This window comes from Vibrio sp. TRT 17S01, assembly GCF_050113695.1.
Lineage (GTDB): Bacteria > Pseudomonadota > Gammaproteobacteria > Enterobacterales > Vibrionaceae > Vibrio.
Genome location: NZ_JBNJOG010000010.1, coordinates 115,343 through 173,013 on the forward strand (window position 1 = coordinate 115,343; position 57,671 = coordinate 173,013).

The 57,671-nt window shown below is 45.4% G+C and carries 47 protein-coding genes and 2 riboswitches (1 of these 49 cut by a window edge); of the genes, 10 read left to right on the forward strand and 37 right to left on the reverse strand.

From position 1 onward, the window contains the following. Window positions 1-441: 441 nt before the first annotated feature. Window positions 442-1,662, forward strand: a complete 1,221-nt coding sequence (arcA, locus tag ACQEXS_RS15760; RefSeq protein WP_427014462.1) for an arginine deiminase — start codon at window positions 442-444, stop codon at window positions 1,660-1,662. 53 nt (window positions 1,663-1,715) lie between these two features. On the opposite strand, the gene tldD is transcribed toward arcA, so the two are convergent. From tldD to ACQEXS_RS15895, 27 genes are all read right to left on the reverse strand, one after another. Then, complete coding sequence (gene tldD / locus ACQEXS_RS15765) at window positions 1,716-3,161, reverse strand: metalloprotease TldD (protein ID WP_427014463.1); 1,446 nt, start codon at window positions 3,159-3,161, stop codon at window positions 1,716-1,718. After that, window positions 3,151-3,987 (reverse strand): carbon-nitrogen hydrolase family protein, encoded by an 837-nt coding sequence (locus tag ACQEXS_RS15770; RefSeq protein ID WP_427014464.1) that lies wholly within the window; start codon window positions 3,985-3,987, stop codon window positions 3,151-3,153. Before ACQEXS_RS15770 ends, tldD begins: the two co-directional genes overlap by 11 nt. A 15-nt stretch (window positions 3,988-4,002) precedes the next feature. Beyond that, window positions 4,003-7,872: a YhdP family protein gene (locus ACQEXS_RS15775; protein WP_427014465.1), complete on the reverse strand. Its 3,870-nt coding sequence runs from the start codon at window positions 7,870-7,872 to the stop codon at window positions 4,003-4,005. A 9-nt stretch (window positions 7,873-7,881) separates the two neighbouring features. Next, window positions 7,882-9,351 (reverse strand): ribonuclease G, encoded by a 1,470-nt coding sequence (gene rng / locus ACQEXS_RS15780; RefSeq protein WP_367988080.1) that lies wholly within the window; start codon window positions 9,349-9,351, stop codon window positions 7,882-7,884. Window positions 9,352-9,372: 21 nt separating this feature from the next. Continuing rightward, window positions 9,373-9,936: a Maf family protein gene (locus tag ACQEXS_RS15785; RefSeq protein WP_427014466.1), complete on the reverse strand. Its 564-nt coding sequence runs from the start codon at window positions 9,934-9,936 to the stop codon at window positions 9,373-9,375. A 1-nt stretch (window position 9,937) separates the two neighbouring features. Then, window positions 9,938-10,411, reverse strand: a complete 474-nt coding sequence (gene mreD, locus ACQEXS_RS15790) for a rod shape-determining protein MreD (RefSeq protein WP_374144811.1) — start codon at window positions 10,409-10,411, stop codon at window positions 9,938-9,940. A 4-nt stretch (window positions 10,412-10,415) separates the two neighbouring features. Next, window positions 10,416-11,303, reverse strand: coding sequence for a rod shape-determining protein MreC (mreC, locus tag ACQEXS_RS15795; RefSeq protein ID WP_367988077.1), 888 nt, complete (start codon window positions 11,301-11,303; stop codon window positions 10,416-10,418). Window positions 11,304-11,361: 58 nt separating this feature from the next. Continuing rightward, window positions 11,362-12,405: a rod shape-determining protein gene (locus tag ACQEXS_RS15800; RefSeq protein WP_367988076.1), complete on the reverse strand. Its 1,044-nt coding sequence runs from the start codon at window positions 12,403-12,405 to the stop codon at window positions 11,362-11,364. A gap of 161 nt (window positions 12,406-12,566) precedes the next feature. Continuing rightward, window positions 12,567-15,962 carry a DUF6701 domain-containing protein gene (locus tag ACQEXS_RS15805; protein WP_427014467.1) on the reverse strand — a complete coding sequence of 1,132 codons (3,396 nt, stop codon included), beginning with the start codon at window positions 15,960-15,962 and terminating at the stop codon, window positions 12,567-12,569. Next, entirely contained in the window at window positions 15,959-16,378 is a 420-nt protein-coding gene (locus ACQEXS_RS15810) for an MSHA biogenesis protein MshP (protein ID WP_427014468.1), read from the reverse strand. Before ACQEXS_RS15810 ends, ACQEXS_RS15805 begins: the two co-directional genes overlap by 4 nt. Continuing rightward, complete coding sequence (locus ACQEXS_RS15815; protein ID WP_427014469.1) at window positions 16,368-17,075, reverse strand: PilW family protein; 708 nt, start codon at window positions 17,073-17,075, stop codon at window positions 16,368-16,370. Before ACQEXS_RS15815 ends, ACQEXS_RS15810 begins: the two co-directional genes overlap by 11 nt. Further along, window positions 17,075-17,626: a type IV pilus modification PilV family protein gene (locus ACQEXS_RS15820; protein WP_427014470.1), complete on the reverse strand. Its 552-nt coding sequence runs from the start codon at window positions 17,624-17,626 to the stop codon at window positions 17,075-17,077. Before ACQEXS_RS15820 ends, ACQEXS_RS15815 begins: the two co-directional genes overlap by 1 nt. After that, window positions 17,623-18,099, reverse strand: coding sequence for a type II secretion system protein (locus ACQEXS_RS15825; RefSeq protein WP_427014504.1), 477 nt, complete (start codon window positions 18,097-18,099; stop codon window positions 17,623-17,625). The genes ACQEXS_RS15820 and ACQEXS_RS15825 overlap by 4 nt, the downstream gene beginning before the upstream one ends. Window positions 18,100-18,223: 124 nt before the next feature. Further along, on the reverse strand, window positions 18,224-18,679 hold the full coding sequence (locus tag ACQEXS_RS15830) for a type II secretion system protein (protein WP_427011524.1): 456 nt from the start codon (window positions 18,677-18,679) through the stop codon (window positions 18,224-18,226). Between the two features lie 39 nt (window positions 18,680-18,718). Then, window positions 18,719-19,291 carry a prepilin-type N-terminal cleavage/methylation domain-containing protein gene (locus ACQEXS_RS15835; protein WP_427011523.1) on the reverse strand — a complete coding sequence of 191 codons (573 nt, stop codon included), beginning with the start codon at window positions 19,289-19,291 and terminating at the stop codon, window positions 18,719-18,721. Window positions 19,292-19,364: 73 nt separating this feature from the next. Then, entirely contained in the window at window positions 19,365-19,826 is a 462-nt protein-coding gene (locus ACQEXS_RS15840) for an MSHA biogenesis protein MshF (protein WP_427014471.1), read from the reverse strand. Window position 19,827: 1 nt separating this feature from the next. After that, window positions 19,828-21,048, reverse strand: a complete 1,221-nt coding sequence (locus tag ACQEXS_RS15845; protein WP_427014472.1) for a type II secretion system F family protein — start codon at window positions 21,046-21,048, stop codon at window positions 19,828-19,830. 9 nt (window positions 21,049-21,057) lie between these two features. Then, window positions 21,058-22,782 carry a GspE/PulE family protein gene (locus ACQEXS_RS15850; protein ID WP_367988067.1) on the reverse strand — a complete coding sequence of 575 codons (1,725 nt, stop codon included), beginning with the start codon at window positions 22,780-22,782 and terminating at the stop codon, window positions 21,058-21,060. Continuing rightward, the gene (locus ACQEXS_RS15855; RefSeq protein WP_367988066.1) at window positions 22,772-23,821 is read right to left on the reverse strand and encodes a tetratricopeptide repeat protein; all 1,050 of its coding nucleotides are present in this window, start codon (window positions 23,819-23,821) and stop codon (window positions 22,772-22,774) included. Before ACQEXS_RS15855 ends, ACQEXS_RS15850 begins: the two co-directional genes overlap by 11 nt. Next, window positions 23,818-24,660 carry an ExeA family protein gene (locus ACQEXS_RS15860; protein WP_427014473.1) on the reverse strand — a complete coding sequence of 281 codons (843 nt, stop codon included), beginning with the start codon at window positions 24,658-24,660 and terminating at the stop codon, window positions 23,818-23,820. Before ACQEXS_RS15860 ends, ACQEXS_RS15855 begins: the two co-directional genes overlap by 4 nt. Before the next feature lie 3 nt (window positions 24,661-24,663). After that, window positions 24,664-26,310: a pilus (MSHA type) biogenesis protein MshL gene (mshL, locus tag ACQEXS_RS15865; RefSeq protein WP_367988064.1), complete on the reverse strand. Its 1,647-nt coding sequence runs from the start codon at window positions 26,308-26,310 to the stop codon at window positions 24,664-24,666. A gap of 15 nt (window positions 26,311-26,325) precedes the next feature. Further along, window positions 26,326-26,649, reverse strand: a complete 324-nt coding sequence (locus tag ACQEXS_RS15870) for an MSHA biogenesis protein MshK (RefSeq protein WP_427011517.1) — start codon at window positions 26,647-26,649, stop codon at window positions 26,326-26,328. Then, entirely contained in the window at window positions 26,642-27,292 is a 651-nt protein-coding gene (pilO, locus tag ACQEXS_RS15875; RefSeq protein ID WP_427014474.1) for a type 4a pilus biogenesis protein PilO, read from the reverse strand. The genes ACQEXS_RS15870 and pilO overlap by 8 nt, the downstream gene beginning before the upstream one ends. Further along, a complete protein-coding gene (locus tag ACQEXS_RS15880) occupies window positions 27,289-28,728 on the reverse strand; it encodes an MSHA biogenesis protein MshI (protein ID WP_427014475.1) in 1,440 nt (479 codons plus the stop codon). The genes pilO and ACQEXS_RS15880 overlap by 4 nt, the downstream gene beginning before the upstream one ends. Before the next feature lie 6 nt (window positions 28,729-28,734). Then, a complete protein-coding gene (gene csrD, locus ACQEXS_RS15885; protein WP_427014476.1) occupies window positions 28,735-30,744 on the reverse strand; it encodes an RNase E specificity factor CsrD in 2,010 nt (669 codons plus the stop codon). A 133-nt stretch (window positions 30,745-30,877) separates the two neighbouring features. Continuing rightward, window positions 30,878-31,405, reverse strand: coding sequence for a single-stranded DNA-binding protein (locus ACQEXS_RS15890; RefSeq protein ID WP_367988059.1), 528 nt, complete (start codon window positions 31,403-31,405; stop codon window positions 30,878-30,880). Between the two features lie 134 nt (window positions 31,406-31,539). After that, window positions 31,540-31,911: a VanZ family protein gene (locus ACQEXS_RS15895; RefSeq protein ID WP_427014477.1), complete on the reverse strand. Its 372-nt coding sequence runs from the start codon at window positions 31,909-31,911 to the stop codon at window positions 31,540-31,542. A 244-nt stretch (window positions 31,912-32,155) separates the two neighbouring features. On the opposite strand from ACQEXS_RS15895, the gene ACQEXS_RS15900 reads away from it, so the two are divergent. The 4 genes from ACQEXS_RS15900 to ACQEXS_RS15915 all read left to right on the forward strand — a co-directional run bounded on the left by ACQEXS_RS15900 (window position 32,156) and on the right by ACQEXS_RS15915 (window position 38,594). Next, on the forward strand, window positions 32,156-32,800 hold the full coding sequence (locus ACQEXS_RS15900) for a LuxR C-terminal-related transcriptional regulator (protein WP_427014478.1): 645 nt from the start codon (window positions 32,156-32,158) through the stop codon (window positions 32,798-32,800). A 118-nt stretch (window positions 32,801-32,918) separates the two neighbouring features. Further along, complete coding sequence (gene galU / locus ACQEXS_RS15905; RefSeq protein ID WP_367988056.1) at window positions 32,919-33,791, forward strand: UTP--glucose-1-phosphate uridylyltransferase GalU; 873 nt, start codon at window positions 32,919-32,921, stop codon at window positions 33,789-33,791. Between the two features lie 137 nt (window positions 33,792-33,928). Beyond that, window positions 33,929-36,751 carry an excinuclease ABC subunit UvrA gene (gene uvrA, locus ACQEXS_RS15910; RefSeq protein ID WP_427014479.1) on the forward strand — a complete coding sequence of 941 codons (2,823 nt, stop codon included), beginning with the start codon at window positions 33,929-33,931 and terminating at the stop codon, window positions 36,749-36,751. Window positions 36,752-36,824: 73 nt separating this feature from the next. Further along, complete coding sequence (locus ACQEXS_RS15915; RefSeq protein ID WP_427014480.1) at window positions 36,825-38,594, forward strand: PglL family O-oligosaccharyltransferase; 1,770 nt, start codon at window positions 36,825-36,827, stop codon at window positions 38,592-38,594. A gap of 46 nt (window positions 38,595-38,640) precedes the next feature. On the opposite strand, the gene ACQEXS_RS15920 is transcribed toward ACQEXS_RS15915, so the two are convergent. Then, window positions 38,641-39,762 (reverse strand): pyridoxal-phosphate-dependent aminotransferase family protein, encoded by a 1,122-nt coding sequence (locus ACQEXS_RS15920; RefSeq protein ID WP_427014481.1) that lies wholly within the window; start codon window positions 39,760-39,762, stop codon window positions 38,641-38,643. Between the two features lie 177 nt (window positions 39,763-39,939). Next, a riboswitch (Lysine riboswitch) is annotated at window positions 39,940-40,118 on the forward strand. Between the two features lie 108 nt (window positions 40,119-40,226). On the opposite strand from ACQEXS_RS15920, the gene lysC reads away from it, so the two are divergent. Further along, window positions 40,227-41,579, forward strand: coding sequence for a lysine-sensitive aspartokinase 3 (gene lysC / locus ACQEXS_RS15925; RefSeq protein WP_427014482.1), 1,353 nt, complete (start codon window positions 40,227-40,229; stop codon window positions 41,577-41,579). 63 nt (window positions 41,580-41,642) lie between these two features. On the opposite strand, the gene pmbA is transcribed toward lysC, so the two are convergent. Next, window positions 41,643-42,986: a metalloprotease PmbA gene (gene pmbA / locus ACQEXS_RS15930; protein WP_427014483.1), complete on the reverse strand. Its 1,344-nt coding sequence runs from the start codon at window positions 42,984-42,986 to the stop codon at window positions 41,643-41,645. Window positions 42,987-43,104: 118 nt separating this feature from the next. Between pmbA and yjgA the strand changes: the two genes are divergently transcribed. Next, window positions 43,105-43,632 carry a ribosome biogenesis factor YjgA gene (gene yjgA, locus ACQEXS_RS15935; RefSeq protein ID WP_367988050.1) on the forward strand — a complete coding sequence of 176 codons (528 nt, stop codon included), beginning with the start codon at window positions 43,105-43,107 and terminating at the stop codon, window positions 43,630-43,632. A gap of 72 nt (window positions 43,633-43,704) precedes the next feature. Here the strand turns inward: yjgA and thiQ are convergent, their stop codons facing one another. The 5 genes from thiQ to mpl form a co-directional block, all read right to left on the reverse strand. Further along, window positions 43,705-44,409 carry a thiamine ABC transporter ATP-binding protein gene (gene thiQ / locus ACQEXS_RS15940; protein ID WP_427014484.1) on the reverse strand — a complete coding sequence of 235 codons (705 nt, stop codon included), beginning with the start codon at window positions 44,407-44,409 and terminating at the stop codon, window positions 43,705-43,707. After that, entirely contained in the window at window positions 44,396-45,991 is a 1,596-nt protein-coding gene (thiP, locus tag ACQEXS_RS15945; protein WP_427014485.1) for a thiamine/thiamine pyrophosphate ABC transporter permease ThiP, read from the reverse strand. The genes thiQ and thiP overlap by 14 nt, the downstream gene beginning before the upstream one ends. A 9-nt stretch (window positions 45,992-46,000) precedes the next feature. Beyond that, entirely contained in the window at window positions 46,001-46,993 is a 993-nt protein-coding gene (thiB, locus tag ACQEXS_RS15950; protein WP_367988047.1) for a thiamine ABC transporter substrate binding subunit, read from the reverse strand. 63 nt (window positions 46,994-47,056) lie between these two features. Next, window positions 47,057-47,171, reverse strand: a riboswitch (TPP riboswitch). Between the two features lie 45 nt (window positions 47,172-47,216). Next, window positions 47,217-47,840: a flavin prenyltransferase UbiX gene (locus ACQEXS_RS15955; protein ID WP_427014486.1), complete on the reverse strand. Its 624-nt coding sequence runs from the start codon at window positions 47,838-47,840 to the stop codon at window positions 47,217-47,219. Between the two features lie 14 nt (window positions 47,841-47,854). Further along, complete coding sequence (gene mpl / locus ACQEXS_RS15960) at window positions 47,855-49,207, reverse strand: UDP-N-acetylmuramate:L-alanyl-gamma-D-glutamyl-meso-diaminopimelate ligase (protein WP_427014487.1); 1,353 nt, start codon at window positions 49,205-49,207, stop codon at window positions 47,855-47,857. A 305-nt stretch (window positions 49,208-49,512) separates the two neighbouring features. Here mpl and fbp point away from each other — a divergent pair, with 305 nt between their 5' ends. Together fbp and ppa are read left to right on the forward strand one after the other, a co-directional pair. After that, complete coding sequence (gene fbp / locus ACQEXS_RS15965; RefSeq protein WP_367988044.1) at window positions 49,513-50,529, forward strand: class 1 fructose-bisphosphatase; 1,017 nt, start codon at window positions 49,513-49,515, stop codon at window positions 50,527-50,529. Between the two features lie 194 nt (window positions 50,530-50,723). Beyond that, window positions 50,724-51,251, forward strand: coding sequence for an inorganic diphosphatase (gene ppa, locus ACQEXS_RS15970; RefSeq protein ID WP_427014488.1), 528 nt, complete (start codon window positions 50,724-50,726; stop codon window positions 51,249-51,251). Window positions 51,252-51,283: 32 nt separating this feature from the next. On the opposite strand, the gene ACQEXS_RS15975 is transcribed toward ppa, so the two are convergent. The 3 genes from ACQEXS_RS15975 to tamA are packed head-to-tail and all read right to left on the reverse strand — an operon-like array spanning window position 51,284 to window position 57,143. After that, window positions 51,284-51,631 carry a gamma-glutamylcyclotransferase family protein gene (locus tag ACQEXS_RS15975; RefSeq protein WP_427011500.1) on the reverse strand — a complete coding sequence of 116 codons (348 nt, stop codon included), beginning with the start codon at window positions 51,629-51,631 and terminating at the stop codon, window positions 51,284-51,286. Window positions 51,632-51,642: 11 nt separating this feature from the next. Then, a complete protein-coding gene (gene tamB / locus ACQEXS_RS15980; RefSeq protein WP_427014489.1) occupies window positions 51,643-55,431 on the reverse strand; it encodes an autotransporter assembly complex protein TamB in 3,789 nt (1,262 codons plus the stop codon). Next, on the reverse strand, window positions 55,428-57,143 hold the full coding sequence (gene tamA / locus ACQEXS_RS15985; protein WP_427014490.1) for an autotransporter assembly complex protein TamA: 1,716 nt from the start codon (window positions 57,141-57,143) through the stop codon (window positions 55,428-55,430). The genes tamB and tamA overlap by 4 nt, the downstream gene beginning before the upstream one ends. 120 nt (window positions 57,144-57,263) lie before the next feature. On the opposite strand from tamA, the gene msrA reads away from it, so the two are divergent. Next, window positions 57,264-57,671 carry the 5' portion of a peptide-methionine (S)-S-oxide reductase MsrA gene (gene msrA, locus ACQEXS_RS15990; protein WP_367988038.1) on the forward strand. It continues 222 nt past the right edge of the window, so the window shows 408 of its 630 coding nt (coding positions 1-408); it begins with the start codon at window positions 57,264-57,266; its stop codon lies off the right edge, out of view.

The following is a 57,671-nucleotide window of genomic DNA, read 5'->3' on the forward strand; positions in this document are numbered from 1 at the left end:
TAGCCATCATTACTAATGTCACAAATACAAAAAATTAACAATTTAGTTTCAACTCAGTAATTCAGCATGATCTGTTATAAGTACTCAATATTCGCTAATAAGTAAGAGTGCGTTTTTATGATGATCCACTGCATATCATGTAAATGAGCAGGATGAATAGAAATTAAAAATAGGACACATTTCCTCGCAAATAAATGAATAGTCATTCACTATTAAAGCGCAATTCCACAAGCAGATTGATTATTCCCAATAGAATACTGACGCATTTCCAATTCCTTCTTCAAATATCATTAAAATAGAAAAATAACCTGCAGATATAAATATTACAGACTTTAAAACCAACCAACCCCAAAATAGAAGTAGTTTAATCCATAACCATAGCTTGCAACTTTGCTTCAAGCTTGTCATAAATACGCATTGAACAAATTGTAAGGATGCAATATGAGTAAGTTGTACGTTGGATCAGAAGTCGGCCAATTACGCCGAGTTTTATTAAACCGCCCGGAGCGCGCCCTCACCCATCTCACTCCATCAAACTGTCATGAACTCTTATTTGATGATGTACTGGCTGTCGAAGCTGCTGGTGAAGAGCATGATAAGTTTGCCAATACACTGCGCGAACAAGGTGTTGAGGTACTCTTATTGCATGATCTGTTGGTTGAAACTCTTGAGGTTTCTGAAGCTAGAACATGGCTGCTAAATACCCAGATTTCCGATTTCCGTTACGGTCCAACTTTTGCCAAAGACTTACGTCAATACCTTGCAGATATGGACAACGAGCATTTAGCAACCGTTTTACTCGGTGGCTTGGCTTATTCAGAACTGCCAATTAAATCGGCTTCCATGCTCCCCCATATGCATCGCCCACTTGATTTCGTCATAGAGCCACTACCAAACCACCTATTCACTCGCGATACTTCTTGCTGGGTTTATGGCGGAGTTTCACTAAACCCAATGATGAAGCCTGCTCGTCAACGTGAAACAAACCATCTGCGAGCCATTTATCACTGGCACCCTGTCTTTGCAGGGCAAGATTTTATTAAGTATTTCGGGGATGAAGATCTCCACTATGACAATGCCAATATTGAAGGTGGCGACGTATTAGTCATAGGAAAAGGCTCCGTCCTCATCGGTATGTCAGAACGAACTACGCCACAAGGTGTTGAGAACTTGGCGGCTAATTTGTTTAAACACGGCCAAGCAAAAGAAGTGATTGCCGTCAGTCTGCCAAAGCATCGTTCTTGCATGCATTTAGACACCGTCATGACTCATATGGACATTGATACCTTCTCGGTCTACCCAGAGATCATGAGAAAGGATCTTGAAACATGGCGCCTGACACCAAAATCAGATGGCGAGATGAAAGTGAAGCAAGTCTCCAGCTACGTTCATGCTATTGAAGAGGCATTAGGCTTGGATTATCTCAAGATCATCACGACAGGTGGTGACAACTATGAAGCTGAGCGTGAACAGTGGAATGATGCCAACAACGTGTTAACGGTTAAACCCGGCGTTGTAATTGGTTATGAGCGTAACGTTTATACCAATGAGAAATACGACAAAGCAGGGATCAAAGTGCTCACCATTCCGGGGAATGAACTCGGCCGTGGCCGTGGCGGCGCTCGTTGCATGAGTTGCCCTATCGAGCGAGATGGTATTTAACTGAAAAAAGCTGCGAATTCGCAGCTTTTTTTATTCACCTCTGGTTAGGCGAATTACTCGGTTCCACCAACCGTAATTGAATCGAGTTTCAATGTTGGCTGACCCACACCGACAGGGACACTTTGTCCAGCTTTACCACACACACCGACACCGCGGTCAAGACTTAAGTCATTTCCTACCATGGAAACTTGCTGCATCGCTTCAATACCAGAGCCTATCAGCGTTGCCCCTTTTACTGGGCGCGTGATCTTACCATCTTCAATCAAGTAAGCTTCAGACGTAGAGAACACAAACTTGCCGGACGTAATATCCACTTGTCCACCACCAAAGTTTGGTGCATACAAGCCTTTCTTCACTGTAGCGATGATCTCTTCAGGCGTATGCTGACCTGGCAGCATATAGGTATTCGTCATACGTGGCATAGGCAGATGCGCATAAGATTCACGTCGCCCGTTGCCAGTCGGTTCAACCCCCATTAAGCGGGCATTGAGCTTATCTTGCATGTAACCTTTCAAAACACCATTTTCGATTAAGGTGTTGTATTTGCCTTGTACCCCTTCGTCATCAAGGTTTAACGAGCCACGCAGATCTTTGAGTGTGCCGTCATCAACAATCGTGCACAGATCAGACGTCACTTTCTGGCCGATTTTACCGCTGAATACGGATGACTCTTTACGGTTAAAGTCACCTTCTAAACCATGACCAACGGCTTCATGCAGTAAAACACCCGGCCAACCAGAACCCAATACGACAGGCATCGCTCCTGCGGGTGCCGCATCCGCTTCTAGATTCACCAGAGCCATCCGAATCGCTTCATCAGCATATTGATAGGCAACGTTCATCCCATCCATTTCTGTCAGGAAGAAATCATAACCAAAGCGGCCACCACCACCAGCGCTGCCTCTTTCTCGACGTTCACCACGTTGCGCTAATACACTGATTGATAGGCGAACAAGCGGGCGAATATCCCCAGCATAAGTCCCATCGGTTGCAGCAACCAGCATTTGCTCATGCACACCACTTAAGCTGATTGACACTTCTTTGATCAAAGGCTCTTTGGTTCGAATATACGCATCCAGCTCTTTCAATAGTGTGGTTTTCTGTTCTTTCTGCCAGCATTCAAGTGGGTTCACCGCACCATAAATGCTCTGATTATCTGTACGTCTGAATGCTTGAAGCTGGCCATTTTGCCCCTGCTGCGCAATACCGCGAGCAGCAATTGCACTCTGTTTTAAGCCTTCAAGCTGGATCTGATCAGAATATGCAAAACCGGTTTTTTCTCCCGTCACAGCACGGACACCAACACCACAATCGATGTTAAAAGAGCCATCTTTAATAATGCTATCTTCCAATACCAATGACTCATGCCAACTGGATTGGAAGTAAATATCAGCGTAGTCGATCTGACGGGTGGCGATACTCGCTAACGTATCCGCTACATCCTGCTCCGTCAAACCTGCCGGGCTCAGTAATGCCTCTTCAACCTGATTAATTGTCATACTCTGCTCTTATCTGGAATTGATTCTGAAATCTTGAATGTTGGTCTACCGGCATTGCGGCTCTGACCTCATCTACTTGTTTTAAGTCTATATCGACTACTTGGCTTTCGACACTACCACCTAACTGCAAAACAATACGGCCCCATGGGTCAATCACCATAGAATGGCCCCATGTTTCTCGCCCACAAGGATGTGTTCCGGTTTGGTTGACCGCCACAACCCAACATTGCGCCTCAATCGCCCTTGCTTGTAATAAGGTTTGCCAGTGCGCTTTCCCCGTGACAGCAGTAAAAGCTGCAGGGACGAGTAAAATCTGCGCTCCCCGCCGAACAAGCTCAGAATAAAGCGGGGGAAAACGCACATCATAACAAATGCTCATGCCTAGTGTCGCAAATGGTGTATCGCAAACCACAATGCGGTTACCCGCGGTGAATGTATCCGACTCACGATAACGCTTATGGCTATCTGCGACATCCACATCAAACATATGCAGCTTGTCATAATGCTCAACCAATTGACCATTGCTGTTAAACACTAATAACGTGGTCGTCACACCATTATCTCGTCGTATTGGCATGCTACCGATTAATAACCAAACATTGTACTCTTTGGCTATTTGAGCAAGCTGTTGTTGCAGTTCACCGTGACCAAGTGGCTCAGCATGACGGTGGTAGTCCTGCGTTTGTCCAAAAACCAATGCATTTTCTGGGGTAAGTACCCACTTCGCACCCTTAGCTGCCAATTCCGCAACCTGCTGTCGAATCCACATTAAGTTTTTCTGAGGATCCGGACCAGATGTCATCTGAATAATACCGACTCGTTCCATGAGTTCACCTCTTGGTTATTCCAACGCTTCACGCAGCTTTTCTGGTAACTCAAATTCCCCTTTGCTCCGTGATAATTCACGTACAGTCGGAGAATCCAAAGGCCCTTTCACTTCGTAATTGACTTGGGTAAATACTTCAACAACGGGTGAGATCACCGTTGTGATCGCTAAAACATACAGCGCCGTTTGTGGCGTCACCGCAAACGCTGTCAGTACTGGGATACCAGAGGTAATATCAGGGACAAAGTTCACTTCTGCATCCACCGTACGATTATTTAGGTTAGCAAGCCCTTTAATCGTCATTTCGCCCGCTACGGCATCCATCTTAATATCGTTGGTCAGGAAAATACCATCACGGATCTCACCACTGCCAGTGATAGAGTTAAACGCCATGCCTTTATCGAATACGTCGGTGAAATCTAGCTGCATTTTACGGATGATTGAATCAAGGCTAAACAAACCAAGTAATCTGGCTGCGCCACTCACGTCCGAAATCGTCCCTTTACCCAACTTAGTCTCAACATTACCGGCCAAGGTATTGATCTTCATTGACCAAGGCGCACCATCCCACGCTACCTGAGAAGTAATTTCAAACGGGGCTTTTTGGATCCCTGTAGAGATACCAAAGCGCTCCATCACATCACTGTTGTTATCACCCTTCATCGAAATATTAAACACGGTATGGCTAACATCATCCTTCACTTGCCATGAGCCGTTCATATCCACTTGGTTACTACCACTTCGAAATGACAGCTTCTTCCATTCCAAGCGATCGCCCTGACGTTGTAAATCCAATAAGGTTTTACCCACTCGGTAGCCTTGCAACCAGAAATCATCAATGGTTAGGGTGATATTCGGAATTTGATCGTGAAACTTGCGGTCGAAGGCAGAGATCAATGGCTCGCTTTGTTTCTCTGGTTGGAATAGCGAGGTCTCTTTCTGCTCTTGCTCTAAGGCCGGAATGTATACATGAAGTCGGTCTAATGCGACAGAGAGATCATAGGGCTCAAGGTAATTCGCTTCACCCACCGCTTCTTGACTCTCTAACGTCATATGCCAACCTAGATTTTTCTGACGAGCAGAAAAATCCACATCATGCCAATCAATACCAGCAAGATGAAGTTCAGATGCATTAATATCAATCCGTTGAGGCATCGGTATTTGTGGCGTGTTTAATTCATCCATTCTGGCCTTGGTTTTCACTTCCGGCTCAGACAACACAGTTAACCAGTTATCCAGATCAAATCGATCGGTTCTGATTTGCGCATTGTGACCAACCACAGGGCTGATTTTGAAGCTGCCACTACCCACAACAAGGTTTGTCGCCTTAAGAACAGGAACTTTAGGTCGAATATCAATTTCTGTTTGATATTTTAGACCCGGAAGCTGTAAGCGGGCGCTAACTGACTCTTGATTACCAGAAGCTTGCAGACGCGCTTTAGACGCTTTCTTTGCTGCCTTTTTTAATGGATATGGATAATCACTTGCCACCATTTTTAGGTCGGCTGAGGTATCAATCTGATAAGTAAAACCGACATCATTCAGTTGAATATCGACATCCATACGCCAAGGAGCATGACCTGTCACTGGGCCTAACCAACGTTCTCCCACATAGGGATAGAGCGGCTTGATGTCCCAGTCACCTAGTGCATCAATTGCCACAGAGTAGCCTTGCCCTGCATTTTCCCCCGCAAAATCAATCGATACTGCCTGCTCGAGTAATTCTGCAGATAACCCTGCTGCTTTAACGACATCATTATCAAACTCCACTCGTCCAGAAACTGACTCAAGTGTCATCGGAGGTGCATCGATTTCAACGTGGTTATTCTTTAGGTCCGCGTAACCCCACGCTCGCGCGTCATCACCATTAAACGGAACATTGAGTTGAAACTTCGAGCTCACATCCCCGTTTACTTGAACGGCAGTCAATGCAGCGCCAACGGAATCGACCAATGGAGAAGCCGTCATATAATCTCGTACAGCATTACCTTTTGCCACTGCGCTGGCTTCAATTTCAATATGGCCATTTTCTGCTAACTCGGGAATTCTGCCAGTGATACGTTTGGCTTTTACATCCATTAATGTTGCCTGATGCGAGTCAAGGTACATCGCATCATTTTGGAATAATAAGTCCAATTGTAAGTCAGTGATTGGCGGCCAAGCAGTATCAAAACTGAATTTGGCGTCTTTCAGCCCTACCCACGCCTGAAACATGCCATCATTGCCATGATAAGGAAATTGACCTAATTCACCGTACCAAAGCAACTTAGCCGTGTTCACTTTACCCGCTTGGATAGCGGTCGAAAGATAGTCCGTGAGATCGCGCCCAAGCGCTAAAGTTGGCAAATAACGCCAAGTTTCCCCTGCGTTATATAAATCCGCTTCGGCATAAAAGGAAAGGAAGGGGCTTTTGTCGTTCGGAAAATCCAATCGAAATGCACCAAGCACTTGCAAGTCAGGCGTCGCAGCGGTCACCTTATCCGCCCACAAACGCCACCCATCAGGCAAGTTTTGCCACACAATTTCGACTTGGCCCTGTTTGATATTTAATGGCGCTTGGAACACATCACCATAAGGTAAGACATCATCAATCAATGAGACCGAAGCCTTCGCCTGCTGTAAGTCACCAGATATTTGCGCCGATAAATGATGGACTTCTGGCAGCAGTTCCCATTGTGCAAGAGAGCCTTCTGTTAACTTAGCGGAGTAGCGTAAAGAATCAGCCCCACCAGACATCTCAAGACGAATATCCTCAACACGCCCAGCAGGCTTTAGCTGATTTAACAGCGCCATCGTTTGTTGAGACTCCGGAGCGAGCTTAACCAAAGGCAACAATGCCTTTAGCTCAAGTTGAGAAATATTGGCAATCCATTGTTGCGGCTGCCAATCCAAGACCATATCCAGCTCTGGCCATTCGGTATCATCGGTTCTGAGATTGAGTGAGTGAGCATTTACCTGCACACCCTCTGCTTTAGGAATAAGGCGCAGAACACCAGACTCGATAAGCAAGTCATGTTGTCCCTCTTCCTGCCACACCAACTCTGACGGTTTTAAATCAATGTATGCATCAACTGGCTTTGAACGTTCAAGGGTTAACCAACTGCTAAAGCTTACTTGCCCTTTTTCAATGCCTGTCTCGTCTTTTAAGTACTTAGTCAGCCAAGGCGTAACTAAAACATTGTCCGCAGCGAGGTAAAATTCACCGGAAATATCTTGAAATGAACCATGATCAGTAAAGTTAGCGCTTACTTGCAAAGAGTTCAGTGTGGTATCAGCGATATTCACCACACCTTCAGCCCAATGTCGACGACCTTGGTTGCGCCAACGTAGCTTGTCGATATCCAATTGACGCACTTCACCATCAAAACCTAAATAGGTGATCACTGAGTTACGAACTACGAACTCATCGAGCTGACGGAGAAAAAGTTTGTCTAACTGCTTGAGTACACTCTGTTGTGAGTCACTGGTTTGTTGGGGATCAGATGAACTATTATTTTCCAGCCAGTTAATCGAGCTCACATCCAGCTGCAACACCTGAATATTCAGATCAGCAATAACCGGCTGGAGCTGCATGATGGATTGCACTAAATCAAACTCAACATCCACTTGTTCGGTCGAAAAGTGGATATCACTGCCTTTTGGCGTTTGTGCTTTTACCCCTTGAAAAGAGAGTGATGGATGGGTATTACGCCAGTAGCCACCAATATGCTCAATTTCAAATTCAAGTCCAGTGCTCTGATTAACCCATGTTTGAATTTGGTCTTGATACTGATTGAGCTTTGGTAGCGCAACACGTAATGCTGTTACTGCTACCGCCAGTGTGACGAGTACAGTAACCAGCATCCAAAGTAGAATTTTAGAAAGATGAGTAGCCGTTGGATTCACGTTGTGCCTTTACATCATCACGACATCAAACTGCTCTTGAATATAAAGATGTTCAGCCTGAATTTTTACTTCTTTACCAATAAACACTTCCAGTTCTGCTAATGCATGTGATTCATCACCCTGAAGTGTTTCAGCCACCGCAGGAGAGGCATAAACCACAAATTTATCCGCATCGTAAGCACGGTTCACCCGTGTAATTTCTCGCAGAATCTCGTAACACACCGACTCCACGGTTTTCACGCTGCCTCGCCCTTCACAAGTAGGACAAGTTGAACATAAAACATGTTCAATGCTCTCTCGAGTGCGTTTGCGGGTCATTTCAACCAAACCAAGCTGAGTAAAGCCGTTGATGTTTGTTTTTACCCGGTCATTGCTCAGTGCGGCTTCGAGCGACGTCAATACGCGACGACGGTGTTCGTCTGCGGCCATATCGATAAAATCAATGATGATAATGCCGCCTAAATTACGTAAACGTAATTGGCGAGCAATGGCTTGTGTCGCTTCGACGTTGGTATTGAAAATGGTTTCTTCCAGATTACGACGGCCAACAAATGCACCAGTGTTAATGTCCACGGTAGTCATTGCTTCGGTCTGATCAATGATCAAATACCCGCCAGATTTGAGTTCGACCTTACGCTCTAATGAACGTTGAATTTCATTCTCGGTATCGTACATATCGAAAATGGGCTTATCACCTTCATATAGTTCCAGCTTCTCGGTTAGCTCAGGTACATATTCGCTGGTGAATTCTTTTAGGTTTTCAAACTCCTGACGAGAGTCCACTAAGATCTTAGTCAGCTCCGTCCCAACAAAATCACGCAGGATACGTTGTGATAATCCCAATTCCCCATACAAGGTCGAACGGGTTTTATATTTACTGCGGCGCTCGGTTACTTTGGACCATAGTCGCTTCAAAAATGCCGCATCCTGAGACATTTCTTTTTCATCCGCACCTTCAGCCGCAGTCCGGATAATAAAGCCACCATCTTCGTCACAATAACGTGCAACGACCTTTTTGAGGCGCTCACGCTCCGCTTCACTCTCAATACGCTGAGAAACACCAACATGGCTCGCGCCCGGCATAAAGACAAGATAACGAGATGGTAAGGTGATATCGGTTGTTAGGCGCGCACCTTTAGTGCCAAGCGGATCTTTTACCACTTGAACAACAATGTCTTGTCCCTGACGGACCAGTTCAGAAATATCACGAACTTGAAATTGCTGCTTTTCGTTTTCTGCTACACACTCAGTATGCGGCACGATATCAGACGCATGGAGAAATGCGGCTTTGTCTAAACCAATATCGACAAATGCAGCTTGCATACCTGGTAATACCCGGCTGACTTTGCCTTTGTAAATGTTCCCGACAATACCCCGTTTTGCTTCACGTTCAACGTGGACTTCTTGTAAAGCTCCACCCTCAATCATGGCCACACGAGTCTCACTCGGGGTCACGTTGATCAACAACTCTGCACTCATGAGCGCACCTCAATTATGAAATTATAAGAATTCGTGCAAGAGCTGGTCAGTTTCAAATAATGGCAAACCAACCACCGCATGGTAGCTGCCTTCTATACGCGTGACGAATCGCCCACCTATACCCTGAATACCATAACTGCCAGCTTTATCGCATGGTTCACCTGTGTGCCAGTATTGTTCTATTTCTTCTTCTGACAGGTGCTTGAACCATACATTTGTCGTTACAACGACCGTTTTCTTTTTCTCTTTATTTGCGACTGTCACCGCCGTCATAACTTGATGACTGCGATCAGACAATTGCATCAACATCTGTTTAGCATGGGACAGATCCGCTGGCTTCTCCAGTACAACACCATCAACCACCACAATGGTATCGGAGCCAACAACCACAGAATCCGGTGCTAATGCCACACCTGCTAATGCTTTATCTTGTGACAAGCGCGCAACGTATTGCTGCGCGGATTCATCGTTTGATTGATGCTCTTCAACATCCGTACAAATGATTGAAAAGTCGTACCCAAGATGACTCAATAATTCTTTTCTTCTTGGCGAGCCAGAAGCCAATACGAGCTGTTTTTTTGTCATACTATTTCACATGCCAATGGCGTCTCACTCGACGCATCAATAAAAACATCCACGGCCACAAGATGCAGTTTATCAATCCACTCCAAAGAGAGAGCGGATTAAAACTAATATCTTGAATTAGGTATTCACCGAAGAAAATCAGGCCTTCTAGAACTATCGATAGCAGTCCGATGATGATCGCTTGTTGCCATAGAGCCATATTGCGTAACACCAAAAAGTTCAGTGCCACAATGTAGATGACAATGGACATCATCATCCCTCGGATCCCAAGGGTTGAACCAAGAAGCAAATCCCACAGTAATCCTAAGATCAGTGCAGTGCCTACATTCACTCGATGCGGCAATGCCAATACCCAATAACAAGTAACAAGCAATAGCCAAGAAGGACGCATTAGATCCAAAATGCCCGGCCAAGGAATGGTTTGTAGCGTCAGCGCTAACAGAAATGAGCAAAAAATGGCCATTCGGCCTCGCATGAAACTACTGGCCACTATTCTCACCTTCTGTCATGTTTTCTGGTGCAGCCTGAATCACCTTTTCTTGACGGGCATCATTGGGCCAAATCAGCAATAAATAACGTAAGCGCTCAAAATCCACCACAGGATCAGCCTCAATCAAGGCAAACTCCCTCCGGCTATCTCGCTCTACTTTGGAAATATGAGCAACGGGATAACCTTCTGGATAAACGCCACCCAAACCAGAGGTCACCAACAAATCATCTTGCTGGATGTCAGTGCTAATTGGGATGTGTTCGAGCTGGATCTTATCGACTTGACCATTACCGGAAGCAATGACTCGAATATCATTGCGGATCACCTGCACAGGAATCGCACTATTGCTGTCTGTCAGTAGCAACACACGGCTGTTATGCGCAGAAACGAACGTGACTTGCCCGACGATCCCTTTGTCATTAGCAACGGGCTGTCCAACATAAACACCATCCACATGGCCTTTATCAATCACCACTTGGTGACGATAAGGTGAAGTATCTACCGCCATAACTTCGGCTACCACTTTTCTTTCGTCACGAACGAAAGAAGAGCCCAGTAATTTGCGAAGTCGCTGGTTTTCCTCACGGTATTGGTCGAGCAACAACAAATCACTCTTGAGTCTTAACACTTCTCGTTTAAGGGTCTGGCTGGTTGTCAACAACGTCTGGCGAGTATGAAAGCGCTCATAAAAACCATCAAACATGGTACGAGGTAGATCCGCAACATATTGAATTGGAGAAACCAGACTGTTGAGCAGGTAGCGAACCTGAGTAAATGCACCTAAACGACTATCAGCCAGCATAAGGCTGGCTGATAGGATCACGGCGAAAAATAGTCGTAACTGAAGTGAAGGTCCTCGGCCAAAAATCGGCTTCATTCTTATTGAGTTCCTTGTATAAGTACACTTAGCCTGAGCAAAGGCTCAGGCTAAGTTATTATTCTTCGCTGAATAGATCGCCGCCATGCATGTCGATCATCTCAAGGGCTTTACCACCACCTCGAGCAACACACGTCAGCGGATCTTCTGCAATCACAACCGGAATACCCGTTTCTTCGGTAAGCAGACGATCTAAATCTTTTAACAAGGCTCCACCACCAGTAAGCACCATACCATTTTCTGAAATATCAGAAGCAAGCTCAGGTGGACACTGCTCAAGAGCAACCATTACTGCAGAAACAATACCTGTTAGCGGCTCTTGCAACGCTTCCAGAATTTCGTTTGAGTTCAGGCTAAAGCTACGTGGCACACCTTCAGCAAGGTTACGACCACGAACTTCGATTTCTTGAACTTCATCACCAGGGTAAGCAGAACCGATTTCATGCTTGATCTTTTCTGCGGTTGCTTCGCCAATCAAGCTGCCGTAGTTACGACGAACATAGTTAATGATCGCTTCATCAAAGCGGTCACCACCAATACGAACTGATGAAGAGTAAACCACACCGTTTAGAGAGATCACCGCAACTTCTGTCGTACCGCCACCGATATCGACCACCATCGAACCTGTTGGCTCAGAGACACGTAGGCCCGCACCAATTGCGGCTGCCATCGGCTCATCAATTAAGTAAACTTCGCGAGCACCTGCACCCAATGCAGATTCACGGATCGCACGTCGCTCAACTTGCGTCGAACCACAAGGGACACACACCAATACGCGCGGGCTTGGTTTTAGAATGCTGTTGTCATGAACTTGCTTAATGAAGTGCTGTAGCATTTTTTCTGTCACGTAAAAGTCGGCGATCACACCATCTTTCATCGGACGAATAGCAGAAATATTACCAGGTGTACGACCTAGCATTTGTTTTGCGGCGTGACCTACAGCAGCAACGCTTTTACCTGCACGGTTACGATCTTGTCGAATGGCAACAACTGAAGGTTCGTCAAGGACGATACCCTGTCCTTTTACGTAAATAAGAGTATTGGCAGTACCTAAATCGATAGATAGGTCATTAGAAAATATGCCACGAAGTTTTTTGAACATATTCTTCGCTCGTCCTGAAAGAATTATAAGATAGAAAATTGCACTAAATGTACCAATGCCTTGCCATCACAGCAAGGCATTGTGGCGTAAACATGGACTGAAACACGCATTTTCTAACAGATTCCTTACTTAGGGGCATTATTTCTAATTATTTACCTAAGTTACTGACCCGTTAAACCCGTTTCTCCACGAAATAGTACTTTATCATTACCACGGAAAACGCCAAATGTTATCACACTGGACGGATCTTCATCACCGACACCGCGCCAATTGTATTGCAACCATGGTTGAACAATGTTGGTGGTGCCACAAGTTACCCCCGTTTGGCCAATTTGTGGGGAAGTATCGGCTAACCGCATCCAGAACCGCACGCGTTCTTGCATAGCCCCAGAAGAGTGTGCAACAGCATGAATTTCATTCGACTGGCCGTTTGCCACATGCTTCCAGTTTCCAACGCTATCTGAGCCAGAAAGATGTGAGTCAGAGCTAGCACCACCTGACGTTAGAATCTCTTTACAGGTATAGTTATTTGGCGTGGCCAATAACGAAGCAGAGTCGTCATTATTCGTTTCAAACCGCCCTTGATGCCAATATTCAACCCGTAAAGGGATGGCAGCATCTTGTCCGGCTAAACTGGAAACGCTATCCATAACCATCCGTCCATAACGGACTGGAGGCTGGGTTAGCAAGGCTTGCTCAGAAACAACTGAATTCTGTGAAAAGCTGACGGGATCAACCCCCGTAATTTGCAATCCAAAGCTTGTCGTAGTTGAACCTAGATCAGACGTATTAAATGGACCATTAGCTGTACTCGCCACTTCTGCGGACGTTGTATAATTGCGCTTCAGCATCGCGTTGGTGTCATTCAGAAACCATTGAGACTCACCATTATTATTGCTTTGCCACTGCCCATTCAATAGGTCAAGGACTAAGGTATTATTGATTGAGTCATCAACATCGCTAGCAAATTTCGCCTGCAAGCTTTGCGCAAACAAGTGATAGTTCTTCAACGGTACGGTTGCATCTTTAGCGTAAGCCTGAACCACCACTTCAGCGCTTTCAAAGGGTTGTCCCATGTATGCGATACCACCTTGATCATCAGGGGCATCCCAAGTGACTTGTTCTATGGAAAAAGAGTCTGGATAGAAACGTCCTACACCGCGAACAGCAGCATCAATAGCTTGCCAATACCCTGAATTAAACGTATCAGCGACAATTTTCACACTGCCAACTTCAGACCAACTTAATGAAGAAAACTGGTGCTTCTTATTGCTATCGGCAGCCGTATTCGCTTGAGTCAATGAGCCTGTTAAATTGCCAGCGACACCGGTTGATGGGCTATCAATTTCATGTGTTAGGTTGAGAGTAAATGCAGGAGCATCAGACAAAGAAGCATTATTTAAAGGCGATAAGTCACAGTAATCATAGGTTCCTGCGACATAACTTTTAACTCGGGCATTATCGTACTGTGCATTAGATTGCCAAGCGATGGGATAAACATTCAGAGCAAAGCTTTCTCCAGCGGAGGTAAGTCCCGCCCCTGACTCTGAAGTACCATTGATATTACTGGCGCTACAAATCGCAAACGTCCAAGGCCGAGCGTAAAGCATGAAGCTAGCAACAATATCGATCTCTTCTTCATCAGGGCAACCTTGGACATTCGGACCAAAATCGCTACAACGAATGGTGTCCTTTAGCTCCCCATTGAATTGACCAGCTTCATCAAATTTGATTTCACCGTCACCCTTGCCATTTTTTACTGATGCAGAAAACGTCAGCTTATTAGCATAAATGCCAGACTGAGGAACAAAATCCGATACTGTGATATCTGATTGATCAAACGTTTGATCGTAGTTAATCGTGATCGGTTTGTTGCTCGCATTGCATGCAAGTGCTGTGATCGCAACGGTTTCACTTTTTCCAGCAATCAGCTTCAACGGATCATTGTTGTTGATTTCTAGCTTAGCGGGTACGAACAATAACTCTGAACGATCAAAGATCGAGCTCTTAGAATCCAGCTCGGCTTTAATCTCAATATCTTCATAAGCATGATCCGATTTACTGTCGATTGTGAACTCAAACCATCCTTCCTGAGAATTAAAGCCATGTGAAGTAAACGACAACTTATTAGAGCCTTGTTCAGACAAAGTCACCGTTTCGTTTCCAACGTCATACAGACGGGTACCATTGCTATCGTAAGCAACCACATAAACTTTGTTTTCATCTTCACACGTCAGATGATAGTTATTCGGTAACACTTCAAGACGAGAAATGGATGCAGTTGGTGGCTCACCACATGTTAACCCACTGTCGCCGTATAGGTTATTGTAATTGCCACTGACATAAAGGCTGTAAGCCGTGATCCCACCTTTAATCGTATTATTGTTGCCTCCAATATCTACGCCACCTCGGGTCACAGAGTAAGGGTTAACATAAATGTATGCATTCACTACTATTCTGTCTGCCTGAGTAGGTAATACGAAGTGGGCATTATTACCCCGACCAATCATTAATAGATCTTCAGGTTTTCCTTTCGCGTTAATCTCTACTGCTGCATTAGCAAAAACGATTTGGTTATAGTGGATCTGCGTTTTACCTTGGATCTTAATCGCTGACTTTGCTGAAGAAAGATCTATCTTATCGAAGTAATATACACCGCCACTAAGCACTTGCGTTCGAGAGCCATCCACCTTTAGATCGCCATACTCCCCCGGAGGCAACGTAGGACAAGAACCTGAACGACAACGTTTATCCGGTCGCCCTCGTGCGTTATATGCAGAAAATGTAAAAGGAAAATCCTCTATTGGCGTCCGATCGATGAGACATGTTTTGGTTGAAGAGGGATACTTACATTGGGCGCGATTGCCCTGATTCTGATAAAACGCTAGCCCCTGATTGTCTCTGACAGGATGGATGTAGTTACTCAACCCGGAAAAACCAATGCTCCCCGAATATATCTGACCATTGTAATAAGAGTTTGTTTGTGCAACAGATGGGACATACTTACAGATCAAATCAGACAAGGCTTCGTCTTCAGGCAAAGTGCCGCAAGCCCCTTCCGTAATACAGTTATGATCTTCCACTTCAGCATTAAATTCATTTCCGACCAAATCAATCCGAACGTATGGTGAAGAATAACCATTAGCTCCTGTGACACTGGTAAGGTTATAGCTGGAGATCTGATCTTTTCGCGTCCCATCAACATAGTAGCTCAATGTACCGCGAATATTGCCACGCCAATCAACCCAAACTCCATCAAATTTCACTTGAAACGTACGAGTCTTTCCTTCATAGACATAACTGCGCTCATAAAAAGCAGGGTTATAAAATCGGAAACTCGTGTCATCAGTCCAAACAGGATAATAATAGGACGAGCCAACTAACCTCACTCGGTTTGTTCCATCCGATTCCATTTCAAAGGTGACACAGAAACCATTACGAGCATCCACTCGCGTACCACTGACAAGGCATTGGTTAGCACTCACAGCAAATGAGCTCAAGGCAATCAATAAGCTACATATCCACAGTAATCGATACAACACGCGCTTGTATATCATTCGTCCGTTACCCATAACTCTTGTACCCTTCTTACCTCAAATACCCCACTGCCACACGTTACCTGCGACTCTAACCGATACATATTGCGACCATTTAATGCACCTCGAGATTCACACCGGATCACAGGCGTCTGACAGCCGGTAGCAGTCACGCTTGAGACTGCGCCACTGACAGCACTGCAATTTGCGGCCAAGTCAGGAGTTACAGTGCTCAGTGGATACATTTGAGTTAGTGCCCACTCATTGGCTGAATGAGCAAGTAACCAAGCCTGATTGCCTAAAATATCTCTAGTAAATGCGTCGTTATTAGACCATTCAATTCGAGTTAATGTAGACGCGAGAAAACCCAGTACGACCAACGTAAATACGACAACGACATACAGGTTTCCTTGTTGTTTATTCTTATTATGGAACATTTAGCACCTGCACATCTTGCTCAAAGTGAGTTTGTTCATCACCTCGACTAAATTGAAGGGATATATGCACTAATCCACCACGTTGGATATTAGCGCCTGAATAGTCAAAGCTCCCTTTTGTCACACTATCGGCAACCACAGTATTATTTCGGCGGATAAAACCTTCTGATGGATCGACGCAATAGGTCACCTGATTGCTGGCGCTGAATATGTAATGACGACTTCCAACGGAGCCCCCAACAATTGAACTAGCAACATTTGCGATGGAGAACACCGCACCAGATTGCGTAACAGAGCTGAGTGAAATAACGTTATCCGCCTGAGAAAGCGAAGAGGAGGGGTTAATGATCAAGGTTCGAGGCGCCAATACACTTTGACTAGCACCATCTTGGCCAACAACGAATTGTAAATCCGCACCAGAAACTGAATAGAACCCTGAATAGTCAATCGGATAAAAGGAGAAGCAAGATTGTGTGCCATTTTGACTATTGGTGAACACATTTGGCAACGCATGGCGGATTTCTCGGGTCATTTTTTCCAGAACAAACCTAGCCTGAGTTTGTAATCTCTGACGCTCGACTGTATCGGCATACCCTTGTGCACCAAACTCAACAAAGCCAGCGATTCCTAACACTAAGATCCCGCCAACAATGATGGTTAGGATCATTTCAATAAGGGTAAATCCATTTCGCTTCATCAATAATTCCCCTTATAGGCAGTAAGAGAAATAGGCGTTTGATTACTGGCAGAAATGGTCAGTAATACTCTCTTTATTGTGAAAGCGTTGTAACCCGCAGGGTAATTAACCACAACATCAACTCTGAAGTTTTGATAGGTCGTTTGTGCCTCACCAAGCAAGGTATTCAAATTACCGCATCCACCTGTTCCTTCTGGCGTCCAACAGCCGTGGTAATCATCCACATCATTGTATTGTAGAACATCAGACTCTTCTGGCCCCAAGTCATTTGCAGCAGTGCAAGAAGGAACCATTTCTCCTACGATCGTTTCCCCACACCGCACTCGCCCACCATTGAAGTCACTGTTATGGTCAAAGCCCTGTGCAAGAATTTGAGTCATTAGACTTTGTCCTAGTGCCGCCACGCGAGTCTGATAATGAGGATTCGCCGAACGCTCAATTTGAGGTTGTAGAAAGCTAACAATAGTAATCATTGCAAGCCCCATCACCACAATCACAATCACACTTTCAATCAGAGTAAACCCTTTAGAAAGACAACGACTTGGGCTCATAGACACACCCCACGAGACACATACCCTTGGCTGTTAACACACACTCTTGCCTGGCTGTCCGATGCCGTTAATAAGATATCAATGCCACTACTTGCTGCACCTTCAGGATTCCCGAGAAGATCAAAGGTGACAGTTGATAAGTTTGGTGTAGCAGAAAAGCTCAGTTCTGGAATCCGAACTAGGTCACTACGAGATTCATGACTCCCAGATGAACATGCCGCCAAAGAGCCAACACATTGATTACCAATAGAGAGAATAAAATTCGTATTTGCACTGCTATCACCTAGATTGGATTGCATCCGATTCACTTGGACTTGCCGGATAACAGAAATCATTTGCTCTTGCGCGGCGAAGGCTGAAAAACTCCCCACACCGATATAGCGACTTGCAGCATAGGCAGACACAATAGCGATCAGTAAGATCACGACGATCAACTCGACCAGAGTAAATCCTTGGGAAGATCTATATACCATCACGCGATGCTCACCTCATTCCTTGGTATTAGTTAGTATACCTCAATATAACTTGAGCAATTGTTTTGAAAGGATTTTTGAGAAGAATAGAGAAGAAAGGCCAGCTTTGCTGGCCTTTCTTATATTAACAATCGTTTGCCGTAATTGTAGGCTCACTGTCGGACGTTGCCATATCATACTTAACAGAGCAAGATGAATTAGTAGCACTTGTATAACCTTTGAAGGTATAAGCAACAGTACCTGTTGAATTAGAACCAGACACCACTTCCCAATCATCAGCAAGACCACTAACTGCTTTACCGATACCATTCTCACTTGCTTCAGGGTAACCATTGGTAGTATTAACTGTGTCATTGCCCATAGAAATAGAGCCATTGCCACTTTCTGTGCCATTGATTGCCGATTTGCCATATACAATGCCAGCCGCTCCCTGCATTGCACCTTTTAAACCCTGCAAAGACGCGTTACGAGCGTCATCTTGTAGATTAAGAAAACGAGGTGCTGCCGTTACAGCCAGAATACCCAGAATAACTATTACCACCACCAACTCGATAAGGGTAAAACCGCCTTGTCTTTTCATAGTTTACGTCTCTCTAAAAATGAATATTTATTGTTTTTGTTACTGCAACGAAACGGTAACGCGACCAGTTTTCGCTTCATACACGAATTGGTGAGCGCTTCCCCCTTCCTGTTGAATATAGGTACATGTTGCAGCGCCTGTATTTGCCACTGCTGCGTATTTAATATCTGAATCCTGATCCGCTTCTGTCTGTGTCCCTACCTTGGGTGGGTTTTGCAACAGATTGTTCATCAGATCAACACAAGCTTGTTCGGTCAGCCCTGAGGGGAAGGCCCCACCAGTATCTAGCCCCAACGGATAGCCATCACGAAAATCCGTATTGCTGCCATTACTATCTTTGCTTCGGGTTAACCAAAAATCGACACCATCGTAATTCACCGTGTTGTACTTTTCGCCGCTGATTATGCGAGAGGGGCGAGCTTCTGCCTCCCATTGAGCCCTTGCAGAAAGCACGCCAGTTGCGTAACCACCTGCGACACCTTCAATACTGGCTTTCTTTGCTTCATCAGTAACATCAAGAAACCGAGGCAGTGCTGCAACGGCTAATAAACCCACAACAACAATGACTACCACTAGCTCAACCAGAGAGAAACCAGACTGTCTGCTATACATAATGCCTCACACTTGAGTTTGTACGACGTCAAAGCACACTAATAATATATCGCCGCGTAAAATAATAAAAATGCTATTTAGCAATAAAGTTTATACCAACAGAGAATTTACCATCCTTTAGCTCAACCTCTACAGCCTGATGCTCTCCATCTAAGTATCTACATTTCACGAGCCAATTACTTGAGTTAGTTATCATTTCTGACTCTTCAGCAACTAAAACTCGATTTTCAGGATAAAGAATCTCCAACCACTTCATACATTCAATATTACCCTGCTCATCTATTGGTACTAACCATCCATTCGCAGAAAAGCGCAAACTATGTTGCTCTACCACCAGCTCTGAAGGTTGTCCATGCAGTAACCATTCCTGCTTATAAAAACTGGCACGCTCAGTCATTCGCTTACTAGCAACTAACAAATTGGTATGCATTGCCTCTTTTTCTACCTGCTTCCACGAGTATAGAAAAACAGCGATCAAAACAGTCACAATGGTAAGCCATAATGCAAACCGCCCACGTTGTGCTACTTGAAGCATGTTATCCCTTAAGCGCGTCGAGCATGCCCCACATCGGCAAGAAAATGCCGAGGGCCAGTATTAGCACCATACCGGCAACGACAACGAGCAAGATAGGCTCGATACGTGCCGTCAGCGTTTTCAAATCATAGTCGACCTCACGATCATAAAAATCGGCAACTTCTAACAACAGTTCATCAATACGACCAGTCTCTTCCCCGACAGAAATCATTTGAATAACCAAAGGGGTAAAAACACCGCTATTGATTGCCGTAGAAGAAATGGTTCCACCCGCTTCAATTGAGGCCTTCATTTCCAATAGTCGCCCTTCAAGAAACTTGTTATCTAAAGCTTCTGCGGATAATGACAATGATTGGTTTAGCGGCACCCCTGCTTTAAGCATTAGCGCAAAAGTACGAGAAAATCGAGAAAGTTGTGCGCGATTCACAATGCCGCCGACCACAGGCATCCGGAGTCTAAACTTATCCCAACGCTCTCGGCCATTGGCGGTGTTCAACCAAGCTCGAAATGCAAATAACGCTCCAACGATAGCGGCAAGCAACCACACCCAGTAATTGACAAAAAAGTCGGAAGTCGCGATCAAAATTCTTGTAGGTAGCGGAAGATCAACACCAAACCGGCTAAACATGTTGGCAAATTGAGGGATCACCTTTAAGTTGAGGACAAACATGGCCACAACAATAAAGCTGATGACAAACGTCGGGTAACGCATTGCCGTTTTGATCCGCTTACGGGTTTCTAGCTCTTGCTCATAATAATTAGCAAGCTGAAGTAGTGCTTCATCCAAACGACCTGTGTTTTCGCCCACATTGATCATGGATACAAACAAAGGGCTGAATACCGTGGAATGCATTTGCATCGATGCTGACAAATTACGACCGTTGGTTAATTCTTGTGTCACCTCTTCTAAGGCTTCTCTGAGCTGTTTATTACTGCAATTTTGGGTCAAACCACGAATCGAACGCAGTAAAGGAACTCCCGCTTTGGTCAAGCTATACAGCTGTCGGCAGAATATCACCATCACTTCAAGTGGCACGGCTGTTTTTAACAAGGCTTTAAGATCGATATTGAAGCTGCTTGCTGAAGCTCCCGAAGTAATCGAGGTTGGGATCACTCCTTTACTCAGTAACGATTCAGCAGCCAACTCTTCGCTAGCCGCTTCCACTTGCCCAGAAATCTTTGCACCATCAGAGCTTCGCCCCTGATATCGATATATCGGCATGATTTACCTTTAAATATAAATAGCCTGAGTCATACCGGATGCATCACCTTCACCGAGATTCATCACTTCATCCAGACTCACTTCACCCTTTAATGCTAACTCCATCGCCGCAGCTAACAATGGTTTGTACTCTTCATTGTTTCGCGCTTGCTGAGCAAATAACACGGCGTCGTCGGCTCTCAAAGCATCCATCATGGCATGATCAAGTTCGAGCATTTCAAATACCCCTACCCGCCCACGATAACCAGTGAGGTTACAGTTTTGGCAACCTCGACCACGCATAAAATTGGCACTCTCTTGGTTTGGAAAACGCTGTGCGAGCCACTGACGGCGTGACTCATCCACATCATCCTGAGTTTTACAGTCTGGGCATACTTTACGTACCAATCGCTGAGCTACAACGGCTCTCACTGCACTCGCGACAAGATACCCTGGCGCGCCCATGTCAATCATACGCAAAGCACTGTCTATGGCATCATTGGTGTGCAAGGTACTTAGAACTAAGTGACCAGTCAGAGCGGCTCGCAAGCCTATTTCGACCGTTTCGTGATCTCGCATCTCCCCGACGAGGATGATGTCAGGATCCTGACGTAAAAACGTTCTCAGCACCGTTGAAAAATCGAGGTTAATTTTAGGATTTACCTGAACCTGACTGATCCTCGGCAAGCGATATTCCACAGGGTCTTCAGCAGTGATGATCTTCTTGCCGGGCTCATTAAGTTCACTAAGTGCCCCATACAAGGTGGTGGTTTTACCAGAGCCTGTTGGTCCCGTTACCAAAATCATGCCATGAGGGCGTTTCAATTGGCGGCGCAGCCTTTCTAGCAGGTCAGCAGGTATCCCCGACTCCTCTAGTTTGCGTATCCCCATTGATTGGTTTAGCAAACGCATAACGACCGATTCGCCATATTGCACAGGCATCGTCGACATACGGATATCGACCGACTGTCCTTTAGCTTTAATATTAAAGCGACCATCTTGAGGTAGGCGTTTTTCTGAAATATCAAGATTTGCCATCAACTTAAGACGAAGGACCAGTGCCGGTGCAATATTGACTTCATTCAATAAAGTTTCGTGTAACACACCATCGATACGTTGTCTTAAGCGTAAAATATTCGCATCCGGCTCAATATGAATATCCGATGCCCCCACTTGAATCGCATCTTCAAATAATGAATTGATCAGCTTAACAACCGTCACTTCTTCGCTATCTTGATCTTCGATATTGAAATCAAACGCTTCAGTAACTTGGTGTTCTGCTTGGAGCTGCTCTGCAAACGAGGCAATCTCTTTAGTACGACGATAGTAGCGATCAAACCCCTCAACCAACTGCTTCTCTGGTGTGATCACAAACTCTACATTGTAATTTGGCAATTGGCTCAGCAGCGCTTCTTGGGCAAATAAGTCCGCAGGATCACTCATGGCAATACGTAATGTATCGCCATTACGCCCAATGACCATCGCACGAAGGCGTCGCGCATGGACTTCGGATAATAATTGCACCGCATCGATATCCACATTCGCACGGCTTAAGTCGATAAGAGGTACATTTAACTGCTGAGATAAGAAGGTCAGCATTTGGTGATCAGTAAGAAATCCCAGCTCTATTAGGGCGGCACCTAACTTACGTCCCGTCGCTTTCTGCGCAGCTAAAGCTTGTTCAACTTGTTCTTCGGTAATAATGCCTTCTTCAACTAACAAGTCACCAAGGCGTTTACGCAGCTTAATTTGCATTCGGCTTCTCCTCTAGACGGCTGAGTAGCGTTAGCCGATCGCGAATAAATTGTTGTGATTGACTCGAAATGCCGACTTTCAACAGCGCTTTCTTATAGGATTGTTGTGCAGAAGTGAGGTTAAGAGCTCGCTCTTGTTGAATACCTAACCCAAGCCACCAGCGTCCATTCTCTGGTTCTAACTGAACCAGTTGTTGATAGCTTTCAAGCGCTAATGCATCCTGATTGGCCTTCTGAGCTAATGCGGCTCGCAGAGACAAATATTTTACGCTGGCAGGCTTGGTTAGTTGCATCAGTGGCACTAAAGCCGCTTGCTGTTGATTCTCTTTTATTAGCAACTTAGCCAGTGCTATACGTACATCTTCATCATTTGGATATTGCCGGATCCCTTTCTGCAACAGCTCTGCCGCCTTGCGGGTATCCCCTTTCCCATAATAAAGTGCCGCCAGTTTCTTTCTCACATTGCTATCAGAAGGGGTATGTCGAAGTGCTATTTGAAACTGGGTTAATGCCTCATCTAGCTTGTTGCTCTCCATGGCTTTTTCTGCACGAATGATGGCCTTTTGAGCCAATTGTTCCGGAGAAAGCTCCACTTGCTCAACAATGACATTTTGAGGTTGGATTGGGTTGGTGTTTTCTCGATGTTCTTTTACGGGAGCGGTCTTTGAAGTTGTAATTTTCTTCACTGGAACCGGTTCAGCTTTTTCTGTTGTTCCAGTCGGTTGGGCTACAGAATTAGAGGCAAAATAAAGTTCGCTATCGGTACGGCTCTTTTTGCTTGTCGGTGATGGGGCAAGCATAACCTCAACACTGGCTTGCTCGCCATTGATAGGTTGAGAAGAATAGCTAGGCTGCGTAACGGAAATTGGTTGGGATTGTGACACCGCCCAACCGCCCATCGCCATACTTAAAGTAAATCCAGCGATAAGCCAAGGTAAAACAGGCCGTTGTTTAATTTTTGGTACGTCTGCTCTTACAATATTCTGTGTTGAGCGACGCTTTTCAGCTAAATCCGTTAGCGCATCATTAATAGCACTCATGTGTTACTCCATCCCCACAAGCGCGGGCTTTTAAATCTAGGCTTACAGCTATCAAAAGTATCGTGAATGGCGTCATATAACTGGTGATTGCTCACCTGCATCGTAGCTTGGCAACACGCTAATACCATTGCTTTACTGGTGATTTGGTTGATCAGCCGAGGTATTCCTTGGCTTGCTCGCCAAATTGCTTTTTTTTGAGCAAGGTTGAATATCGAACTCACGCCACCTGCTTTTGTTAGGCGGCTATCGATATAAGCAACAACTTCATTGAAATTTAAAGCACGCAAAGAAATATTGTAGCTAATTCGTTGACGAAGCTGGCGTAAGTGATGCAGTGCTAACCGTTCATCAAGTTCAGGTTGTCCAAACAACACGATTTGCAACAATTTGCTTTGTTCCGTTTCAAGGTTGCCAAATAAACGCAACACTTCTAATGCTTCATCGCTAAGTGCTTGGGCTTCATCGACAACCAGAACAACACTTTTGTTTTGTTTATTTAAAGCAAGCAACCGTTCCTGAATATCACCAACGACCGTAATAGTGCTACTTTCCAATCCAAGCTCTCTAGCAATAGCTTGACGTAGCTCATCACCATCTAAAGCGGGATTCGGTAAATAAACTAGTTGAACATCGTCCCCCATTTGGTTTATCAACATCCGACAAACCATGGTTTTTCCGGTCCCCACCTCTCCGCTGACTTTAATCACCCCTTCATCCATGGCTAACGCAGCTAACACAGTTTGAATCGCTTCATAGTGTGGGGCTAACCCTAAAAACATTTCTGTGTCTGGGGTTAGATGAAATGGGGCTTGCTTAAGACCAAAGTGCTCCAAATACATACATTACTGGCTATCTTCTTCGGGGAACCACTCTTGCAACAAGTCACGCGAGCGTTCCAATTCTTTTTGCCAAGTGTTCACACCGACCACCGTTGGCTTGAGCAAAATGACCAATTCGGTTTTTTCTGTCAGCTTCGACTTATTTCGGAATAAGTGACCTACACCCGGTATATCACCTAATAATGGTACTTTTGATACTCGGTCGAACGTATTGGATTTCATCAGACCACCAATAACCACTACATCACCATCTTGAGCACGAATCACCGAGTCAGACTCACGAATTGAGCTGCGAGCTAAAGGCAAGGTAATACTGGTGTTGCCATAACCAATTTCTTTCACCTGCTCATCCACTTCAATCACTGCAGGGTGCACATGCAATAACACATTCCCCGCATCATCAATTTGTGGCGTCACATCAAGAGAGATGCCCGAAAAGAATGGCGTAAGCTCAACTTCTGGTGCTGGATTTGCGTTATCACCACTTCCAACAACACTCGATAAGTCCGTTACATAATATTCATCGGTACCCACTTTGATCACAGCTTTCTGGTTATTCGATGCCGTTACTCTCGGACTGGACAGAACATTCAAATCACCCTGAGTTGCCATGAAATTCAATACAGCATCAAAGCTACCACTGGAAATAACAATATTGCTTTGTCCTGCAAGTAAGGTACCGATCGCATCTAAACCAGGTAGCGTAAAACCCGGGTCTTGTGGAAGACTTCCTTGACCAATAGTGAAGTCGGTACCATTAGAAGAAAAAGCTTTAGACCAGTTAATGCCTTGTTGATAACCATCGCTCAAGGTCACTTCTAGAATTTTTGCCTCTAAGATCACTTGGCGATGCATGCGCTCTTGTGAAGCTCCAATAAAATTTCGCACTTCACGAATCTGATCAGGGTAAGCACGGATGGTAATTAAACTGGCTTGTGGGGTAACCACCACACTTTGACCATCACCAGAGCCAATCAGCTGAGCAACGGCCGTTTGTAACTGTGGCCAAAAATCACTTTCACTGATGGTCTCGATTTCAGTTCCACCTTTGGCACTGCTTGAGCTACTGCTACCAGAAGAATTTGATGAAGATGAACTTGAAGACGAAGAAGAGGAGTCTGAATCCGTGTCAGTGTTTGTAATTGTTCCGGTTGTGATTGATGTTAGCGAACGTCCCGAGCGCTTAAACTGCAAATAATCGACAGGAAGGGTCACTGTACGAAGATCGGCAGGATAAACTTGAATGACTTTTCCTGAGAGTTCAATCTCATAGCCGTACATATCACGGATCACCGAAAGCACTTCATCAAGGGTGACATCAGTAAGGTTAACCGTCACTTTGCCTTTTACGGCAGGGTGAATGGCTGCGCTGTATTCCGTGCCACGCACTAAACTGGTAAAAAATGCACGAGCTTCCACGGCATCCGCTTTAATACGGTAGCGTTTCAACGTTTGATTTTCTGGTGAGACTGCCGAGTCTAACTCAGGCATTAAATCTGCTTCCACAGATGCAGGCAACACATCGATAGCTTTGCTATTAGACTCATTAATCGCCTGATTAAGGGCACTTTTTGCTTCCACCGGATCCCGGTGTCCCATTGAGCATCCTGCCAGTGAGGCGATGGTGATAGCTAAAACGAGTTTACGCATACTATTCTGATAACCTTATTGTTTTACATCTTTAGAGAAAAGTTCTAATTTCCACTGCCTTTTCCCCTTTGAAACCGTCACGAATTCGGCATCAATGTTGATGACTCGAAAGCCATTAATCACTTGCCCACGCTCCAATACTTTATTACCCATAATCGCCTGACAGTCTGAGCCGTTAACGCAGATAATGCTTTGCAGTTTAGGTAACGAATAAACAGCTTTTTTACTATTCGATTGAGGGGAAGTTGATTGAGTCCAATCTAATGGTGCAGTTGGATCACTGGCAGCAAAACTACTTGCCGAAATCAAACAGCTAAATACAAACCACCATTTAACCACCAATAAACTCCTGTCTTGTTCCCAAGGTATACACTTCCATGACTAATCGAGCTGACGGGTAGCTTTCCACTTTGTAGGTAAAGCTACGCCAATAATACTTCACTGGCAGTGACTCCAACGCTTCAAGATAAGCCAGAATATTAAAGTAACTGCCCGTCAATTCCACACGCACAGGGTGTAAATAATAACCAGTATAGTCTTTCCCTTCAGAGTCCGATGTAATGGGCTCGGCTGGCAATGACTCTAGAGAAACTAGATGCAATTCCTTGCTCTCAGTTAAAACCTCTTCCAATAACTGTGCCATTTCTGAAGGAGAAATGAGATTTTCGATGATCTTCGCCAATTGTTGCGATAAATTCTGGCTTTCTGTCAATAACTGGCTGTATTCCATATTGATCTCTTGATCGGGATCTTTCTTAAGTTTGGCGGTCACCGTCAGAATTTCGCCTTCTAGACGCTGGTTATTCACTTGAGTAACGGCAATTTGTTTCTTCAACTCGTTATTTGTCTTCAATGATGGCTCAACCAATAACACGGCAAGGCCGATAAAAATGGCCACAAAACCACATATTGAGATCAGTCCCTTTTCACGACCACTTAAGGAAGCAAACTTATCACTTAGTTGTTGCCACTGCTGCTTCATGGTTGACCTCCGTCTTTCGCTGTCAGCTCGAAGGTAATGATGTCCTTTTCATTGCGACCAATTTTTAGCTTTTCAAACGTTCGACCAATGAGGTTCAACTCTTGTTTAAATTGTCTCACCCAATTTGGTATTGCCTTAGGTTCTCGAGCGACTCCCTGAAGATCAAGAGAGTGAGCATCCATGCGGATCTGACGCAATGCTATATCATCACGGCCTAACTGGGCCAATGAACGCATGACGCCAGAATAGCCAACTTGTTGTGATTCATCGTATTCGCCCATCGCTGTCATGGAGTCTTGTTTCGATTGAATTTCCAATTTAAGCCGCGCAACTGCAGCCACTTTTTCAGGGGAAGGCTTATGACGTGCCAAACGCTGGTTCAAGCTGGTGAGTTGCTGAGTAAACTCGGTTTCTTGCGCCCTTTGCACGTGTAACTCGCGTTCAAGCTTAGCTTGTTGAAATTGAAATAATCCGAATACGGCAAGTAATAACACGGCTATCCCCGCCCAACATGCAACAATGAACGGAAGACTGAAGTAATCTTTTTTAGGTTTTAAGTACTCGGGATATAGATTAATTTCTTCAGATTCGATGCGTGTAACACAGCGGGATAAGACTAACCCCGACTCATCATTTCGCTCAGAAAGAGCACTCACTTTCACACTTAAACGCTCTGCTAAGGCATTCGCGAGTTCTTGCTGCTCTTCTTCATCACAGCAAATTTTCATTTGGTGGATCGACGTTCCACGTAGCTGAGAGGATAAATAGTCAATCGATCGCTGCAGTTCAAGTGCGATACCATCTAACTGCAATACACTACTAGCAACACCGGTTAAAGGAGGCGTTATACCTCGGATATGGCGTTGGAAAGCACAGCTTCCTGCTACGTATGCACTAACTTTATAACCACTCTCTTTACTACGTTGGAGTAACAGAAAGTCGTTCGGTTCGTCTACCGAATGTGCCCACACTTCCTCTTCAACTAAAACTTTTCCAAGACGCAGGTCTACTCCTGCTAGCTTTCGGTGTAACTCCAGAATAACGGACTTGGAAATCACGTACGCCTGAAGCTTATTACTTCCTGGCAACACGGCAGCATCGGCAATGATTTCTGTGACTTTTTCTGAAATGAGATCTTTAAGCAGAAATGGGAGGGCGACTTGAAGTTCATCATTAGGAAGATTGGGCTTCTCTATTTGATAGGTCTGATACAAACCAGAATGCAGGACAAGGTTAACTTGGCTTCCTTTCTGTGCTGATCCTTGAAGAATAGAAAGAAGCACCTCAACCCATGGTTGCCCTTTGAGAGGAGTATGTTGAGGTAACGCATTCGATGGTGTAGTAAGATAGATAGCGCTGGGTTGAACAATGGCATTCACACATTCAGCCGAATCATTCTGTTTTTTGAATTTACCTAAAATTGAGTGCATCTTCATTCAGTTTTATTTTTTCCGCCACCGGTTTCGCCGCCCTACTTTTACTTTAGTCGTAAAATCATTCATAGCGGTCTGTTTTTCAATTGGAAGCAATTGTTCTTCTTTTTTAAAGAAGCGTCCTTGAACACCATTCACCCCTAGCTTAATCACCGTGTTGAATTCACTCTTCGTTTCAACACCGACAGCAATGAGTTGGGTTTTAAGCCCTCTACATGCACCAAGCAAGCTACGCACAAAAAGTTGGTTTTCATGCCTCTGATCAATTTGTTTAATCAGACTCCGGTGGAGTTTTAAATAGTGGATTGGCAGATCTTTTAGATAATGCGTACTCACTATTGAGCGCCCAGCCTGACCCACTATGATCTTACACCCTAAGCCTGATGCCATCTTAATAATGGGTCGCATATAATCGAGGTGTTTCACCAATCTCGCTTCAGCAAATTCCAACGTTAGCAAACCACGTTTATCAATGGGTAACTGAAGTAACTCATCCCTAAACCATTTTCGATATTCACGATCAGCAAAAGGAGTGACATAAAGATTAACAGAATAGTTTAGAGAATGCGTAGAGGATGACTTCAAAAAGTTGATAATCAAAGAGAAACTTGCCTTATCTAAGGTCATTTCATAACCAACTGATTCAATAGCTGCATTGAAATGAGAGGATTTAATCAATCCTTTTTCTGGATCATCAATCCGCACAAATAGCTCATGATGATCAATTTGCAGTTCTTGCTGACTATCAAGTAAGTAACATGGCTGCTCAAAAATAAACAACTTTTCAGGTTTCAACACCTGATCAAAAAGCGTTCTCCAACGGACACTACCTCGCTCTTCGTCTTGAGCGACCACTTTCTTGAAACGGTTCCATGTATTTACCCGTTGTAGCTGTGCACTTTTTAATGCGGTCTCCGCTTCATCCATGATACGACCCTGCCGCTCACCTTCACGATACATACTAATGCCAATATGACACCAGTTATCGGGTTCTAATGGTTCTGGGGGGGTAAGTTTCGCGATTTGTTTCAAGCAGTTAATAGCGATATTTGACACATCTTTACTATTTAAATGTGGCGCAAAAATGGCGAAGTCAGAATCATAATATCGTGAAAGAATAACGTCAGGATAACGTTGAATAATGTTCGAAAGCCCTTCACCTACTTCAACGATAAAGTCATTGGCAATTTGCTTGCCACTTTCTTCTTTCAGTGCATCCCAGTCATCAATCCGTAACAATAGAACGCCACCATTTGCCCCACTTTCCGTCACTGCTGATTCCAACTTACTATCAAACAATACTCGGTTGGCGGCACCTGTCAGTTGATCAAGGAACGTTTGTGTTCGAATAAAAGTATCAAACCGACTGCGCTCCTGCCGAGCATCTTGCAACTCTTCAATAACGCGGTCTAAGGCCTCACTCGCAGTATAAGGCCATTCGTTGATGTCTCCTTTGGCATATTCTTCCACTCGGCCTGCTAAGATCATTCGCCCTCGCTCTTCCAGTAACTCCGAGCCATACAATTGTTTTTTAAGCCACTTTACGCCTTGCATTAAGCAAAAGATGATCAGTAACACCGAAAGCGTGATCGACAGAAGAGCTTGCATCGAATAACCGTAGCCAATGTAAGGAGGGATGGCTTTAAACGCGATGCTATAACCTTGATTTCTTTGTAACTCAAAGCTGACTTCATACAGGAGTGCTGGATCGTATTTTGAAGAGGTATCTTTGAAGCGATAGATCACTCCAACGGAGGAAGACAATTCCATTTCAACAATGTTTGATGCCTGCAACATCTTAGGCATCCACCGCTGCATAGAATATGCAGCATCAGGATCTTCCATTTCTTTGTCCACGACCTCGACAATACCAATCAAAGAGTGATCGAGATATTCTTGCCCAAGCTGCTTAAAAGACAAAGTCCCACCGAGAAACAAAATGAACATGGCGCTGATCACGATCATCGTTACAAATGCAACCAATCGAGTACTCAGCTTTAAGGTAGGCGTATACCTCACTAGACCGAATTCCTTTTCAAAAAGATAATGCCAGAAAAAATAGAAGACTCGCTACTGGCGATTAGAAGGTAGTTGTATGGTTCAATATATAAAAAAGCCGCTGAATACGCGGCTTTTTTTACTGTTTAATCGCTTAAAACGGGATGTCGTCATCAAAATCCATCGGTGGCTCATTATATTGTGGCTGAGCCTGTTTTGGTTGCGATTGTGGTTGCTGAGCTGGTTGATGTTGCATTGCTGGCTGCTGAGGTTGACCCCAACCGCCTTGCTGCTGGCCACCCATTCCTTGTGCAGGTGCGCCCCCTTGAGCACGGCCTCCTAGCATTTGCATTACACCATTAAAGCCTTGTACCACAACTTCTGTCGTGTAACGCTCTTGGCCATTTTGGTCTTGCCACTTACGTGTTTGAAGTTGGCCTTCAATGTATACCTGAGAACCTTTGCGTAAGTATTCACCTGCGACTTCAGCTAATTTGCCAAACAGAGCAACACGGTGCCATTCTGTTTTTTCACGCTGTTCGCCTGTGTTCTTATCGCGCCAGCTTTCTGAGGTTGCAACAGTAATGTTTGCCACAGCGCCGCCACTTGGCATGTAACGAACTTCAGGATCATTACCCAAGTTACCAACTAAAATTACTTTGTTTACTCCACGGCTCGCCATGTTTCGCTCCGTCTGTTTCTTTATTGGATGGTTAAATAGCAGTATAGGATAGCACGCTTTATTAGCGGCACAAATCACTATCAATCACGCTTTGAGACATGACAGTCAAACTCACCGACAGATTTCGTTCTCTATCAATGAGCTGAGTTATCCATTCTAGCGATGAGATGACTAAATAAACGGCCAGCGACAAAACCGGTCGTTAGACCACCAACATTAGCAGCAAGATCTAACCACTCCCCATAGCGATTTACGTATGGCTGGATCAACTCGATCGCCCCACTCCAAGCGACAAAAAAAGCACCAACAAATAACCAGTATTTGGGTTTACGCAGGCCAACAGAAAACATTAATGCTCCGTAAGCAATAAAGTGATGCGATTTGTCGGAGCCAGGAACAGCAGGAAGCTCAGGAAGCGGTGTTAGAGAAAGTACCGTGATAAGTAATAATATCAGCACTGACAATGCCACCCAGTATTGGCAAAGTAAATCGTGTATTTTTTTCATTGGAAATGATACGGATAAATAAAAGTTCTACATGATACTGGCAGAAAAAGGCGATTCAACCAGAACAAGAAGAATACCAACTTTCGATGGAGTAGATTTTTCGACACAAATCAAAGCTAAAAATAGTGAGCAATCGCTTAATTACCGACCGATATGAAACAAAACGCAAAAGTAAGTCATTCGTTAGCACTTTTATCAAAGTTCTTTCACTCTGAGAAGCTCATGATTATTAGGAGAGTCTCGAGTGAATAGAAGCAGCTATACCCGAACCATACATCACTTATGCTTGCAAAAAGAACAAGAACCATTTGTCACCGATATTGAAGACAAACTCGGCTTAACTATCCCTATGATAAAACCCGAAGAACTGATGCTGGCCGATCGACAGCACCGGCATAAGATTTTATTAATCAATTATTCTGACCATCATGCAATTAACTCTCAATTACGCGCTCTTCCGTTAGTCAACAAACTGTTTGAGGTCATTGTGTTTAATGTCAATAAACGACTGACAACGGATGAACTCCTAGCGATGGGAAATCTCAAGGGCTTGTTTTATAACACAGATAGCATGGAAGCCATCGCACATGGGTGCGCCGAAATCATTAACGGCCAAAACTGGTTGCCTAGAAAAGTAGCTTCTCAATTGTTGCACTATTATCGTCAAGCCGTCGACTGTCAAACTGCCCCAGCGACGGTTGACTTGACCAATAGAGAAATACAACTGCTTGGTTATCTCAAAACTGGCGCTTCGAATATTCAGATCGCAGAAGAGATGTTTATTAGCGAGTTCACCGTCAAATCTCACCTCTATCAGATCTATAAGAAACTCTCTGTGAAAAACCGATTGCAAGCGGCGGCATGGGCAAGACAACACATATTGTCTTAAATTTAATTCACTGTACGAAAATGTTATATTTGAGCCGTTTCATTCATTATTTACTTATATAAACCGTGTTAAGGTGGCGCCAACTGAAATGAAGTATAGACAAAGAAAGGGTTCTATCATGATTAAAAAGTGCCTGTTTCCGGCAGCTGGCTACGGTACTCGTTTTCTACCGGCAACTAAATCAATGCCAAAAGAGATGATGCCTGTTGTAAATAAACCTCTTATTGAATACGGTGTTGAAGAGGCAATCCAGGCAGGTATGGACGGCATGTGTATTGTTACTGGTCGTGGCAAACACTCCATCATGGATCACTTTGACAAAAACTACGAACTAGAGCACCAAATCAGCGGCACAAACAAAGAAGAGCTGCTGGTTGATATTCGTAACATCATCGACAGTGCGAACTTCACTTTCATTCGTCAACAAGAAATGAAAGGCCTAGGCCACGCAATCCTAACTGGTCGTGAACTGGTTGGTGACGAACCATTTGCTGTTGTGCTAGCGGATGACCTTTGTGTCAACGAAGAAGAAGGCGTATTAGCACAAATGGTTGCGCTGTTTAAACAGTTCCGCTGCTCAATCGTTGCTGTTCAAGAAGTACCAGAAGACGAAACTCACAAATATGGTGTTATTTCTGGCGAAATGATCAAAGACGACATTTACCGTGTAGATGATATGGTTGAGAAACCAGAGCAAGGAACTGCGCCAAGCAACCTTGCAATCATTGGTCGTTACATCCTAACTCCAGATATCTTCGAGCTAATCGAAAATACTGAACCTGGTAAAGGCGGCGAGATTCAAATCACTGATGCGCTATTGAAGCAAGCAAAAGCAGGTTGTGTTCTTGCGTACAAATTCAAAGGCAAGCGTTTTGACTGTGGTAGCGTAGAGGGTTACATCGAAGCAACAAATTACTGCTTCGAAAACCTGTACCTAAAAGACAGCAAGAAAAATGAGCTTGGCAAACAGGTCACAACGAAAGAAAAATAATATTTTTCTATCTATATGACTTAAAAGGCGATTCAGAAATGAATCGCCTTTTTACTGTTTTTTTATCCAGTAACATCTTTGCACATTTATCGCACTATGTAATACTTGGGCGACTTGGTATTACACAGAGCAAGAGAATGGACAAAATAGAAGTTCGTGGTGCCCGAACCCACAACCTGAAAAATGTGAATCTAACCATCCCTCGGGATAAATTGATTGTGGTCACAGGCCTGTCCGGCTCAGGCAAATCATCACTCGCCTTTGACACCCTTTATGCTGAAGGTCAGCGTCGCTATGTTGAGTCATTGTCAGCCTATGCTCGTCAGTTTTTATCACTGATGGAAAAGCCTGATGTTGATCATATAGAAGGTTTATCACCTGCGATTTCTATTGAACAAAAGTCTACCTCTCATAACCCTCGTTCTACCGTAGGTACCATCACCGAAGTCTACGACTATCTGCGTTTATTATACGCTCGCGTTGGTGAGCCTCGCTGCCCAGAACATCACGCACCACTTGCCGCCCAAACGATCAGCCAAATGGTGGATAAAGTTCTTGAACTGCCAGAAGGTTCAAAAATGATGTTACTTGCTCCGATCGTAAAGGAGCGAAAGGGTGAGCATGTCAAGACGCTTGAAAATTTAGCGGCACAAGGGTTTATTCGAGCACGCATTGATGGTGAAACTTGCGATTTATCTGATCCACCGACACTTGAATTGCATAAAAAGCATACGATTGAAGTGGTAGTTGACCGCTTTAAAGTACGTGACGATCTCCAGCAACGTCTTGCTGAATCATTTGAAACAACACTAGAGTTATCTGGTGGCATCGCGGTTGTCGCACCGATGGATGGCGACGGTGAAGAAACTGTGTTTTCTGCTAATTTTGCCTGTCCACATTGTGGTTACAGCATGCAAGAGCTTGAACCTCGTCTGTTCTCATTCAACAACCCAGCAGGTGCTTGTGGTACCTGTGATGGATTAGGTGTGCAGCAGTATTTTGACCCCGCGCGAGTGATTCAAGATGACACTCTTAGCTTGGCGCAAGGCGCCATCCGTGGCTGGGATCAGAAAAACTACTATTACTTTCAGATGCTGACCTCTTTAGCGGATCATTATGGGTTTGATCTACATAAGCCCTTTAAGTCATTGCCAAGTAAAACACGCGATATCATCTTAAAAGGCTCAGGTCGCACAGAGATTGAATTTAAATACATCAATGACCGTGGTGATATTCGTGTGAAACGCCACCCATTTGAAGGGATCCTCAATACCCTTGAACGTCGCTATCGCGATACAGAGTCAAACTCGGTGCGTGAAGATTTGGCCAAATACATTTCGACCAAGTCATGTACTAGCTGTAATGGCAGCCGCCTGCGTTTAGAAGCAAGAAATGTGTTCATTAATGACACCACATTGCCTGAAATTACCGAACTCAGCATTGCCGATGCACTTTCTTTCTTCCAGTCGCTAACGCTCGAAGGACAACGTGCTCAAATTGCAGAAAAGGTCATGAAGGAGATCAATGACAGGCTGCAATTCCTTGTTAATGTGGGACTAAACTATCTAAACCTTTCCCGTAGTGCGGAAACATTATCTGGCGGAGAAGCACAACGTATTCGTCTGGCAAGTCAAATTGGCGCCGGATTAGTGGGCGTCATGTACGTGTTAGATGAGCCTTCAATCGGCCTACATCAACGAGACAACGAACGCTTACTACAAACTCTGACCCACCTTCGCGATCTGGGAAATACCGTTTTAGTGGTTGAACATGATGAAGACGCCATTCGCATGGCGGATCATGTCATCGATATCGGCCCTGGCGCCGGTGTGCATGGTGGCTCAGTGGTGGCGGAAGGTACTATGGAAGAGATCATCGCTAATCCTGCATCTCTGACAGGCCAATACCTCAGCGGAAAAAAAGCCATTGAAATCCCCAAACAGCGCACGCCAATAAACAAAAAGAAAGTGGTGAAACTCTCTGGCGCGACTGGTAACAACTTAAAAGACGTTAACCTAACCATCCCTGTCGGGCTATTTAGCTGTATTACTGGCGTTTCTGGCTCAGGTAAATCGACTCTAATTAACGATACATTCTTTAAGATTGCGCACACTCAGCTCAATGGCGCCACAACCGCGACACCTGCACCATACAAAAAGATCCAAGGGCTAGAGCATTTTGATAAAGTCATTGATATCGACCAAAGTCCAATAGGGCGAACTCCGCGTTCAAACCCAGCCACCTATACGGGCATCTTTACCCCAATCCGTGAGCTATTCGCTGGCACTCAAGAATCTCGTTCTCGCGGCTATAAACCGGGACGTTTCAGCTTTAACGTTCGAGGCGGACGCTGTGAAGCCTGCCAAGGTGATGGCGTGATCAAAGTAGAAATGCACTTTCTCCCGGATGTATATGTCCCTTGTGATGTGTGTAAAGGCAAACGCTACAATCGAGAAACACTAGAAGTACGCTACAAAGGCAAGACCATTGATGAGGTCTTGGAAATGACAGTGGAAGACGCACGTGAATACTTCGATCCAGTCCCCGTTATTGCGCGTAAACTGCAAACATTAATGGATGTAGGCTTGTCCTATATCCGACTCGGCCAGGCGGCAACAACACTATCAGGTGGTGAGGCCCAACGGGTAAAACTGGCTCGTGAGCTTTCTAAACGCGATACAGGTAAAACTTTATACATCTTAGATGAGCCGACGACAGGGTTGCACTTCCACGATATCCAACAGTTACTTACAGTACTACATCGCCTACGTGATCATGGCAATACCGTCGTCGTGATTGAACACAACCTCGATGTGATCAAGACAGCCGACTGGATCATCGACCTAGGTCCGGAAGGTGGACAAGGCGGTGGTGAAATCATTGCACAAGGCACACCGGAAGATGTGTCATTGGTCGAAGGTTCGCACACAGCACGATTCCTTAAGCCTATGTTAGACTAATAAAAAGTAGTAAAGTCGTAAAACCAGCGACATGTCATCGCTGGTTTCTTTTTATGTTGAGGCAACAAATACAATGGCGACGGTACACCTTTCTGGCACTCAGCTTGAACCTCAAGCGACCAAACTTCCACTGAACAAACCTTTTCTGGTTTCGCTTGCAGTGTTGTTTGTGATTGCCATGCACTTTTTTATGCCAAATCCAGGAGGCTCTGGACTCGCCTTATCATTCAATCCAACCACATGGTTAGCTTTTAGTTTCGCTTTGGCCCTTGGGCTATATCAACTGGGCACCGAACAAGCTCTTCGTTATAACAAGCTGACCATAGGCCTGTTTATCAGCGCCATCATGCTCACCTTACCGGTGATCTACCCTGATTCCAGCCTATCCCATTCAGTTGGTAAACTCACTGGGTTATGGGCGGGGTTACTGTTCTTTATTGTATTGCAACAATTTCGCTTCAGTAACAAACAAAAACAGCGACTACTTTGGTTTATCGTCATTGGGGTAGTCATTGAAGCCTTATTTGGTTGGTTTCAATACACTATGCTTAAGCCCGGTAACCTGTTTGGTTATGACACTCTAGCCAACCGCCCTTATGGTATTTTCCAGCAACCCAATGTGATGGCCAGTTTTCTTGCTACTGGTCTTGCAATTTCTGGCTATCTGCTTGCTCGTCAGCCGGTGAAGTATCATCGAAAAATTAGTGATGTCGCCCTGCTTTATCTACTACCACTTCTGACATTGCCATTATTGATCATTCTTGGTTCTCGTACTGGCTGGTTGGCCTCTGTCCTTTCTGTCGTCATGTTGTTGCCTTATCTATACCGTTTTGCCAATCGAAAACGTTTCTGGGGTTGGCTCGGCTTCTCAGTGAGTGGCATCATTGTAGGGTTAACCATCGTAATGAGTTCAAGTGGCGATGGCGGTATCGCAGCAGACAAAATGCATATGGAAAGCCCGAGAAGCTACACCTTTCCTCAAACGCTAGATATGGTGGTCGAAAAGCCTTTTACTGGCTATGGTTACGGAAAGTTTGAGTCTGAGTACATTTTATATACCGCTAGACAACACCAACTCAATCCTGATTACAAAGCAGGGCTCCCTTCGATGGATCACCCCCATAATGAGCTCCTTTACTGGGCAGTTGAAGGAGGTCTACTCCCCGTGTTGGGCATCCTTCTCGCCGCAGGCCTTGTACTCGCGCGCCTCTACCAAGCTAAAAAAGGAACACGCTTGGCAATGTTTGCCTTGTTTGTTCCCATCGTGCTGCATTCCCAACTTGAATACCCGTTTTATCACTCCGCAGTGCATTGGCTCGTCTTTATTATTTTGCTTTATTGGGTAGATCAACGCGTATCGAGCCAACGAGAAGTTTCGTTTAGTATCGTTAGTAAAACCTTACTCAGAGTCACAAGCTTAGTTTTGCCGATATTGACCAGCGTGTATATGCTCAGCGCGCTCCATACCAATTACGTGCTCACCAAATACGAAACCTCAAATCCATCCAATCCTGAGATTTTGGAGCAAGTAACTAACCCAGTCGTCTGGAAAGATCGCTACGATTGGGATATCTACAGTACTTATCTTAATATCGGTTTATTCAAACAAGATGCGGAACTGATTCAGCCCTATATTGACTGGTCACTGAATATCATAAAAAGCAAACCAAGACCTGCATTTTACAATAACTTGATCTTGGCCTATCAAGGCTTAGGGCAAGATGGGCGAGCAGAACAAATCCGCAGTGAAGCGCAATTTTTATTCCCCAACCTCGACTTTACTGAGGTGCAATATATCCCACCAACAATCAGTGCAGCTCAGCAAAGCGCGACAAAAGAGTAATAAAAAGGGCGACAACATGTCGCCCTGAACTTTTTCAATTTGCCCTTTATTGAGAAAGCGATTCTTCCAACGCTTTCAAACATAAAGCGACGTTTTCTTCACGTGCGGCATACCCCATAAGGCCAATTCGCCACGCTTTTCCTGCCAATGCCCCTAAACCCGCACCGATTTCAAGATTGTACTTGGTCAATAAATGCTGACGAATATGAGCTTCATCGATACCTTCAGGCACATATACCGCGTTCAGTTGAGGCAAACGACAGCTTTCTTCCACCACAAACTCGAAGCCCAGTTTCTGCAATCCTACCTTAAGCTTGTCATGCATGATGCGGTGTCGCTGCCAAGCCGTCTCTAACCCCTCATTTTTCAATATCAGCAGCGCTTCATGCAGCGCATAAAGGCTATTCACCGGCGCGGTATGGTGGTAACTGCGTTTTCCTTCCCCACTCCAATAGCCTAACACTAAGCTTTGATCGAGAAACCAGCTCTGTACTGGCGTTTTTCGTGATTGAATTTTCTCTATTGCCGCTGGAGAAAATGTCACGGGAGACAACCCCGGCACGCAAGATAAGCACTTCTGACTACCTGAATACACAGCATCCAATTGCCATTCATCGACTTTAAGTGGAACGCCACCAAGCGACGTCACCGCATCCATAATACTCAATACGCCGTATTGCTTGGCAAGCGCCCCCAATGCTTGAGCGTCAGAACATGCCCCTGTGGATGTTTCGGCATGAACAAAGGCCAGAATTTTGGCATCAGGATTCTCTTTTAATGCTTGTTCTACCTTAGCAAGTGAAACTGGCTGGCCCCATTCATCATCTACGACAACTGCTTCACCACCTGCACGAACCACATTCTCACGCATTCGCTCACCAAATACCCCATTGCGACAAACAATGACTTTATCTCCTTGTTCTATCAAGTTGACAAAGCAAGCCTCCATACCAGCACTACCGGGCGCTGAAACCGCAATGGTAAAGTCGTTCTCTGTTTGGAACGCATATTTAAGCAATTGCTTCACTTCATCCATCATCTGGATAAAAAGTGGGTCTAAATGACCAACAGTCGGTCGACTCAGGGCCTGTAATACTTGTGGAGAAATGTCGGACGGGCCGGGGCCCATAAGAATACGACGTGGTGGATTAAAGCTTTGAATAGTCATAATTGCTCCTGGCAGCTTAATAAGGCATCTATTCACAGTAATAGAAATAATCCAATGCAGCAATTAGCCCTAAGTCTAGAGGTCAAACCAGTGTCACAAAGTTGTTAACCAGTTACTGCTATATGGTGAAATTACTCATTGACAAAGCTCACATAAAAACGTTCAATGAATGGGCTTTTATGCAGAAGAGGAGCACTGCCCAGGCAGATGTTTTGTGGAACCGCAATTCCGAAACAGAACATTCAGGGGGAGCAGTGCCGAGATAGATCAAAATTGTCGGGTTTGATCTGTCGGTTGACTTGGGTTGAGTCCCATCAACTGTCATCAGCAAAATCTGATGAAGAGCTTCTGAGGAGATCCTTTCTAAAATAACTCTACCTCTCTATTGCTCTAAAACTCTCTTCGTACATTGGATGTTGATTTGCAACAACTGTAATTTTTAAGGAAGTCGTGGGAGAAATGCTGTGAGCGCATTTAACGTAGCCAAGTTTGGCGGAACCAGTGTCGCTAATTTTGAAGCCATGAGCCGCTGTTCGGCCATCATAGAAAATAATACACAAACCAAATTAGTCGTGAGCAGTGCCTGCTCTGGCGTAACCAATCTATTGGTTGAGTTGGCCAATGGGGTCACCGATAGCGACCACCGAAATGAAGTATTGCAACAACTTGCGAATATTCATGAAGCGGTATTGAGCCAGCTTCAAGATGCAACAGCAACTGCGACCGAAGTGTATGCCATTCTAGATACCGTCACCAGTCTTGCCGAAGCGGCCTCCATCCAAGCCAGTGCAAAGCTCACGGATCACTTGGTCGCTTGTGGCGAACTTATGTCGACACATCTACTGACTCAGTTAATGCGCGAACGTGGTGTGAATGCCGTCCGCTTTGATATCCGAGATATTTTACGCACCGACAATAATTTTGGTAAAGCTGAACCCGATGTTGAGACTATTTATCAGCTAGCACAAGATAAACTGGTACCACTTTGTCGTGAACATGTGGTGATTACACAGGGCTTTATTGGCTCAGACGAACATGGCAATACTACGACCTTAGGTCGTGGTGGCAGCGATTACAGTGCAGCGCTCATTGCCGAAGCCGTTGAAGCCGCAGGCTTAGAGATCTGGACGGACGTGCCTGGCATCTACACCACCGATCCACGCATTGCAGCCAAAGCTTCACCAATTCCCGAAATCAGCTTCAGTGAAGCCTCTGAAATGGCCAATTTTGGTGCCAAGATCCTTCACCCCTCCACGCTTGTTCCGGCATTGCGTCATGATATTCCTGTTTTTGTCGGCTCCTCAAAAGAGCCTGAAAAAGGCGGGACTTGGATTCGACACCAAGTGGAAAGCTCACCACTGTTCCGTGCCCTAGCACTTCGTTGCAACCAAACCATGATCACACTACGCAGTGCAAAGATGTTCCACGCCTATGGCTTCTTAGCTAAAGTTTTTGAGATCTTAGCCAAACACAAAGTCTCGGTGGATCTCATCACTACATCAGAGATCAGTGTCTCTTTAACACTTGACCAAACCGATACGTCAGGTGGCGCGCCGCAGTTGCCTGAAGAAGCGAAACGTGAACTTGAAGAGCTATGTACTGTGGAAGTGGAACACAACCTATGTCTGGTCGCTCTCATCGGAAATAACATGAGTGAAAGCAAAGGCTACGCAAAACAAGTCTTTGGCACGCTGGAAGACTTTAATCTGCGTATGATTTGTTACGGCGCCAGCCCGCATAATTTGTGCTTTTTACTGCACGAGTCTGTTTCCAAAGCCGCCATTCAAAAACTGCATACCGAACTGTTTGAAGGCTAGTCGTCATCAAGAAAAAAGGTTGGCATATGCCAACCTTTTTTGTATCGACTAAAACGGTAATGCTTACTCACCCGCCACTTTCATCGATTCCAATAGAACCGAACCTGTTTGGATTTGTGAACGTGTTTCGACATCTTTACCAACCGCGACAATCTGACTAAACATCTGCTTGAGGTTACCCGCGATGGTGATTTCAGAGACAGGGTACTGAATTTCACCATTTTCAACCCAGAATCCTGCCGCACCACGAGAGTAATCGCCAGTCACCACGTTGACACCTTGTCCCATCACTTCCGTAACCAGCAGACCAGTACCTAACTCTTTTAGCATCTGCTCAAAGCTTTGTCCTGTCGATTGTACAAACCAGTTATGAATACCACCAGCATGGCCTGTTGGCGTCATATTCATCTTACGCGCCGCGTAACTCGTTAATAGGTAGCTCGATAGCACACCATCGGTAATAATTTGGCGATCTTGGGTAAACACACCTTCGCTATCAAATGGGCTGGATGCTAAGCCACGCAGTACATGGGGCTTTTCTTCGATATTAAACCATTCAGGTAAAATCTGTTGGCCAAGGTGATCAAGCAAGAAAGACGACTTGCGATACAAGTTACCGCCACTGATCGCCATGACCAAATGTCCCATCAATCCTGTTGCAACATCAGCGGCAAACATCACTGGGTATTGGCCAGTCGCTAATTTTTTGGCATCTAAACGGCTGACTGTTTTTTCCGCCGCACGGCGTCCCACCTCTTCCGGGCTCCACAAATCATCTTTGTGGCGTGCTACTGTATAGCTGTAGTCACGTTCCATCTCGCCATTATTTCCTTGACCGATCACACAGCAACTGGTGCTTTGGCGGCTGGATGCATAACTGGCAAGTAAACCATGGCTATTTCCGTATACCTTCAAGCCATAATGGCTATCATAGCTCGCGCCATCACTTTGTTTGATAGCATCACTGAAACCAAGCGCTTGCTGCTCTGCAGCAATGGCAACCTTTGCTGCATAGTCAGGATCAGGCGTATCTGGATGGAAAAGATCCAAATCAGGGATCTCTTTCACCATCAGCTCTTTCGGCGCAGGGCCTGCATAAGGATCTTCCGAGGTATATTGCGCAATATCTAATGCAGCGAGTACCGTTTGCTGAATCGCTTTTTCACTCAGATCGGACGTTGATGCACTGCCTTTACGTTGCCCGCGATATACCGTGATACCCAAAGCGCCATCGCTGTTAAACTCTACGTTTTCAACTTCACACATTCGGGTCGAAACACTGATCCCGGTAGTTTTAGTGATCGCGACTTCCGCAGCATCCGCTTTTTCAGCAGCCATATCGAGCGCCTTAGCAACGGCAGCTTCCAACTCAACACGCTGTTGAGCAACTTGTTGTTTTACGTCCATATCTCATTCAATTTTTGCGTCTATTGAAGTTAGGATATCAAGAATTTCGCTTTCTCCCCACGATTCTTGTTAAAATAGATCAATATTAGTTCGAGATAGTGATATAGGCAGTTTAAACATGGCCCGTAAAAACCAAAAAGCGCCTTGGGAGCCGGAAGAAGAGATCATCTGGGTAAGTAAGACCGAGATGAAACGCGATATGGAAGAATTACAGAAGCTTGGCGAAGAGCTTGTGAATTTGAAACCTTCGGTTTTAGAGAAGTTTCCATTGAGTGAAGATCTGGCGGATGCGATCAAAGATGCGCAGCGTTTTAAAAACGAAGCGCGACGCCGCCAGCTACAATTCATCGGTAAGCTCATGCGTCATGAAGATCCAGAACCGATTCAAGCAGCACTGGATAAAGTCCGTAATAAACACTCGCAAAATACCGCGGTACTGCACAAACTTGAAACGCTGCGTGATCGCGTGGTCAGCGAAGGTGACAGTGCTATCGCTGATGTGATGGAACTATACCCTGCCGCAGATCGTCAGCGCTTACGCCAGCTTGCACGTCAGGCAGCCAAAGAGAAAAAAGCGGAAAAAACACCAAAAGCGGCACGAGAGATCTTCCAGATCTTAAAAGAGCTTAACGACGAAGAGTTCTAAACGCCGACCAAAGACAAAAAAGCCTGACGTGAGTCAGGCTTTTTCATTTGTTCAGTTTTTTACTTCAAATTATTATTGGCCTGCTGCCACAAATTCACGCAAATGTGCATTGTCATGTTGCTCATTGAGCTGTGAGATTTCACCGGTCACATCCACTCGGCCATCGGCCATAAACGCAAAATGACTGGCGATGGCTTTAGCATCACTCAGATGGTGAGTCACCATGACTACTGTCACACCTCTTTCTTTCGCTAATGACTGAACCAACACAAGCATCTCTTCACGTAAGATCGGATCCAACGCAGAAAATGGCTCATCCAATAACCAGACAGGATGAGGCTGAACAAAACATCGAGCTAACGCCACTCGCTGCCGTTGCCCGCCAGAGAGCTGCTCGGGCAATCGGTCAAGATAATCCGTTAAGCCGACCAGTTGAGCCGCTTTTTCAATTTGTTCTCGCTGACTTTGACTTAGCTTTAACCCCGGATGAATACCTAAGCCAATATTGTCTCTGACACTCAAATGAGCAAAAAGGTTGTGCTCCTGAAACAGCATGGCGAATGGTCGCTTGTGTGGCGGCTCACCGAGAACAGATTGGCCAGAAACAGTAATATCACCACTGACAGGATCAATAAAGCCTGCCATTAATGCCAATAGCGTTGACTTACCAGCACCACTTGGCCCCATCAATGCAACGATCGACTGTGGCTGCACTTCAAGATCAAAGGCAAACATTTCATTGTGATAGTGATACTTCACCTGATTAACCGTTAACATGAGTTTCCTTTGTTTTAAATAATGTCTCTATTAAGGTAAAACAGAGCACACTAAGCAATAAAAGCGTGAGTGACACCACCGCAGCGGCCTGCATTTGGTAGCTTCCTAACAACTGAAATAGGTATAGCGGTAAAGTACTAAATTGCTGGCTACCGAACAGCGCAATTGCACTTAAATCACCAATGGCAAACATAAAGCTGATAGCAAAAGCGTGTGCCATCGGTTTACGTAAAGCTCGCCACTCCACCAGCTTAAGCCGCTGCCACCCAGTCAAGCCCAACGAGGCACACAAATACTGGTAGCGCTGCTCTATATGCAGCATCGGTTGAGATAAGGTCTTCAGAACATACGGCAATCCCATCAATGCATTCACTGCGACTACAACCCAAAAGGCATAACTGAATGCATCGGTAAAATTGCGTAGTAGCAAGAATAATCCGGTACTAATGACCAAGCCCGGTGTCACCAAAATGATGGTACCAATCAACTCAATTTGATCGGCGTGATAGTGTTGGGAGCGCACTCGCCAGTGACGACTCGTCAGTAGAATAGTAATCCCTGCCACTAGCGCAATAACGCTCGCCAGTGATGCCACTTGCAGCGATGAACTCAATGCCAACCAAAAGCGTTCATCACTAAACACCTTCCAAGCTTGACTGTTTAAGCCACTGATGAACACCATCGCAAGCGGAGGCAAAACAAGTAACATCGAAAAACCAATCCAACTCCAGTCCCAACATGTTGAGCTGAAAGAGGTTTGATAAAGCGTCGCAGAACGACGATGACTGCCACGGCTGACTGAAACTGGCTTCGCCAAGCGTTGTATCGAAAGCGCCATAACGCCACACAGTAGCATTTGCCACAATGCCAGAATGGCCCCTGTTTGCAGATCAAAATCAAACTTTATCGCCTGATAAATGGCCAGTTCGATGGTGGTAGATTTCGGTCCACCGCCAAGTGCCATCACGGCAGCAAAACTGGTGAAACACAACATAAACACTAAACCACATACATGCGGTATTTGTTGGCGCAGTCTTGGCCATTCTACTAGTTTGAATTTTTGCCAATGACTCATCCCCAAATGCGCGCACAGTTTATGTTGTTCATCAGGAATGCCTTCCAATGATTGCAATAACAAGCGACTCGCATAAGGTAAGTTAAAGAAGACATGCGCCAGCAAAATCCCATTGAGGCCGTATATCGAAAAAGGAAACGCTTGATCGAAAGCCTCAAATAGCTCAGCTAGCACGCCGCTGTTTCCGTATATCGCCAGCAGGCCAAAGACGCCAACTAAGACTGGTAAAACGAGCGTGGTTGCAAATAATTTGAGTAGTAGCGACTTACCGGGAAAATGACGTCGAGACAAGGCATGGGCGACAGGGATAGCGAACCCCACACTTAATAGGGTCGAAAGCAAAGACTGATAAAAACTGAACTGCGTGACATGGCGATAATAACGATCATTCCAGATATGGCGCAGATCCAACGTCGGCGCTTCCAACAGCAAAGCGCTCAAGGCTGAAATAACAAAGGCCGCGATAACTATCGCGACCCCAATGCCGATCTTAGGCGTCTTGTTCAAACAAAATCCTTAAAATGTTAGCGCGTTTTGCCATTCACGAATCCACGGCTTACGGTTTTCAGCCACTTCATCGGAGCTAAAGCTCAATGCTTGTTTCGGTACCGTAAGCGTTTCAAACCCTTGCGGCAGTTTAACGTCAGTCACCGGGTACATCCAGTTGCCCGTTGGCATCACGCTTTGAAACTCATCACTCAAAATAAAGTGCATGAATTCATCTGCTAGCTTCTGGTTTTGTGAGCTTTTCAGCTTCGCAGCGACTTCAACCTGAGTGTAGTGGCCTTCCGCAAAGTCGGCTGCTGCGTAGTTTGCATTACTTTCGGCAATTAAGTGATACGCAGGAGACGTGGTGTACGACAGCACCATATCAGACTCTCCTTCAAGGAACATTGAATACGCTTCCCACCAACCTTTAGTAACGGTGACCGTTTTCTTAGCCAGTTGCTGCCACGCATCCGTCACGTTATCGCCATAAACCGATTTCATCCATAACATCAAGCCTTGTCCTGGCGTGGATGTACGAGGATCTTGGTAAATCACTTTTAGATCATCACGCTGCTCAACCAGCTCTTTCAAACTCTTTGGCGGATTGGTCAACTTTTCTTTGTTATAAACAAAAGCAAAGTAACCGTAATCATAAGGAACAAAGGTCTTGTCTGACCAACCATTTGGTAATGTGGTATTGGAAGTATCAACATCGTGCTGTGCCAAGAGGCCTGTCTTTTTTGCTTCAGCCATTAGGTTGTTATCAAGACCAAGCACAATATCCGCTTTGCTGTTTTTGCCTTCTAAACGTAAGCGATTGAGAATAGAGACGCCATCGTCTAAGGCGACAAAATTAATATCGCAACCACATTTGGCTTCAAAGGCTTTTTCTACTTTCGGACCCGGTCCCCACTCTGCCGTAAAGGAGTCATAGGTATAAACCGTTAAAGTCTTGTCTGCGGCATGTGCGGAAAATGAAGTAATGGTTGCGATGGCAATCGCGCTAAGAGTGGTTTTCACGGCTCGCTCTCTCCTTGTTGAGCGGCACAGGCTTGAGGTAGGGTTTGATCGTCCTATCGGCGATAAATATCCTGACTCAATTCCTACGCCAGCATTATCTGGTTCAGGTATTACGGGTCCCGAGCAGTGCTCGATCTCAGCTTCATTGATCCAATCAATAGCTCCCCGATGAGTATGGGTGGATTGTAATCGTTATGTCACAACTTGGCTACCAACAAGTTTATCACTGACGCTGATCGTAGCCCCAGCGAGGCACCAGCGCTTGCTCTATCCCTAAATGGTCAAGTATGCGAGCCACCATAAAGTCGACCAAATCATCAATGCTTTGTGGCTGATGATAAAAACCGGGCGCCGCAGGCATGATAGTCACACCCATTTGTGACAACTTGTGCATGTTCTCTAAGTGAATGGTCGAAAATGGCGTTTCACGGACCACCAGCATCAATTGGCCGCGTTCTTTGATCACCACATCTGCAGCGCGCTCTATCAGATTATCCGACATGCCATGAGCAATGGCAGCGACACTCCCTGCTGAACACGGACACACCACCATCTGTTTCGGCGCAGCCGAACCCGAAGCCACAGGTGAAAACCAGTCTTCTTTACCACATACAATCAGTTTGTCGGACTCGCACTTAAGGTGCTCAACCAAGGCTTTTTGCGCCGCCTCAGGTCCAGCTGGTAATTTCAGATTGTGTTCTGTCGCCAGCACCACTCGAGCGGCAGATGAGATCAACAAGTAAACTTGATAGTCCGCCGCGAGTAAGCATTGCAGCAATCGCAATCCATAAGGTGCGCCGGAAGCGCCCGTCCATGCCAGTGTTATCGCTTTGTTATTTCCGCTCATAATTCAACACTAATTTATTGTGCTAACTTGTCCAGTAATTTGCCGTGAATGCCTTCAAAGCCCCCATTGCTCATCACTAAGATCTGAGTACCCGGAGCAGACTGAGCGACTATATCACTGACAAGCTGGTCAATATTGTTACTGACATACGCTGGTTGCTGACACTGTTTCGCCACGTCTTCAACCGACCAATCAATGGTATCTGGCTGGTATAGGAAAACTTTATCTGCCTGCTTGAGAGACGCAGCTAAGGTATCTTTATGGACACCACGCTTCATCGTCGCGCTACGAGGTTCAAGTACCGCAATGATCTCTTGCTCACCGACTTTGTTACGTAAGCCACCCAACGTCAGTTCAATCGCGGTGGGGTGATGGGCAAAGTCATCATAAACCGTAACGCCATTCACTTCGCCTTTAAGCTCCAATCGGCGCTTGGTATTAATAAATTTAGCCAGCGCTTCACAAGCTAAATCTGGTGTCACTCCAACGTGTCGAGCTGCCGCAATCGCCATCAAGGCGTTATCAACATTGTGATCTCCAACAAGATCCCATGTTACCGTACCTACACGCTCACCTTGGTAGAGTACGTGGAATTGTGAGCCATCTTGCGTCACTTTTTCTGCAAGCCAATCCCCCTCTTCGCCAGAGTATTCCGTCTCTGACCAACAGCCACGTTGCAACACATCCGCCAGAGCCTGATCTTGTTTTGGTGCAAGAATGCGCCCATTACCCGGAACGGTGCGCACTAAGTGATGGAATTGGCGCTTAATCGCTTCGAGATCATCAAAAATATCTGCATGATCAAATTCAAGGTTATTCATGATCAGCGTACGCGGATGGTAGTGAACAAACTTAGAACGTTTATCGAAAAAAGCGCTGTCATATTCGTCGGCCTCAACCACGAAAAACATGCTTTCCCCTAGTCGAGCCGACACACCAAAGTTGCCCAGCACGCCACCGACTAAGAAACCAGGCTGGTAGTCACACGCTTCCAGAATCCAAGCCAACATACTTGAAGTGGTTGTTTTACCGTGGGTACCTGAGACCGCCAACACCCAACGATCATGCAATAAAAATTCCTGTAGCCATTGAGGGCCCGAGGTGTAACGCAGGTTGTTGTTCAGCACATACTCGACACACGGGTTACCACGACTCATTGCATTACCAATCACCACAAGGTCTGGGGCAGGATTCAGTTGTGATGGGTCAAAGCCTTCAATGATTTCAATACCTTGAGACTCTAATAATGTACTCATTGGTGGATAAACATTGGCATCACTCCCGGTGACTTTATGTCCGAGTTGACGCGCCAAAACCGCTGCGCCACCCATAAAAGTACCGCAGATCCCCAAGATATGAATATGCATAAACCTGACCTTGTCATGTGCTGAAATTAATCGATCTTCATTATCGCGATTATGGCCTGAAATGCGAACCTCTTTGATCACCCTTTGACCGAGGCTGGACTCAACCGCTCAACTATTGGGCAGTTTTTAACTGAATGCAAACGAGAATCAAGTCGACAATTAAATTGAGATCTCAAACAGTTAGTTCATTACCAATAAAAAGATCCAACTCTTACACTTTGCAATGAAGCCTACCAATGATCCATAAGAGATCATACTTGGCTTATTCCCCCTATTTTAATTTGAGTGAAGTTTAAGGAAATAACATGTCTGGAATGCGCACCCTTGGCGAGTTCATTGTTGAAAAACAAGCGGACTTCCCCCACGCTAGCGGTGATCTATCATCTCTTCTCTCTTCTATTCGACTTGCTGCGAAAATCGTCAACCGTGAAATCAATGCGGCTGGACTTGGTGATATTACAGGTGCTGTCGGTACTGAAAATGTTCAGGGAGAGGCTCAACAAAAACTGGATGTTTACGCTAACGAAAAATTCAAAGCAGCACTTGAAGCACGCGATCAAGTCTGTGGTGTCGCCAGTGAAGAGGAAGACGAAGCCGTCGCATTTAGTAAAGAGTTAAACAAAAATGCCAAATACGTGGTGTTGATGGACCCCTTAGATGGATCGTCCAACATCGATGTGAATGTGTCAGTCGGCACCATTTTCTCGATTTACCGCCGCGTCTCCCCTATCGGAACCCCACCAACTCAGGAAGATTTTCTTCAACCGGGACACAAACAGGTCGCTGCTGGCTATGTGATTTATGGCTCATCCACCATGTTGGTGTACACCACAGGCCATGGCGTCAACGGTTTTACCTATGATCCTTCACTGGGTACATTCTGCTTGTCTCATGAAAATATGATGATCCCACAAGATGGCACCATCTACTCGATCAATGAAGGCAATTACATCCGCTTCCCGCTAGGGGTAAAGAAATACATTAAGTACTGCCAAGAAAATAAACCGGAAGAGAAACGCCCTTATACATCGCGCTACATTGGCTCGCTGGTGGCTGATTTTCACCGTAATCTACTCAAAGGCGGCATTTACCTGTACCCAAGCACTCAAAGTCACCCAAGCGGAAAGCTGCGCCTGCTTTACGAATGTAATCCTATGGCATACCTCATTGAACAAGCGGGTGGTTTGGCTTCAGATGGCGTGAATCGGATCCTTGATATTAAGCCAACCGAATTGCATCAGCGTGTGCCATTTTTCGTCGGTTCGAAAAATATGGTAAGGAAAGTAGAAGAGTTTTTAGAACTCAATCCAAACGAAGAATAATACTAACGCCTGCTATGCAGGCGTTTTTTATAACCAACTAAAATGATGTTGTTGGTGGCTTATTTTTTTAAAGATAACGCTTACCATGAAAGTTCATCGGCAATGAGGTTACATTTCGTACGATTTTCCGTTAAATTTGATGGCAACTCAGGTCGATTGACCTCGTTTCAGCCCTTAAGGAAAAGGATAATTCAATGAGCTTAAATAACGTACCTGCGGGTAAGTCCCTACCCGATGACATCTATGTGGTCATCGAAATCCCAGCCAATGCTGACCCTATCAAATACGAAGTTGATAAGGACTCTGGCGCGGTATTTGTCGATCGCTTCATGTCTGCACCGATGTTTTACCCTTGCAACTACGGTTACGTTAACCACACTTTGTCACTCGATGGTGATCCTGTTGACGTGTTGGTTCCCACACCGCATCCATTACTACCGGGCTCGGTGATCCGCTGCCGTCCAGTTGGCGTGTTAAAAATGACCGATGAATCAGGTGAAGATGCCAAAGTTGTTGCGGTGCCACACAGCAAACTGTCAAAAGAGTATGACCACATTCAAGATGTCGGTGATCTGCCTGAGTTGTTAAAGGCACAAATCACACACTTCTTTGAACGCTATAAAGAGCTTGAGTCAGGAAAGTGGGTAAAAGTCGATGGCTGGGCTGATGCCGCTGCGGCCCGTGAAGAAATTCTCACCTCTTACAAGCGAGCACAAAAGTAATCAAGAAAAAAGCCAGCAACGCTGGCTTTTTTTTACACTCGTTGACACCAATCGCCAGTAGCAATCAGGCTATCTAACTGATTGGCATCTTGATAGAGATAGATCCACGCAACACCAAAGGGGGTATCTATGGTTTCACGGCGATATTCCACTGGCACCTCTTCCAACCTATCCAGCGTTTGCAATGTATCGCTGTCAATGAGGTAAACTTCACCACGAATAGAGTGTTGCCCTTCCGTAAGAGCTGGGTAAGCCCCTAAATCATGTAGTGCGTAAGTTGGTTGCGTTTCATGCACACCCAGTAACTGAGCGCTTGCCAGAAAGTGATGATTACTCTCTCCCTGACGCAGCGTCCCATAGACAAAAACTAAATGTTGCATCCATTGTCTCCCTATTTAATCTCAAACTGGTACAGCAGATCGACGGCACTATCAAGGCCGGATACTGCTTCAACGTAGAGATCCTTCATAAGGCGGTAGCGCACCGTAAACTCACCAACTGAGTCAAATATCCCTACACCATATTTCACCTGAAGCCCCGGCAACACATAGCCACTGACCGTGACCTGAGAGTCATCACCCGATCCTGCGGTATCTAATTGAAGATCCTGAACCCCAAAGGCTTCACCAATTTCCCCAACCACACGACCACTTTGTGCCAAGCTCAACCCAATCAAGGTAGTCGTCATGGCATTACCACCTGACTCTCCATCTATATCTTGACCACGGAGCAGGTACGACAAAGCATTGGCTTGCGGCATTGATGGCTCAGAGAAGATCGTTAGCGATGGTTCATCTGCTGAACCCGTCACTTTCACGCCGGCAATCACATCGTCTTGGGTGTTGGCTGGGTTACGAATCGCCGTGATGGCGACATAAGGTTGATCCACTGGGCCATTCATCAGGATTTTACCTTCTTTGATCAGCAAGTCCTGACCAAATGAGCTGTATTCTCCATCAACAATCTGGACTTCACCATTCACAAATGGACCTTTGTCACGTTGAGCAACTTTGAGGTTACCTTCGACATTACCCTTTAGACCAAAAGCAGACAGCCTAAAGTCATCCGTGATCTTAATGTGGACGTTACTTTCCACTTTAAATGGCACAATGGACTCTTCGCTCACTGGTTTTCGATCACTGTTGACGATCACTTGGTCCTTCGACACACCTACCGCACTCGGTGGCAGATCTTTCACCACAATGCGCCCCCAAGGCAGCTCTATGTCACCATCAATTTTCGCTTCTTTTGGTGTGATAGCAATCGTCATATCTGGGATCACTTTCATTTTGACCATAGGTGGCACTTCAACTTTGAGTTCATCGGCAAAAATGCGCACGTTGGTATGCCAATTCGCTAAGTCTTGCCAATCCGCATCACCCAGCATATCCAGCTCACCATCTGGAGTATGAATGGCGGCATTCAGTTTAGCTTGATAACCAGTAAAATCGATAGCGACTCGGCCTGTATCGATTTCAACTGGCGTGATATCGCCATGTAACAAAATATCATCAATCAAAAACTGACCATTCACTTTCGGTTGCAACAATGGCCCTTTGATCGCGAGGTCGGTTTCTATGTTTGACTTCAACTGACTGTATTGCCCAACCATTGGCGCTAAGAAATCCAAATTAAACGTAGACAGTTTTAAGCGGCCATCTATTTGCTTATCTTCCACCTGAACATTAGGAATGGTGATATGACCAGACACATCGCCATTGTCAGTGACATCAAATAGCCACTTCGCTTCTAATTTATTATTCGCAAGGTTTGCATCCAGCGTGACCGACTCCCAACCAAAAGTTACATTCGGTTCAAGCTTCTGCGTCACACTGCCTTTAGGTAAGGTCAGGTCAAACTTAAGCTGAGGTGCTGTTTTCGGAGCCCATTTTGCCCAAACATGCGCATCTGCTTGACCTTGTAACTCAGTCTCTTGCGGTAAGAACATCGCAACTTGTGAAAAATCGAAATCCTTGACTGAAAGCGTGGCTTCCCCTTGCTGTCCCGCCACGATGTCTTTATCGAGACAAACGGATGAGTTCCCTTGCAACCAACAATGCGCAGCAACACTGGCTTGTTGTTTGTCCACGTCATAGCCAACTTTAGTGGGGTGGTTCAATAACCACTTACCTTGCTTAGATAGGATTTCAACACGCTCTAATGCCCCTTTCCACACTAAGCTCGGCTTATTCAGCATGGTGCCATTTAATGCTAAACGTGTGGTCACAACATTGGAGTTAACATCCAAAGTGAGCTCATGACGCTGTTGATTACCACTGAACTCAAGTCGAGCATCATTGAGTACATTATCTTCATAATGAGCGCGATTAACCGTTAACTTAAGCGAGCCCATCGGATCTGGCAGTGGTTTGACATCACCGTAAACTGAGATGTGCTCAATACTCGCCAAGTCTTGCCATTTTACAGAATTTATATCTAGATCAACTTTAACTTCCGGCGCTTTCAACGGCCCAGTTAGATGGACTTCACCATTCGCCGTTCCTTTAAGATCGGGGACCGACTTCTCTAGATCTGGAACATTGATCGTGACATCCATGCGCCACTCTTTATCCAGCTTGCCTTTTGCATGTAAGCCATTTGGACCGTGGGATAACACCAACCGTGGCGTATCCACTTTGAAATCCCCTTTTCCAGCAATATCGGACGCACTCAGCTCCCCTTCAATATTGAGAGGATACCCTCGGAACATGCCATCAATATCCAAGAGCGGCAGTTGAACTTTCCAGCCCCCTTGCTCAGTCAATGATCCATTGGTCGAGAGTTTGCCGCTAATATTGCCTTCAGCTTCCGGCCATTGAAGACCTGGCTGAATATTTTGTAGCGCCAGCGCTGCTTGCCAGTTAATTGGTTGATCCCAGTTAGCCATCACTTGGCCTGTCACCTTACCGCCTAATGTATCGAGCTCGATATGGTCAATATCCACTTGAGATAAAGTGCCTTTGCCATCAATAGAGGCACTAAGCGCTGGAATATCTTTTCCTTTGATATCGGTATCGAGTGATAGTTGGTAGCCAGACAGCGCCCCTTTGGCCGTCAGATGGTCTAAATCAACGTGGTAATCCCCTTTCCCGGTAAGTGGCCATTGCACCTTGCCCGCAGATAAATCAACATCAAAGGCGAGATCCGCTTTGAGTGGCTGTACGTTCGCATTAAGCTCGGCTTTAGCAAGGCCGGATAACGAAGCATTGAGCGCAAGGTCTGCCACGCTGCCGTTCGCCGCAACTTTAAGCTTTTGCCCTTTGGCCATCTCATCTTTGACCGTCGCCACTAAATTAAGATCCAACGGATAGTCACCTGTTAAGGTGATATTTGAATCAAGCGTCGCATCCAGTTGAGGCATTGTCAGTTCTAGGGTTTTGATCGAAACGTTCTGCTCGGCAGCCAATACCTCTAAACCAAGATGGTCAATTGTGATTGGGGTTTCTTGTTCTAAGGTGAAACGACGTAGATCAAAGCGAACTAACTCAATTTGGAGCGGTAGCGTTACCTCCGGTAAGACGATGTCTTGTGGCTCGGCTTTTACATCCGGTGTTGTTTGATCTCCACCCTTTACTTCTGTTGATTCGTCCGTTTCAGAGGCTTCAGATGGGGCGAGCTGAACACGCACATCATTCCAGATCGTTGGGTGTAAACGTAGGCGATTGCCTTGAAATTGCAGAGCTGAGGAAAACTGTTGCCATTGAACCTGATTCCCTAAAATATTGAGGTCAATATCTGTTAACGCCAAATGGTTTACGTTGATAGCGATAGGTGTAGTAATACGGGAGGCTGATTCTTCCACAGGTTCCGGCTCTTGCGGCTCAGAAGGCGGCAACTCTGGCATATTAAAACGCAAGCCATCGATAGCAACGTCATTAATACACAAAGCAGGCTCAGTAAAACAAGCGGCATTCATACCTAATGTCAGCATGTGTACATCAGCATCAATACCTAACGATGCATCCTGATAACTCACATTCGTCAACGTAAAGCGAGGAACTAACGCACCAGTGGCCGATTCCACTTTCAATTCAGGGAGCGCTTTTTGAGCGCCCCAAAGCACAAAGTTCAAGCCGGTATTGGTAAACAAAATACCGGCTAATGCGACAAGTAAAAACAGTAACAGTCCCAATAAGGATGCAGATAGCCACTTAGACCACTTAAAAACCACTTTGGTCATAGCTCAGGCCCCAAGGTAAAATGGATTTTGAATTCATCGCCCGGTGCAGCATCCAAGCCCCAAGCAAAATCTAAACGTATCGGTCCGACAGGCGAAGCCCAGCGAATCCCTGCACCGACACCACTTTTGAAATCAGGTGTATCGTTAAAGGCATCACCGTAGTCATAAAACATCGCAGCCCACCAGTTTCCGGTTAAGCGATATTGATATTCCAATGACGTTGTTGCCATGTATTGCGCACCAGTTAATGCTCCACTCGCATCTCGTGGAGAAATACTTTCATAACCATAACCGCGCAAATTGTTGTCGCCACCAGCAAAGAAACGTAAAGAGGGTGACAGTTTTTCAAATTCATCAGTAATATTCGCACCACCATCAACGCGGAATAAGCCACGATGGTTGTTACCTAAGCTACGGATCCAAGACGTAGTGGCTTGCACGCGCAGCACACGGGTCTCCGATAAAACCGCTGGGTCACCATATTCAAGAGTGACGCTCTGGCGATCACCCCACATTGGCATCGCCCCACCTCGGGTGCGGCTGCGTGAGTATGAGATCCCTGGCAGCACAAATTGACCGTTGTCGTCTTGCAGACCTTGTTCGTAGTTTTCCATCAAATGACGAATAAATAAGGTTCGGTGCCAACCGTTATCCAACAACCAGTGTCGTTCAATCGCAAAATTGGATTCCAAACTCTTCGTATCGCGACTATCTTGCTTCTTCATCCCATATTGGATCTTGTAGTACTGATGCAAAACGTCGTCCAACGGAATACGATAACCCGCCGTGATCGTCTGCTCAGGCGCGGAAAGGGAGAAGCTGCTATCAAAACTGTGTCCACGTGAATTGACCCAAGGTTTCTTCCATTTCAAAGAACCTCGAACACCAACATCCGTGGAATATCCCAAACCCGTTTCTATCTTATTCCGAGCCTGAGGTGCCAACGAAACTTTCATTGGTAACTCTCGTCCTTCGCCGAGATTCGAGAGATCGGGTTCAACAAATACGGAAGAAAACCAGTCCGTATTGGAAAGATCTTGGTTGTATGCGCCCACTTTAGAAACGGAATAAGGTTCACCCTGCTGATATGGGCTAATCGATAGCACGCGGTCGGTATCTATCTGGCTGCCTTCAATGCTGGTTTTACCAAACTGATAGCGGATACCGCTATCAAAATGCAAACGAACATATGCCTGATTCAGCTCTGGGGAGACTTCCAGACGAGCTTGAGTAAAGTCACCTTCAAAGTAACCTTTTTTCAATGCTAAGCTGCGGATCTTAGATTTCAGATTGTCGTAGCGATTATGCTCAAGTATCTCACCAGCCCCTAAGTAGCTTTTGGTGATCAAACCGGCAAATTGTGGGTCTTCGCTTGCTTCACCATCAATACGAACATCCAGCTCAGCAATAATCACTGGCTCACCTGGCGTAATATAAGCCACCAGCTCTTGGTCTTTTTCTAAGACTTCAAAACGAAACTCTGGATGGTAATAACCTAAAGCATTAAGCGCTTCAGTCGCACTTTGCTCAATCCGAGCCTGAAAGCGCAGTGTCGTGTCGTAATCGGTCTTGGGAATAGAAGAAAGGTAAGCATCCACATTTTCTTCAAGCTTACCATCTAGACCTTTAATCGTGAGTTCAACATCATTGGCCAACACAGTCGTTGGTAAAAACATCAGCGCGATTAATACTGGTAATGGTTTTCTTAACATGCTTAATTAACAACACATACAACGTAGAGCGAATAATAACGCCAGTAAATAGATAAGTCTGTACAGGAACCGTCAATTGATTGTCTAACAATCAAGACAAACTTAGGAAGGAGTTACAGAATGCACAACAAACAAACGATGGTCACGGTTCAAGATGCCTTACCAGGGCGAGAAACTCAACTCTTGATTGAAGATTCTCACTATGTCAACCAATCCAGTCTCACAAGTGAGCCAAAACAAGGAGAACAGAAAATTCTGTTTGGTATGGGGTGCTTTTGGGGCGCAGAACGTTTGTTTTGGCAGTTAGAAGGTGTTGTCAGCACTTCAGTAGGCTACAGCGGTGGCTTTACCCCGAATCCAACCTATGACGAAGTATGCTCAGGCAAAACAGGACACACTGAAGTGGTTCGTATCGTGTTTGACCCTGCCATCATTTCACTAGAAGCCTTGCTTCAGCGCTTTTGGGAGCGTCATGATCCGACACAAGGCATGCGTCAGGGCAATGATCTCGGAACCCAATATCGTTCA

Bases quoted from the DNA above. Each gene is read 5' to 3' on its own strand.
- arcA (WP_427014462.1), top strand. From the start codon at position 442: ATGAGTAAGTTGTACGTTGGATCAGAAGTCGGCCAATTACGCCGAGTT.
- tldD (WP_427014463.1), bottom strand. From the start codon at position 3,161: ATGACAATTAATCAGGTTGAAGAGGCATTACTGAGCCCGGCAGGTTTG.
- ACQEXS_RS15770 (WP_427014464.1), bottom strand. From the start codon at position 3,987: ATGGAACGAGTCGGTATTATTCAGATGACATCTGGTCCGGATCCTCAG.
- rng (WP_367988080.1), bottom strand. From the start codon at position 9,351: ATGAGTGCAGAGTTGTTGATCAACGTGACCCCGAGTGAGACTCGTGTG.
- ACQEXS_RS15785 (WP_427014466.1), bottom strand. From the start codon at position 9,936: ATGACAAAAAAACAGCTCGTATTGGCTTCTGGCTCGCCAAGAAGAAAA.
- mreD (WP_374144811.1), bottom strand. From the start codon at position 10,411: ATGCGAGGCCGAATGGCCATTTTTTGCTCATTTCTGTTAGCGCTGACG.
- mreC (WP_367988077.1), bottom strand. From the start codon at position 11,303: ATGAAGCCGATTTTTGGCCGAGGACCTTCACTTCAGTTACGACTATTT.
- ACQEXS_RS15800 (WP_367988076.1), bottom strand. From the start codon at position 12,405: ATGTTCAAAAAACTTCGTGGCATATTTTCTAATGACCTATCTATCGAT.
- ACQEXS_RS15805 (WP_427014467.1), bottom strand. From the start codon at position 15,962: ATGATATACAAGCGCGTGTTGTATCGATTACTGTGGATATGTAGCTTA.
- ACQEXS_RS15810 (WP_427014468.1), bottom strand. From the start codon at position 16,378: ATGTTCCATAATAAGAATAAACAACAAGGAAACCTGTATGTCGTTGTC.
- ACQEXS_RS15815 (WP_427014469.1), bottom strand. From the start codon at position 17,075: ATGAAGCGAAATGGATTTACCCTTATTGAAATGATCCTAACCATCATT.
- ACQEXS_RS15820 (WP_427014470.1), bottom strand. From the start codon at position 17,626: ATGAGCCCAAGTCGTTGTCTTTCTAAAGGGTTTACTCTGATTGAAAGT.
- ACQEXS_RS15825 (WP_427014504.1), bottom strand. From the start codon at position 18,099: ATGGTATATAGATCTTCCCAAGGATTTACTCTGGTCGAGTTGATCGTC.
- ACQEXS_RS15830 (WP_427011524.1), bottom strand. From the start codon at position 18,679: ATGAAAAGACAAGGCGGTTTTACCCTTATCGAGTTGGTGGTGGTAATA.
- ACQEXS_RS15835 (WP_427011523.1), bottom strand. From the start codon at position 19,291: ATGTATAGCAGACAGTCTGGTTTCTCTCTGGTTGAGCTAGTGGTAGTC.
- ACQEXS_RS15840 (WP_427014471.1), bottom strand. From the start codon at position 19,826: ATGCTTCAAGTAGCACAACGTGGGCGGTTTGCATTATGGCTTACCATT.
- ACQEXS_RS15845 (WP_427014472.1), bottom strand. From the start codon at position 21,048: ATGCCGATATATCGATATCAGGGGCGAAGCTCTGATGGTGCAAAGATT.
- ACQEXS_RS15850 (WP_367988067.1), bottom strand. From the start codon at position 22,782: ATGCAAATTAAGCTGCGTAAACGCCTTGGTGACTTGTTAGTTGAAGAA.
- ACQEXS_RS15855 (WP_367988066.1), bottom strand. From the start codon at position 23,821: ATGAGTGCTATTAATGATGCGCTAACGGATTTAGCTGAAAAGCGTCGC.
- ACQEXS_RS15860 (WP_427014473.1), bottom strand. From the start codon at position 24,660: ATGTATTTGGAGCACTTTGGTCTTAAGCAAGCCCCATTTCATCTAACC.
- mshL (WP_367988064.1), bottom strand. From the start codon at position 26,310: ATGCGTAAACTCGTTTTAGCTATCACCATCGCCTCACTGGCAGGATGC.
- pilO (WP_427014474.1), bottom strand. From the start codon at position 27,292: ATGAAGCAGCAGTGGCAACAACTAAGTGATAAGTTTGCTTCCTTAAGT.
- ACQEXS_RS15880 (WP_427014475.1), bottom strand. From the start codon at position 28,728: ATGAAGATGCACTCAATTTTAGGTAAATTCAAAAAACAGAATGATTCG.
- ACQEXS_RS15890 (WP_367988059.1), bottom strand. From the start codon at position 31,405: ATGGCGAGCCGTGGAGTAAACAAAGTAATTTTAGTTGGTAACTTGGGT.
- ACQEXS_RS15895 (WP_427014477.1), bottom strand. From the start codon at position 31,911: ATGAAAAAAATACACGATTTACTTTGCCAATACTGGGTGGCATTGTCA.
- galU (WP_367988056.1), top strand. From the start codon at position 32,919: ATGATTAAAAAGTGCCTGTTTCCGGCAGCTGGCTACGGTACTCGTTTT.
- uvrA (WP_427014479.1), top strand. From the start codon at position 33,929: ATGGACAAAATAGAAGTTCGTGGTGCCCGAACCCACAACCTGAAAAAT.
- ACQEXS_RS15915 (WP_427014480.1), top strand. From the start codon at position 36,825: ATGGCGACGGTACACCTTTCTGGCACTCAGCTTGAACCTCAAGCGACC.
- ACQEXS_RS15920 (WP_427014481.1), bottom strand. From the start codon at position 39,762: ATGACTATTCAAAGCTTTAATCCACCACGTCGTATTCTTATGGGCCCC.
- pmbA (WP_427014483.1), bottom strand. From the start codon at position 42,986: ATGGACGTAAAACAACAAGTTGCTCAACAGCGTGTTGAGTTGGAAGCT.
- yjgA (WP_367988050.1), top strand. From the start codon at position 43,105: ATGGCCCGTAAAAACCAAAAAGCGCCTTGGGAGCCGGAAGAAGAGATC.
- thiQ (WP_427014484.1), bottom strand. From the start codon at position 44,409: ATGTTAACGGTTAATCAGGTGAAGTATCACTATCACAATGAAATGTTT.
- ACQEXS_RS15955 (WP_427014486.1), bottom strand. From the start codon at position 47,840: ATGAGCGGAAATAACAAAGCGATAACACTGGCATGGACGGGCGCTTCC.
- mpl (WP_427014487.1), bottom strand. From the start codon at position 49,207: ATGCATATTCATATCTTGGGGATCTGCGGTACTTTTATGGGTGGCGCA.
- fbp (WP_367988044.1), top strand. From the start codon at position 49,513: ATGTCTGGAATGCGCACCCTTGGCGAGTTCATTGTTGAAAAACAAGCG.
- ppa (WP_427014488.1), top strand. From the start codon at position 50,724: ATGAGCTTAAATAACGTACCTGCGGGTAAGTCCCTACCCGATGACATC.
- ACQEXS_RS15975 (WP_427011500.1), bottom strand. From the start codon at position 51,631: ATGCAACATTTAGTTTTTGTCTATGGGACGCTGCGTCAGGGAGAGAGT.
- tamB (WP_427014489.1), bottom strand. From the start codon at position 55,431: ATGACCAAAGTGGTTTTTAAGTGGTCTAAGTGGCTATCTGCATCCTTA.
- tamA (WP_427014490.1), bottom strand. From the start codon at position 57,143: ATGTTAAGAAAACCATTACCAGTATTAATCGCGCTGATGTTTTTACCA.